At 65.0% G+C, this 57,671-nt stretch carries 41 protein-coding genes (2 of these 41 cut by a window edge); 23 read left to right on the top strand and 18 right to left on the bottom strand.

Going from position 1 to position 57,671, the window contains the following annotated elements; translation table 11 throughout:
• The 17 genes from tssC to PIN01S_RS26720 form a co-directional block, all read left to right on the top strand.
• Positions 1–1,130, top strand: partial view of a type VI secretion system contractile sheath large subunit gene (gene tssC / locus PIN01S_RS08035; protein ID WP_084335097.1) — the 3' portion only. 367 nt of this gene lie to the left of the window's left edge; the window shows 1,130 of its 1,497 coding nt (coding positions 368–1,497); its start codon lies beyond the left edge, outside the window; its stop codon occupies positions 1,128–1,130.
• 72 nt (positions 1,131–1,202) lie between these two features.
• Positions 1,203–1,691, top strand: a complete 489-nt coding sequence (locus tag PIN01S_RS08040; protein WP_084335099.1) for an Hcp family type VI secretion system effector — start codon at positions 1,203–1,205, stop codon at positions 1,689–1,691.
• A gap of 70 nt (positions 1,692–1,761) precedes the next feature.
• A complete protein-coding gene (locus tag PIN01S_RS08045; RefSeq protein WP_084335101.1) occupies positions 1,762–2,193 on the top strand; it encodes a type VI secretion system amidase effector protein Tae4 in 432 nt (143 codons plus the stop codon).
• Entirely contained in the window at positions 2,190–2,624 is a 435-nt protein-coding gene (locus tag PIN01S_RS08050; RefSeq protein ID WP_084335103.1) for a hypothetical protein, read from the top strand. The genes PIN01S_RS08045 and PIN01S_RS08050 overlap by 4 nt, the downstream gene beginning before the upstream one ends.
• A 62-nt stretch (positions 2,625–2,686) precedes the next feature.
• Positions 2,687–3,469, top strand: coding sequence for a type VI secretion system accessory protein TagJ (locus tag PIN01S_RS08055; protein WP_084335105.1), 783 nt, complete (start codon positions 2,687–2,689; stop codon positions 3,467–3,469).
• 1 nt (position 3,470) lies between these two features.
• The gene (gene tssE / locus PIN01S_RS08060) at positions 3,471–3,986 is read left to right on the top strand and encodes a type VI secretion system baseplate subunit TssE (RefSeq protein ID WP_084335107.1); all 516 of its coding nucleotides are present in this window, start codon (positions 3,471–3,473) and stop codon (positions 3,984–3,986) included.
• Entirely contained in the window at positions 3,983–5,842 is a 1,860-nt protein-coding gene (tssF, locus tag PIN01S_RS08065; RefSeq protein ID WP_084335109.1) for a type VI secretion system baseplate subunit TssF, read from the top strand. The genes tssE and tssF overlap by 4 nt, the downstream gene beginning before the upstream one ends.
• A complete protein-coding gene (gene tssG, locus PIN01S_RS08070) occupies positions 5,806–6,855 on the top strand; it encodes a type VI secretion system baseplate subunit TssG (RefSeq protein WP_084335111.1) in 1,050 nt (349 codons plus the stop codon). Before tssF ends, tssG begins: the two co-directional genes overlap by 37 nt.
• Complete coding sequence (gene tssH / locus PIN01S_RS08075; protein WP_084335112.1) at positions 6,852–9,569, top strand: type VI secretion system ATPase TssH; 2,718 nt, start codon at positions 6,852–6,854, stop codon at positions 9,567–9,569. The genes tssG and tssH overlap by 4 nt, the downstream gene beginning before the upstream one ends.
• Positions 9,570–9,586: 17 nt before the next feature.
• Entirely contained in the window at positions 9,587–11,836 is a 2,250-nt protein-coding gene (locus PIN01S_RS08080; RefSeq protein WP_084335114.1) for a type VI secretion system Vgr family protein, read from the top strand.
• A gap of 11 nt (positions 11,837–11,847) precedes the next feature.
• Positions 11,848–12,294 carry a DUF6484 domain-containing protein gene (locus PIN01S_RS08085; RefSeq protein ID WP_084335116.1) on the top strand — a complete coding sequence of 149 codons (447 nt, stop codon included), beginning with the start codon at positions 11,848–11,850 and terminating at the stop codon, positions 12,292–12,294.
• A 12-nt stretch (positions 12,295–12,306) separates the two neighbouring features.
• A complete protein-coding gene (locus PIN01S_RS08090; protein WP_084335118.1) occupies positions 12,307–13,419 on the top strand; it encodes a DUF2169 family type VI secretion system accessory protein in 1,113 nt (370 codons plus the stop codon).
• A complete protein-coding gene (locus PIN01S_RS08095) occupies positions 13,419–14,456 on the top strand; it encodes a 3-oxoacyl-ACP synthase (protein ID WP_084335120.1) in 1,038 nt (345 codons plus the stop codon). Before PIN01S_RS08090 ends, PIN01S_RS08095 begins: the two co-directional genes overlap by 1 nt.
• Positions 14,456–15,619, top strand: a complete 1,164-nt coding sequence (locus PIN01S_RS08100) for a PAAR-like domain-containing protein (RefSeq protein ID WP_084335122.1) — start codon at positions 14,456–14,458, stop codon at positions 15,617–15,619. The genes PIN01S_RS08095 and PIN01S_RS08100 overlap by 1 nt, the downstream gene beginning before the upstream one ends.
• Before the next feature lie 24 nt (positions 15,620–15,643).
• On the top strand, positions 15,644–16,570 hold the full coding sequence (locus PIN01S_RS08105; RefSeq protein ID WP_244505961.1) for a beta propeller repeat protein: 927 nt from the start codon (positions 15,644–15,646) through the stop codon (positions 16,568–16,570).
• Positions 16,571–16,619: 49 nt separating this feature from the next.
• Positions 16,620–17,867: a TIGR02270 family protein gene (locus PIN01S_RS08110; RefSeq protein ID WP_084335124.1), complete on the top strand. Its 1,248-nt coding sequence runs from the start codon at positions 16,620–16,622 to the stop codon at positions 17,865–17,867.
• Positions 17,867–18,037, top strand: a complete 171-nt coding sequence (locus tag PIN01S_RS26720; RefSeq protein ID WP_169715800.1) for a hypothetical protein — start codon at positions 17,867–17,869, stop codon at positions 18,035–18,037. Before PIN01S_RS08110 ends, PIN01S_RS26720 begins: the two co-directional genes overlap by 1 nt.
• 430 nt (positions 18,038–18,467) lie before the next feature.
• Here the strand turns inward: PIN01S_RS26720 and PIN01S_RS08115 are convergent, their stop codons facing one another.
• On the bottom strand, positions 18,468–18,941 hold the full coding sequence (locus PIN01S_RS08115; RefSeq protein WP_084335126.1) for a hypothetical protein: 474 nt from the start codon (positions 18,939–18,941) through the stop codon (positions 18,468–18,470).
• Positions 18,942–19,321: 380 nt separating this feature from the next.
• Between PIN01S_RS08115 and PIN01S_RS08120 the strand changes: the two genes are divergently transcribed.
• The gene (locus PIN01S_RS08120) at positions 19,322–21,496 is read left to right on the top strand and encodes a M14 family zinc carboxypeptidase (RefSeq protein WP_084335128.1); all 2,175 of its coding nucleotides are present in this window, start codon (positions 19,322–19,324) and stop codon (positions 21,494–21,496) included.
• A gap of 339 nt (positions 21,497–21,835) precedes the next feature.
• On the opposite strand, the gene PIN01S_RS08125 is transcribed toward PIN01S_RS08120, so the two are convergent.
• The 5 genes from PIN01S_RS08125 to PIN01S_RS08145 all read right to left on the bottom strand — a co-directional run bounded on the left by PIN01S_RS08125 (position 21,836) and on the right by PIN01S_RS08145 (position 29,512).
• Positions 21,836–23,167 (bottom strand): ATP-binding protein, encoded by a 1,332-nt coding sequence (locus tag PIN01S_RS08125; protein WP_084335130.1) that lies wholly within the window; start codon positions 23,165–23,167, stop codon positions 21,836–21,838.
• Positions 23,164–25,377: an ATP-binding protein gene (locus tag PIN01S_RS08130; protein ID WP_212633061.1), complete on the bottom strand. Its 2,214-nt coding sequence runs from the start codon at positions 25,375–25,377 to the stop codon at positions 23,164–23,166. Before PIN01S_RS08130 ends, PIN01S_RS08125 begins: the two co-directional genes overlap by 4 nt.
• A 390-nt stretch (positions 25,378–25,767) precedes the next feature.
• A complete protein-coding gene (locus PIN01S_RS08135; protein WP_084335134.1) occupies positions 25,768–26,730 on the bottom strand; it encodes an XdhC family protein in 963 nt (320 codons plus the stop codon).
• A complete protein-coding gene (locus PIN01S_RS08140; protein ID WP_084335136.1) occupies positions 26,730–29,048 on the bottom strand; it encodes a xanthine dehydrogenase family protein molybdopterin-binding subunit in 2,319 nt (772 codons plus the stop codon). The genes PIN01S_RS08135 and PIN01S_RS08140 overlap by 1 nt, the downstream gene beginning before the upstream one ends.
• The gene (locus PIN01S_RS08145) at positions 29,045–29,512 is read right to left on the bottom strand and encodes a (2Fe-2S)-binding protein (RefSeq protein ID WP_084335138.1); all 468 of its coding nucleotides are present in this window, start codon (positions 29,510–29,512) and stop codon (positions 29,045–29,047) included. Before PIN01S_RS08145 ends, PIN01S_RS08140 begins: the two co-directional genes overlap by 4 nt.
• Positions 29,513–29,633: 121 nt before the next feature.
• Here PIN01S_RS08145 and PIN01S_RS08150 point away from each other — a divergent pair, with 121 nt between their 5' ends.
• Both PIN01S_RS08150 and ftsH read left to right on the top strand, forming a co-directional pair.
• Positions 29,634–30,524 (top strand): LysR family transcriptional regulator, encoded by an 891-nt coding sequence (locus PIN01S_RS08150; protein WP_084335140.1) that lies wholly within the window; start codon positions 29,634–29,636, stop codon positions 30,522–30,524.
• Between the two features lie 85 nt (positions 30,525–30,609).
• The gene (ftsH, locus tag PIN01S_RS08155; RefSeq protein WP_084335142.1) at positions 30,610–32,445 is read left to right on the top strand and encodes an ATP-dependent zinc metalloprotease FtsH; all 1,836 of its coding nucleotides are present in this window, start codon (positions 30,610–30,612) and stop codon (positions 32,443–32,445) included.
• A gap of 68 nt (positions 32,446–32,513) precedes the next feature.
• Here the strand turns inward: ftsH and PIN01S_RS08160 are convergent, their stop codons facing one another.
• The gene (locus PIN01S_RS08160; RefSeq protein WP_084335143.1) at positions 32,514–32,993 is read right to left on the bottom strand and encodes an MgtC/SapB family protein; all 480 of its coding nucleotides are present in this window, start codon (positions 32,991–32,993) and stop codon (positions 32,514–32,516) included.
• 151 nt (positions 32,994–33,144) lie between these two features.
• On the opposite strand from PIN01S_RS08160, the gene PIN01S_RS26725 reads away from it, so the two are divergent.
• Complete coding sequence (locus PIN01S_RS26725) at positions 33,145–33,369, top strand: DUF3203 family protein (RefSeq protein ID WP_169715801.1); 225 nt, start codon at positions 33,145–33,147, stop codon at positions 33,367–33,369.
• 296 nt (positions 33,370–33,665) lie between these two features.
• On the opposite strand, the gene PIN01S_RS08170 is transcribed toward PIN01S_RS26725, so the two are convergent.
• The 8 genes from PIN01S_RS08170 to PIN01S_RS08210 form a co-directional block, all read right to left on the bottom strand.
• Positions 33,666–36,725, bottom strand: coding sequence for a hypothetical protein (locus tag PIN01S_RS08170; RefSeq protein WP_139198552.1), 3,060 nt, complete (start codon positions 36,723–36,725; stop codon positions 33,666–33,668).
• Between the two features lie 206 nt (positions 36,726–36,931).
• A complete protein-coding gene (locus tag PIN01S_RS08180; RefSeq protein WP_084335151.1) occupies positions 36,932–38,431 on the bottom strand; it encodes an efflux transporter outer membrane subunit in 1,500 nt (499 codons plus the stop codon).
• Positions 38,428–41,532, bottom strand: a complete 3,105-nt coding sequence (locus PIN01S_RS08185) for a multidrug efflux RND transporter permease subunit (protein ID WP_084335153.1) — start codon at positions 41,530–41,532, stop codon at positions 38,428–38,430. Before PIN01S_RS08185 ends, PIN01S_RS08180 begins: the two co-directional genes overlap by 4 nt.
• Positions 41,533–42,082: 550 nt before the next feature.
• Positions 42,083–45,175 (bottom strand): MdtB/MuxB family multidrug efflux RND transporter permease subunit, encoded by a 3,093-nt coding sequence (locus tag PIN01S_RS08190; RefSeq protein WP_084335155.1) that lies wholly within the window; start codon positions 45,173–45,175, stop codon positions 42,083–42,085.
• Entirely contained in the window at positions 45,172–46,395 is a 1,224-nt protein-coding gene (locus PIN01S_RS08195; RefSeq protein ID WP_084335156.1) for an MdtA/MuxA family multidrug efflux RND transporter periplasmic adaptor subunit, read from the bottom strand. The genes PIN01S_RS08190 and PIN01S_RS08195 overlap by 4 nt, the downstream gene beginning before the upstream one ends.
• 158 nt (positions 46,396–46,553) lie before the next feature.
• Positions 46,554–47,054 (bottom strand): thiol peroxidase, encoded by a 501-nt coding sequence (tpx, locus tag PIN01S_RS08200; protein WP_084335158.1) that lies wholly within the window; start codon positions 47,052–47,054, stop codon positions 46,554–46,556.
• 113 nt (positions 47,055–47,167) lie between these two features.
• The gene (locus PIN01S_RS08205) at positions 47,168–48,511 is read right to left on the bottom strand and encodes an alanine/glycine:cation symporter family protein (protein WP_084335160.1); all 1,344 of its coding nucleotides are present in this window, start codon (positions 48,509–48,511) and stop codon (positions 47,168–47,170) included.
• A gap of 294 nt (positions 48,512–48,805) precedes the next feature.
• A complete protein-coding gene (locus PIN01S_RS08210; RefSeq protein ID WP_084335162.1) occupies positions 48,806–49,747 on the bottom strand; it encodes a LysR family transcriptional regulator in 942 nt (313 codons plus the stop codon).
• Positions 49,748–49,863: 116 nt separating this feature from the next.
• On the opposite strand from PIN01S_RS08210, the gene PIN01S_RS08215 reads away from it, so the two are divergent.
• Positions 49,864–50,859: an aldo/keto reductase gene (locus tag PIN01S_RS08215; RefSeq protein ID WP_084335164.1), complete on the top strand. Its 996-nt coding sequence runs from the start codon at positions 49,864–49,866 to the stop codon at positions 50,857–50,859.
• Between the two features lie 151 nt (positions 50,860–51,010).
• Here the strand turns inward: PIN01S_RS08215 and PIN01S_RS08220 are convergent, their stop codons facing one another.
• The 3 genes from PIN01S_RS08220 to PIN01S_RS08230 all read right to left on the bottom strand — a co-directional run bounded on the left by PIN01S_RS08220 (position 51,011) and on the right by PIN01S_RS08230 (position 57,178).
• The gene (locus PIN01S_RS08220; RefSeq protein WP_084335166.1) at positions 51,011–54,700 is read right to left on the bottom strand and encodes a translocation/assembly module TamB domain-containing protein; all 3,690 of its coding nucleotides are present in this window, start codon (positions 54,698–54,700) and stop codon (positions 51,011–51,013) included.
• The gene (locus tag PIN01S_RS08225; protein ID WP_084335332.1) at positions 54,697–56,421 is read right to left on the bottom strand and encodes an autotransporter assembly complex protein TamA; all 1,725 of its coding nucleotides are present in this window, start codon (positions 56,419–56,421) and stop codon (positions 54,697–54,699) included. The genes PIN01S_RS08220 and PIN01S_RS08225 overlap by 4 nt, the downstream gene beginning before the upstream one ends.
• 115 nt (positions 56,422–56,536) lie before the next feature.
• A complete protein-coding gene (locus PIN01S_RS08230) occupies positions 56,537–57,178 on the bottom strand; it encodes a GNAT family N-acetyltransferase (RefSeq protein WP_084335168.1) in 642 nt (213 codons plus the stop codon).
• A 133-nt stretch (positions 57,179–57,311) separates the two neighbouring features.
• On the opposite strand from PIN01S_RS08230, the gene xthA reads away from it, so the two are divergent.
• Positions 57,312–57,671: the 5' portion of an exodeoxyribonuclease III gene (gene xthA, locus PIN01S_RS08235; RefSeq protein WP_084335170.1), read on the top strand. 453 nt of this gene lie beyond the right edge of the window; the window shows 360 of its 813 coding nt (coding positions 1–360); its start codon is at positions 57,312–57,314; its stop codon lies off the right edge, out of view.

Raw genomic sequence — 57,671 nt, forward strand, 5'->3', positions numbered from 1 at the left:
AAGGCGAGCTGCACAAGACGCTGAAGAAATTCAAGGGCACCGCCTGGGACCAGAGCCCGATCTTCAAGAAGATGTACGAGGAAGAGTACGGCCAGTTCGGCGGCGAACCCTACGGCTGCCTGGTGGGCGACTACTACTTCGACCAGTCGCCCCCGGACGTGGAGCTGCTCGGCGAAATGTCGAAGATCTGCGCGGCTATGCATGCGCCCTTCATCGCCGCCGCCTCGCCCACGGTGATGGGCATGGGCTCCTGGCAGGAGCTGTCCAACCCGCGCGACCTGACCAAGATCTTCACCACGCCGGAATACGCGGCCTGGCGCTCGCTGCGCGAATCGGAAGACTCCCGCTACATCGGCCTCACCATGCCGCGCTTCCTCGCCCGCCTGCCCTACGGCGCGAAGACCGATCCGGTGGATGCCTTCGCCTTCGAGGAAGAAACCACCGGCGCGGACAGCGCCAAATACGCCTGGGCCAACTCGGCCTATGCGATGGCGGTCAACATCAACCGTTCCTTCAAGCTCTATGGCTGGTGCTCGCGGATTCGCGGCGTGGAATCCGGCGGCGAGGTGCCGAACCTGCCGACCCACACCTTCCCCACCGACGACGGCGGCGTGGACATGAAGTGCCCGACCGAGATCGCCATCTCCGACCGCCGTGAAGCGGAGCTGGCGAAGAACGGCTTCATGCCGCTGCTGCACAAGAAGAATACCGACCTGGCGGCCTTCATCGGTGCCCAGTCGCTGCAGAAACCGGCCGAATACGACGACCCGGACGCCACCGCCAACGCCAACCTGGCCGCGCGCCTGCCGTACCTGTTCGCCACCTGCCGCTTCGCGCATTACTTGAAGTGCATCGTTCGCGACAAGATCGGCTCGTTCAAGGAGAAGGACGACATGCAGCGCTGGCTGCAGGACTGGATTCTCAACTACGTGGACGGCGACCCGGCGCACTCCACCGAAACCACCAAGGCCCAGCACCCGCTGGCCGCGGCCGAGGTGGTGGTGGAAGAAGTCGAGGGCAACCCCGGTTACTACAACTCGAAGTTCTTCCTGCGCCCGCATTACCAGTTGGAAGGGCTGACGGTATCGCTGCGCCTGGTATCCAAGCTGCCTTCGGCGAAGGCGGCCTGACCAATCACGACAAGCGTCCGCCACGGAGGCGGCCGCCAGGGAACCAGTGGCGCGAGCCACTAAGGAGGCATGATGGCTGTTGATATGTTTATCAAGATCGGGGACGTCAAGGGCGAATCCAGGGACAAGGCACACGCCGACGAAATCGACGTCCTGGCCTGGAGCTGGGGCATGGCCCAGTCCGGCTCGATGCACATGGGCGGTGGCGGCGGTGCCGGCAAGGTCAACATCAACGACCTGTCGTTCACCAAGTACGTCGACAAGGCATCGCCCAACCTGATGATGGCCTGCTCCAGCGGCAAACATTACCCCGAGGCGAAGCTGACGATTCGCAAGGCTGGCGGCGACAACCCGGTCGAGTACCTGGTGATCACCCTGAAGGAGGTCCTGGTCTCCTCGCTGAGCACGGGCGGCAGCGGTGGCGAAGACCGCCTGACCGAGAACGTCAGCCTCAACTTCGCCCAGGTACTGGTCGACTACCAACCGCAGAAAGAAGACGGCGCGAAGGACGGCGGGCCGATCAAGTACGGCTGGAATATCCGCGAGAACGTCAAGGTGTAACAGCCCGTCCCCTGCGGTGGCTGCCGCAGGGGACGCGGAACCTTGCCTGCCACGGAACGGGAGCTTCGACATGGCAACGCCGGCATTCATCAATCTATGGAACAACTACCCGAGCGAGAACCACCCCTGCGACGGTGGCTGGGATAACCAGTGCGCGATCCGCATGAGCATCACCCTGAATGCCGAGCGCACCATCCATGTGGACCGCAACACCTACTCCGAACCCAAGTGCAGCCATGGTCATGCCCGTGGCGCTGAATCCCTCGCCAACTGGCTCTGGCGGCGCCACCTCGGTCGGCCGCGCATCTATACCGATGGGGCGGCAGCCAAGCGCACCCTCAACGACAAGACCGGAATCATCTTCTTCAAGGATTGCTTCACCCGACGAGGTGAAAGTCGCGCCGTGGGAGACCACATCGACCTATGGAACCGAGGGTTCACCAAGACCTACGACGATCCGTCCAACCTGTCCGCCCAGGTTTGGTTCTGGGAGCTGTCATGACGCGAGCACTCAACGCCCTGCTCTGCTCCGCCCTGTGCATCGCCCTGCCCGCCTGCGCGCAGAGCAGCGCGGATACCGCCACGCAGGCCCGCCTGGGCGAGCGGCAACTGACGCTGGAAGAACACGACGGACGCTGCGCGCTAGTGGAGCCCGGCCAGGCCAACCTCGACCTGCAACTCAAGTGGCCCTGCCAGTTCCACCGCGACCGCGAAGGCGGTCTACGCACGCGACAGGTGGGGGAAAACCGCGTGCTGCTCGTGGAGAGCAGCGAACAGGTACCGGACAGCCAGGACTGCCGCACCGAAATCCAGGCGGTCAGGACCCTCGGCGCCGGACTCGAACCCTCGGAGGCGGTCAGCCGAGTGGCGGCCTGCCCGCCGATCCAATGGGACGACAAGGTCTTCATCGGCCTGTTCGAATCCCGTCCCTGATCCGCCCGACCCTGCCGGGACGGTAGCGACACCGATCCGGCCGATAACGAAAGGAAGCCGCGATGAATGCCGATGAATTACTCCGTGCCGGACGTATCGACGATGCCCTGAACACACTTCAGGAGCAGGTGCGCAGCCAGCCGGGCAATGCCGATCTGCGGGTCTTCCTGTTCCAGTTGCTCGCCGTCATGGGGCAATGGTCGCGCGCGCAGAAGCAGCTTACGGTCGCCGGCGAGCTGGAAGCCAAGGCCCTGGCCATGGTGCAGATCTACCGCGCCGCGCTGGACTGCGAAGCGCTGCGGGCCGAGGTGTTCGCCGGCCGGGTGACGCCGGTGCTGCTCGGCGAGCCTGCTGACTGGGTCGCGCTGCTGGTCCAGGCGCTGCGCCTCGATGGCGAAGGCCAGGCCGAAGCCGCAGCCCGTTTACGCGATCAAGCGTTCGAAGCCGCTCCGGCGGTGACCGGCCAAGCGAATGGCGAGGCTTTCGCCTGGTTCGCCGATGCCGACCCGCGCCTCGGCCCGGTGCTGGAAGTGATCGTCAACGGCCGCTACGCCTGGCTGCCGATGCAGAACCTGCGCAGCCTCAAGACCGAAGCGCCGGAGGACCTGCGCGATCTCGTCTGGCTGCCCGCCGAACTGACCCTGATCAACGGCGGCACCACCGTCGCACTGATCCCCAGTCGCTACCCGGAAACCCCCACCCAAGGCGACGATGCCGCGCGTCTCGCGCGCAAGACTGACTGGGACGGCGACCGGCCGCTCGGACAACGCCTGTTCGCCACCGATAATGGCGACTACCCGCTGTTCGAACTGCGCAGCCTCGACTTCGACCCGGTGGAAGGTTGAGATGGCCGAACTGACGCCCCAGGAACGCCTGCAGCCGTCCTTGCTGGACCGCCTGACCGACGAAGAACCCGGCAACCCACGGGAAGGCGCCGACCGCCGGATCATGTCGCTGAACCAACTCAAGGCATCGGTGCTGCGTGACCTGGCCTGGCTGTTCAACACCACCGCCCTGTTCGATCCGGACACCGGCATGCAGATCCCTGCCGGCAGCTCGGTGCTCAACTACGGCCTGCCGGCGCTGGCCGGTCATACCGCGTCGAGCGTGGATGTCCATGCGGTGGAAGAACTCCTCGCCGAGACCATCGCCGCCTATGAGCCGCGCATCCTGCGCAGTTCCCTGAAAGTACGCGCACAACTGCGACCGGAAGAAATGGACCACAACGCCCTGAGCTTCGAGATCGAGGGCGACCTCTGGGCCGAGCCGGTGCCCCTGCGCATGCTGCTCACCACCAACCTCGACCTCGAGACCGGCCACGTGCGCGTGATGCCGGCCGAACAGCAGCGGAGGCCGCGATGAACCCTCGCCTGCTGGATTATTACAACCAGGAACTGCTGCACATCCGCGAAAGCGCGGCGGAGTTCGCCAGCGAATACCCGAAGATCGCCAGCCGCCTGAGCCTGTCCGGTATCGACTGTGCCGACCCTTATGTCGAGCGCCTGCTGGAGGGCTTCGCCTACCTGACCGCGCGGGTGCAGTTGAAGCTGGATGCGGAATACCCGACCTTCACCCATAACCTGCTGGAAATCGCCTACCCGCACTACCTGGCGCCCACCCCGTCGATGGTGATGGTGCAACTCCAGGCCGATCCCAACGAGGGCTCGCTGACCGGTGGTTTCACCGTCAAGCGCGACTCGGCGCTGCGTGGGCTGCTCGGTCACGAAGAGCAGACCGCCTGCGAATACCGCACGGCCCACCCAGTCACGCTCTGGCCCCTGGAGGTTGCCCGTGTCGAATATTTCGGCACCCCGGCAGCGACCCTCGGGCGCCTGGCCGCCAGCGAGCCCCGCGCCAAGGCCGGCCTGCGCCTGCGCCTGCGTACCGGCGCCGGGCTGCCCTTCAACAGCCTGGGCCTGGACAGCTTGCCGTTCTACCTGCACGGCGCCGACGAACAACCCTTCCGCCTTTACGAGCAACTGTTCGGCAAGGCATGCGCGCTGTTCGTGAAAAGCCCGCAGGATGACTGGGTGGAGCGCCTGCCGCTGAAAGCGCTGCGCCCCCGCGGGCTGGATGACGAAGATGCCCTGCTGCCGGTGGTGCCGCGAGCCTTCCAGGGCTACCGGCTGTTGCAGGAGTACTTCGCCCTGCCCCATCGCTACCTGTTCGCCGAGTTCACCGGGTTGGGCCCGGCCGTCCGCCGCTGTGCCGGCCAGGAGCTGGAATTGATCGTCCTGTTCGAGCAACTGGACCCGACCCTGGAAGGCACGCTGGGCGTCGAGCAATTCGTGCTTTTCTGTACGCCGGCGATCAACCTGTTTCCACGGCGCGCGGACCGCATCCACCTGTCCGAGCGGGTGCACGAACATCACGTGATCGCCGACCGTACCCGCCCGCTGGATTTCGAAATCCACTCGCTGCAACAGGTCACCGGCTACGGCAGCGGCCCGGAGCAGCCGTTCCAGCCGTTCTATGCCGTGCGCGACCCGGCCCGCTACGGTCGCGAGCAGGCCTACTACATCGTCCGCCGCGAGCCGCGCCGGTTGTCCAGCCAGCGTCGGCGGCGCGGGCCGCGGGCCAGCTACGTCGGCAGCGAGACGTTCGTCTCCCTGGTGGACGCCAACCAGGCACCCTATCGCCATGATCTGCGCCAACTGGGCGTCAAGGCGCTGTGCACCAACCGCGACCTGCCGCTGCTGATGCCGGTGGGCACGGCGAAAAGCGACTTCACCCTGGAAGACAGCGCCCCCGTGCTGGCCGTGCGCTGCCTGGCCGGGCCGAGCCGGCCGCGTGCCAGCCGTGCCCACGATGCCAGCGCCTGGCGCCTGATCAGCCAACTCTCGCTGAACTACCTGTCGCTGACCGAGCATGGACAAGGGGCGGCGGCCCTGCGCGAGTTGCTGCGCCTGTACGGCGACCCCGGCGACCCGGCCATTCAATTGCAGATCGAGGGGCTGCGCGAAGTACGCAGCCGGCCTTGCACCCGTCGCCTGCCGATGCCGGGCCCGATCGTCTTCGGCCGTGGCCTGGAGATCAGCCTGGAATTCGACGAAAACGCCTTTCGCGGCACCGGGGTCTTCCTCCTCGGCAGTGTGTTCGAGCGTTTCCTGACCCGTTATGTGTCGATCAACAGCTTTACCGAAACGGTGCTGCGCACCACGGAACGAGGCGAGGTGATGCGATGGCCGGCGAACCCCGGACGCCGTCCGAACCTTTGAATACTCTCGCCGAGATGGCGACCGAGCCCTGGAGCTATGACTTCTTCCAGGCGCTGCGGCGCATCGAGTGCGAGTTACCGGAACGCCCGCGTATCGGCCATTCGGTACGCCTGGGCGAAGACCCGCTACGCCTCGGCCAACGCCCGGATTGTGGCTTCGCCCCTTCGACCCTGGCCGCCGTGGACCCTGGGACCGACGGCCGGCCGCCGCGTCTCGAACAATTCTTCTTCGGCCTGACCGGACCGAACGGCCCGCTGCCCCTGCACCTTACCGAATACGCCCGGGAACGCGCGCGGCACCACGGCGATCCGACCTTCAAGCGCTTCCTGGACGTCTTCAACCACCGCCTGCTCACCCTCTTCTACCGCGCCTGGGCCGAGTCGCGGCCGACGGTCAGCCACGACCGTCCGGACGACGACTACTGGGCCGCGCGCCTGGGTGCGCTATCCGGTCGCGGCATGGAAAGCCTGCTCGGCCAGGGGCCGATCTCCGACAGCGCGCGCTACCACTACACCGGCCACCTGGCGGCGCAGACCCGCTACCCGGACGGCCTGAGCGCCATTCTCTCCACCTACTTCGAGCTGCCGGTGAGCATCGAGGAGTACATCGGGCAGTGGCTGGAACTCCCCGAGTGCAGCCGGCTCGGCCACAGCGCCAGCTCGCTCGGCGAAGACCTTTGCCTGGGCAGTCACGTCTGGGACCGGCAGCACAAGTTCCGCATTCGCCTGGGCCCGCTGGACCTCTCCCATTACCAGCGCCTGCTGCCCGACGGCGAGCTGTTCGGCGAACTTGCCGCCTGGGTCGCGGAATACCAGGGCGAGGAGCTGGATTGGGAAGTGAACCTGGTACTGCGCCAGGAAGACGTGCCGCCCATCAACCTCGACGGCGGCGACCGGCTCGGCTTCAACACCTGGCTGGGTACGCCGGAAACGGACCCCGCGGACCTCTCGCTAGGTCGCCATTACGCCTTGGAAAGCCCCTCCAGCCCACGGACCGAGGAGACAACAACATGAGCGAAATCAGCCGCGCCGCGCTGTTCGGCAAATTGAACAGCCTCGCCTACAAGGCCATCGAAGCCGCCACGGTGTTCTGCAAGCTGCGGGGCAACCCCTACGTCGAACTGGTCCACTGGCTCCACCAGATTCTCCAGTTGCCGGATTCCGACCTGCACCAGTTGATCCGCCAGTTCAATGTGGAGCCGGCCCGGCTGGCCAAGGACATGAGCGATGCGCTGGACCGCCTGCCGCGCGGCTCCACCTCGATCACCGACCTCTCCTCCCACGCCGAGGAAGCGGTGGAGCGCGGCTGGGTCTACGGCAGCCTGATGTTCGGCGAGAGCCAGGTGCGCACCGGCTACCTGATCGTCGGCATTCTCAAGACGCCGAGCCTGCGCCATGCCCTGCTGGCGATCTCCCGCGAGTTCGACAAGTTCAAGGTGGAAACACTGACCGAGCGCTTCGACGAATACGTGGGCAACTCGCCGGAGAACGGTCTGTCCGCCACCGACGGCTTCAACGCTGCCGCCGCGCCCGGCGAAGCCAGCGGCGCCATGGCGCCCAGCGCCCTGGGCAAGCAGGAAGCACTCAAGCGCTTCACCGTCGACCTCACCGAACAGGCCCGCAACGGCAAGCTTGACCCTATCGTCGGCCGTGACGAGGAAATCCGCCAACTGGTGGACATCCTCATGCGGCGACGGCAGAACAATCCGATCCTCACCGGCGAAGCCGGGGTGGGCAAGACGGCGGTGGTGGAAGGTTTCGCCTTGCGCATCGTCGCCGGCGACGTGCCGCCCGCGCTCAAGGACGTAGAACTGCGCAGCCTGGACGTCGGCCTGCTGCAAGCCGGTGCGAGCATGAAGGGCGAGTTCGAGCAACGCCTGCGCCAGGTGATCGAGGACGTCCAGAGTTCGCCCAAGCCGATCATCCTGTTCATCGACGAAGCCCACACCTTGGTCGGCGCCGGCGGCGCGGCGGGTACCGGAGATGCGGCCAACCTGCTCAAACCGGCCCTGGCCCGCGGCACCCTGCGCACCGTGGCGGCCACCACCTGGGCGGAATACAAGAAGCACATCGAGAAAGACCCGGCCCTGACCCGGCGCTTCCAGGTCGTGCAGGTGGACGAGCCGTCCGAGCAGAAGGCGATCCTGATGATGCGCGGCGTCGCCTCCACCATGGAGCAGCACCACAAGGTGCAGATCCTCGACGAGGCGCTGGAGGCGGCGGTGAAGCTGTCCCACCGCTACATCCCGGCACGGCAGTTGCCGGATAAGTCGGTCAGCCTGCTGGACACCGCCTGCGCGCGGGTCGCCATCAGCCTGCATGCGGTGCCCGCCGAGGTGGACGACAGCCGCCGGCGCATCGAAGCCCTGACCACCGAACTGGCAATCATCGAGCGCGAGCAGGCCATCGGTATCGACATCCGCAGCCGCCGCGCCGACGCCGAAGCGGCGCTGGCCGACGAGCGCGAGCGTCTGGCTGCGCTGGAGGCCCGTTGGAGCGAAGAGAAGGCGCTGGTGGACGAGCTGCTCGCCGTGCGCGCCCAATTGCGTGGCGCGGCAGAAGCGGTCGACGACACCGGCTCCGCTCCGGACGCACCGGCCGGCCGCCTCGACGATGCCGAGCGCCAGTCCCTGCGCGACAGGCTCGGCGAATTGCAGGAGCGTTTGAGCACGCTGCAGGGCGAGTCGCCATTGATCCTGCCGAGCGTGGACTACCAGGCCGTGGCCTCGGTGGTGGCGGACTGGACCGGCATCCCGGTCGGCCGCATGGCGCGCAACGAGATCGAGACTGTCCTCAACCTCGACCGGCAACTGAAGAAGCGCATCATCGGCCAGGACCATGCCCTGGAGATGATCGCCAAGCGCATCCAGACCTCCCGCGCCGGCCTCGACAACCCGAGCAAGCCGATCGGCGTATTCCTCCTCGCCGGTACTTCCGGCGTCGGTAAGACGGAAACCGCCCTGGCCCTGGCCGAAGCCCTGTATGGCGGCGAGCAGAACGTCATCACCATCAACATGAGCGAGTTCCAGGAAGCGCACACCGTCTCCACCCTCAAGGGCGCCCCGCCCGGCTATGTGGGCTACGGCGAAGGCGGCGTGCTGACCGAGGCCGTGCGGCGCAAGCCCTACAGCGTGGTGCTGCTCGACGAAGTGGAGAAGGCCCACCCGGACGTCCACGAGATTTTCTTCCAAGTGTTCGACAAGGGCATGATGGAAGACGGCGAAGGCCGCCTGATCGACTTCAAGAACACCCTCATCCTGCTCACCACCAATGCCGGTACCGAGCTGATTTCCAACCTATGCAGCGACCCGGAACTGATGCCCGACCCGGAAGGCATCGCCAAGGCCCTGCGCGAACCGCTGCTCAAGGTCTTCCCGGCCGCCCTGCTCGGCCGCCTGGTGACCATCCCCTATTACCCGTTGAGCGATGAAATGCTGAAGAGCATCACACGCTTGCAACTCGACCGGATCAAACGCCGTGTCGAAGCCGGCCACAAGGTGCCGTTCGACTACGATCCGGAGGTGGTCGATCTGATCGTCTCACGCTGCACCGAAACCGAGAGCGGCGGCAGGATGATCGATGCCATCCTCACCAACACGCTGCTGCCCGACCTGAGCCGGGAGTTCCTCACCCGCATGCTGGAAGGCAGGCCGCTGGCCGGGGTGCATATCAGCGGCCGCGACAACACGCTGCACTACGATTTCGAACGCGGGGCGGCTAGCGCCTGAGCGAGGCCGGAGTATCGATGGCGATCACACAGAACACGCGACTGGTACAGGTCACCAGCCCCCTCGGGGAGAACGTGCTGGTCCTGCAGAGCCTGGATGGCAGCGAAGAACTCGGACGGATTTTCCAGTACGAACTGGAGCTGATTTCCGAAGACCCGTCCGTCAAGTTCGACCAACTGCTGGGCAAGCCCATGACCCTGACGCTGGAGCTGCACGACGGCGGCAAGCGCTATTTCCACGGCATCGTCAGCCGGTGCAGCCAGGGCGCCGGCAACGGCCAGTTCGCCGGCTACCACGTCAGCCTGCGGCCCTGGCTGTGGCTGCTCAGCCGCACCTCCGATTGCCGGATTTTCCAGAACCGCACCGTGCCGGACATCATCAAGCAGGTGTTCCGCGACCTCGGTTTTTCCGATTTCGAGGACTCGTTGAGCCAGACCTACCGCGAGTGGGAATACTGCGTACAGTACCGCGAGACCAGCTTCGACTTCGTCAGCCGGCTGATGGAACAGGAAGGCATCTACTACTACTTCCGCCACGAGAAAAGCCGCCACGTGCTGGTACTGGCCGATGCCTACGGCGCGCATTCGACGGTGAGCAACTACGCCAGCGTGCCCTACTACCCACCGACCGACGAGCAGCGCGAACGCGACCACTTCTTCGATTGGCGCCTGGCCCGCGAAGTCCAGCCCGGCTCCCTGGCACTCAACGACTATGATTTCCAGCGACCCGGCGCGCGCCTGGAGGTCCGCTCCAGCGTGTCGCGCAGCCATGCTCACGGCGACTACCCGCTCTACGACTACCCGGGCGAGTACGTACAGAGCAAGGATGGCGAGCACTACGCCCGCACCCGCATCGAAGCCATCCAGGCGCAGTTCGAACGCGTGCAACTGCGCGGCAAGGCGCGCGGCCTGGGCTCCGGCCATCTGTTCAAACTGACCAACTACCCCCGCGACGACCAGAACCGCGAATACCTGGTGGTGGGCGCGCGCTACCGCATCACCCAGGAAAGTTACGAATCGGGCCACATGGAAGGCATGCTGCAATACGAAAGCGACCTCGACTGCATGGACGCCAGCCAGACCTTCCGCCCTCTGCCGCTCACCCCGCTGCCCATCGTCCAGGGGCCGCAGACCGCCCTGGTGGTCGGCCCCGGCGGTGAAGAGATCTGGACCGACCAATACGGCCGGGTGAAGGTGCACTTCTACTGGGACCGCCACGACCAGTCCAACGAGAACAGCTCCTGCTGGATGCGCGTATCCCAGGCCTGGGCCGGCAAGAACTGGGGCGCGATCCAGATTCCGCGCATCGGCCAGGAGGTCATCGTCAGCTTCCTCGAAGGCGACCCCGACCGGCCGATCATCACCGGCCGGGTCTACAACGCCGAACAGACCGTGCCCTACGACCTGCCCGCCAATGCCACCCAGAGCGGCGTGAAGAGCCGTTCCAGCAAGGGCGGCACGCCGGCGAACTTCAACGAAATCCGCATGGAGGACAAGAAAGGCGCGGAGCAGCTCTTCATCCATGCGGAGAAGAACCAGGACATCGAGGTCGAGAACGACGAGACCCACTGGGTCGGCCACGACCGCAGCAAGACCATCGACAACGACGAGACCGTCCTCGTCCAGCATGACCGCACCGAGACGGTGGGCAACAACGAAACCATCACCATCGGCGTGAACCGCACCGAGAGCGTCGGCAACAACGAGACCATCACCATTGGGGTGAACCGCACGGAAGTCGTCGGCAGCAACGAAACCATCACCATCGGCAGCAACCGTACGATCACCGTCGGCGCCAACGAGACCGCCGCCGTGGCCCTGCAACGCACCCATGCGGTGGGCCTCAACGAGACGATCACCGTCGGCGCCGCCCAGGAAGTCGCCATTGGTGCCTACCAGACCGTCAACGTGGGTGCCAACCAGGACATCAACGTGGGCCGCAACCAATCGACCAACGTAGGCTCCAACCGCTCGGTGGATGTCGGCTCCAATCTGTCGACCACGGTGAAATCGAACGAATCGCGCAAGGTCGACGGCGGGCGAACCACCGACATCGACAAGAACGATTCCCTGAAGGTGGGCAATAACCTCGTCATCGACGCCGGCGACTCGATCACCATCAAGACGGGCAGCGCCAGCATCACGATGAAGAAGGACGGCACCATTCAGATCAAGGGTAAGGACATCACCATCGATGGCTCCGGCGCGATCAACGTCAAGGCCAACAAGAACGTGGTGATCAAGGGACGAAAGATCCTGCAGAACTAGGAGTGACAGGCATGACGGTTCAATACGCGCTACCCAGCCAGGCCCGCATCGACGGCGTGGTCATCGGCGTTCTACTCGACCTGCCGCAGGCCGGGACGCCCGTGGTGACCTACCCTGGCTGCGCCGAGCAGCAAGGCATCGCCGCCCGCACCACCGCCCTGCTGGCTCCCCAGGACATCGGCACCCAGGTCGCGCTGATGTTCGAAGACGGCGACCCGGCCCGCCCCTTGGTGATTGGCCGCCTGCTCGGCCAAGCCGTCACGCCCGCTCCGGTCGCCCAAGTGCAACTGGACGACCAGCGCCTGGAGCTGCATGCCGAACGCGAGATCGTCCTGCGGTGCGGCAAGGCCAGTATCACCCTCACCCGTGAAGGCAAGGTGCTGATCCGCGGCGCATACCTGTCGAGTCGATCGTCCGGTGCGAATCGCATCAAGGGTGGTTCGGTGCAGATCAACTGAGGCCGCGCGCGAATGGAATTGCTCAACGCCACGCGCCTCGCTGCCGCCTACACCCAGGGCCTCGCCCCGGACGGGCGCGAATCCCTGGTGGTGGTCGCCAAAGGCACCTTCGACATGCCGCTGGACGGTAGCGAGGCGCGCCTCGCCGAACGGCAACGTCCGCTGCTGATGGCCGATACCTTCTTCGGCGAGCCGGGTCTGTCCGCACCGCGCCAGGAAATGGACTTCGCCCCGGTCAAACCCTTCTGCGACGTGCTCGTGCTGGGCAAGGCCCATGCCCCCGATGGCCGCCCGGCCACGCGCGTCACCGCCGGCATCCGCGTCGGCAAGGTCAGCAAGGCATTTGCGGTGGTCGGTCCGCGTCACTGGCAACATGCGTTGCTCGGCATCGGTCCCAGCTTGCCCCAGCCGTTCACCGAACTGGAGATTTCCTACGCCCAGGCCTTCGGCGGCAACCATCCCATGGAAAACGAACCGGAGATGCGCCACTGCTACCTGGACAACCCGGGCGGATGCGGCTGGTATCCCCGTGCGATTGCCGCCGCCGATATCGTCGGCATGCCGCTGCCCAGCACCGAAGCGCTGAGCCAGCCCATCGAGAGCCCCAGCGGCGACTACCGCCCCATGGCCCTCGGTCCCATCGGTCGTAGCTGGCCGCAACGCGCTGCCTTCGCCGGTACCTACGACGACGCCTGGCTCGCCGACTGCTTTCCGTTCCTGCCGCCCGACTTCGACAACCGCTACTTCCAGGCCGCCCCGGCCGACCAGCAGACCGATCACCTGAAGGGGGGCGAGGACGTGCTGCTGCTCAACCTCACGCCGCAGGAACGCGCTGGCTTCAAGGTGCCGACCATGCAGGTACCGGTAACCTTCTTCCTGAAAAAAGGCGGCCACGAGACCGTGCAGGCAGTGATCGACACCCTGGCCATCGACACCGACAGCCGTACCGTCGAAGTCACCTGGCGCACCAGCCGCCCACTCAAACGCAACATGTTCGAGATCGCCCAGGTGCTGGTGGGCACCATGTCCACCGCCTGGTGGCGCGCTCGCGAGCTGGGTAAGGACTACTACCCGTCCCTCTCGGCACTGGTGAAGTCCAAGCGCGTGCCGGAGGAAAGCGATTGATGTCAGCCATCTGCATACTCGGCTCCGGCATGGTCAGCGCGGTCGGCCTCGATGCGCCGTCCAGTTGCGCCGCCATCCGCTGCGCCCTCGACAACTTCCAGGAGACCCGCTTCATCGACCGGGGCGGCGAATGGCAGATCGCAGCCACGGTGCCGCTGGAACAACCCTGGCGTGGTCGCACCAAGCTGATCAAGATGGCCGCCCGTGCCATCGCCGAAGCCCTGCGCAACGTACCGGGCTGCGCCCCGGAGAAAATGCCCCTGCTCCTCGGCGTAGCCGAAGCCGAGCGTCCTGGCCGGCTGGATGGACTGGACATCAGCCTGTTGCATGACATCGAGCGGGAGTTGGGCGTCCGTTTCCATGACAGTTCCAACGTCATTCCCCGTGGCCGGGTCAGCGGCGCGGTGGCACTGCTCAATGCGCGCAAACTGGTCTACGAAGGCGGCCATCGCCACGTGCTGATCGCCGGGGTCGACTCCTTCCTCGCCGCTCCCACCCTGGCCGCCTACGAAGAGCGCGAACGCCTGCTCACCAGCCAGAACTCCAACGGCTTCATCCCCGGCGAAGGCGCCGCCGCCGTGGTGGTCGGTGCACCGGTGGCCAGCGAAGAACCGCAACTGGCCTGCATCGGCCTGGGCTTCGGCATCGAAAAAGCCACGGTGGAAGCCGAAGACCTCCCCCTGCGGGCCGACGGCCTGACCCAGGCCGTCCGCGCCGCCCTGGCCGAAGCCGGCTGCGGACTGGAAACGATGGACTATCGGCTGACCGACATCTCCGGCGAGCAGTATTACTTCAAGGAAGCCTCCCTCGCCCTGAGCCGCACCCTGCGCGTGCGCAAGGAGTTCTTCCACCTTTGGCACCCGGCCGACTGCATCGGCGAAACCGGCGCCGCCATCGGCCCCGCCATGCTCACCGTCGCCCTCGCCGCCTGCCGCAAGAACTACGGCGAAGGCCCGAACATCTTCTGCCACCTCGGCAACGACGCCGGCCAACGCGCCGCCGCCCTGCTCAGCTACCAGACAGTGAGGGCTGCCTGATGGCCAACGATGTTTTCGCCAACAACATGGAGATTTCCTGCAAAGCGGCGGATGGCAAATCCATCGCCTGCTTTCCAGACGTCTGCTTCACCCCGCCCCAGGCGCCGCCGACACCGCCGGGTGTGCCCATTCCCTACCCCAACACCGGCATGGCCAAGGACACGACCAAGGGCAGCAAGACGGTGAAGATCAGCGGCAAGGAAGTGATGCTCAAGGACAAGAGTTACTTCAAGACCAGCTATGGGGACGAGGCAGGTAACGCGCCGAAGAAGGGCATCGTCACCAGCAAGATCAAGGGAAAAGTGTATTTCACCTCCTGGTCGATGGACGTGAAGTACGAAGGGAAGAACGTCGTCCGGCATATGGACCTGACCACACATAACCACGCATCCCAGCCCGGCAACACCATGCCTTGGACCTATGCGGACCGCATGGCTTTCGCCAAGGACCTGTCCCAATGCGACGGAGAAAGAAGCCGGGCGGAAACCGCCTGCGGGGACACCAGCCAGAAGATGGTCTGCCCGGACATTACTCCGCTGCGGGATGCGACCAAGGCCAGAAAGGCGGCCAAGGATGCCGCAGGGGATGGCTTCGAAACCGACCCCACCTATATGCAGAAGCACGCCGAAGTTCAGGCGAAGTACTCCGCCTTGGCCACGACGATCAATAACGACGCATGCCAGAAAGCCATGCGCTGTTTCCTGGCGCCGTACAAGCCCAACAGATGTTGCCCCGGTCAAACCGGGGATCACCTCGTCGATGCGGCCTCGTTCGGCCCCCGGAATGGCGCCAAGATCGAAGGCTGGAGCAAATACAAGACCAACAAGGCCCCGGTGATGTGCGCCGAAGGGCCCAACCAGACCACCGCCACCCACGGCCAGATGCATACCCGGCGTGGCGTGGTGGCCTTGCACGAGGCCGATGCGAAAGGTGAATGGCCACGATCCAAGGCAACCCAGACAGGGGCCAAGGCGGCCAGGAAAACCTTCCCGGATTCCAACTGCTCCCAGGAATGCCTGGAGGCCCAGCTGAACAAGTACCACGACAAAGCCAAGGATGACGGCACGGAGAAACCGATCAAAGCCAACGCGACCATGACCAGCGACCCACAGGAGCGCGGCAAGGCCGTGGCCGAGATGTTCGCCAACGAGTCCGGCCGCTAATCCACTCACATTCAGGAGACCAACATGGACACTCGAGACCCGCGGTTCAGCGGATTCAGTATTGGCACCGGAACCGTGCGCTATTCCGACCTCGGTTACCTCGTCACCACCAACGATGCCGCCATCAGCGAAGGTCATACGGGCTCGCTACTGTTCACGCTGGATCGGGGAACCTGGGGCGCCGGTACCGTTGAATGGCTGGCCTGCTCGGGCACCGTTTGCCATGTGCCGGTCGAACGCTATCTGGTGCTCGGAACGGACGGTTCGGTACGCGCGAGCGGCGGCGGTGCGGTGAAGGAAGAAGCCCCGATCGGGAGTTGCGGTGTCGATCCCCGCAAGCGCGGCCCGCTTCGGGAAATCCGCGGTATCGCCAAGGGCCGTGCTTATGCAGTGGGCACTTGTCGACAAGCCTATGTACGAGACGGTGAAGGACAATGGAAGTGCATCGACCAATCCGCGCAGGTCGGTGATGTGCCTATTACCGACACCAGTTTCGAATCCATCGACGGGTTCGACGAGCAGGAGATCTACACCGTGGGTTGGGAGGGAGAAATCTGGCAGTACGACGGCGCCCGCTTCACTCAGCGAACCAGCCCGACCAACCTGGCGCTGTACAAGGTTCGGTGCGCAGACGACGGTTATGTCTATGCCTGCGGACAGCTGGGCACTCTCTTGCGGGGGCGCAATGACCAATGGGAGATCATCGAGCATGACAGCACCCGGGAAGACCTCTGGGGCATGGAATTCTTCAATGATCATCTCTACGTCGCGTCGACCCACTTCGTCTATCGCCTGGAAAACGGAAAGTTGAAGCCCGTCGATTTCGGCGATGACCTCCCCGAGACCTGTTACCACCTGAGCGCGGCCGACGGAATCATGTGGTCGATTGGGGCTAAGGACCTTATGGAATTCGATGGAAGCGCATGGAAGCGAATACTGCGTATCGATTGATGAAGATCGTACCCGACCCACTACCGTTAGCTCTCGCAGGAAGCGCCTCATGGCAGCGATCGTGACAATGGTCGAGCAGCACGCCGAAGAAGCCGGCTTCCTCGCCGTCCTGCGTGACTACGCCCTACGCGCGCCACATTACGACCTGGACGACCTCGACAAACTCGACGACCGCCTCGACGCCCATCTCGACGGCCTGCGCATCGCTGGCTCCAGCGGCCTGGAAACCTTACTGGCCCAGCTCGGCCCGCATGCCATCGGCGAGATGTTCGCCAGTGTGGTGCTGGCCTTCGAGTCGGGTAATGCAGAGGTCTTGGCACGGCTCAGCGAGCATTTGCGCAGTGCCGGGGAAACGGAGCGCGGCTATCTGATGGCCTTGGGTTGGCTTGACTGGGATCGGGTATCGCCCTGGATCGAGCGCATGCTCGCCTCTCCCGAACCAGTGTTTCGCCGTCTCGGCCTCGCTGCCTGCGGCATGCACCGACACGATCCCGGCCTGGCGTTGCTCGCGGGGTTGTCTCATGCCGACTCCGGCGTGCTGGCCCGTTCGGCTCGAACGGCCGGGGAGCTGCGGCGGCGTGACCTGATGGCTGCCATTCGCGCGCACCGCCTGCATGCCGACGAAAACGTGCGCTTCTGGGCCAATTGGGCGACGGCACAGATGGGTGACGAGGAAGCGCTGGGGCCGCTCCGACATTTCGCCGAGCGACCGGGTGAGCACCAAGGCCGCGCCCTCAACGTGTTGCTCAGCTGGCAGAAGCGCGAGGCATCCATGGCCTGGCTGCGCAGTCTCGCACCGAATGCCGAGCAACGCCGATTGGTGATCCAGGGTACCGGCCTGATCGGCGATCCGGTGAGCGTTCCCTGGCTGATCCAGCAGATGGGCGACCTGCCCCATGCGCGGGTGGCTGGCGAGGCATTCAGCCTGATCACCGGGGCCGATCTGGCCTTGCTGGACTTGGAGTTGGTCGATACCCCCGACTACGACGCCGGCCCCACGGACGATCCGCACGATCCCAACGTGGCCATGGACCCGGACCAGGACCTGCCCTGGCCCGACCCGCAGTTGGTGCAGGCCTGGTGGCAGGCGAACCAAGGCAGTTTCCAGACGGGAACGCCCTACCTGCTCGGCTCGCCGCTGAGCGAGCACCAATGCCTGCACGTACTGCACAAGGGCCAGCAGCGCCAACGCATTGCAGCGGCCTGCGCGTTGGCGCGGTTTCGGCCGACCGAAGCGCTCTTTCCCACCAGCGCCCCGGCGAGACGGCAACAACGACTGCTGGCGGGGATGAGTTGATGTTCGAGCCGAAGAACCTGTTCCCCCTGATCGCCCTATGCTTTGCCCTTGCGGCGGCGTGGCGATTGCTGCGATCAGGGGGAGACAGGCCTGATCCCGCGGCCCGGACTTGGCTGCTGATGGCGGTGATCTTCGGAGCCGTATCGCTGGTGTTGCGTTATTTTCTTTGAGCTGGAACCGAACGCCCTTACCCTCGCCGAGCGAGTAAACATCCACGTTCGTAGAACGTGGACTTGCTTTAGCCCCCTAGAAGGGGGCGAGGCCAGCCCACGGAGCAGCCTGATAAATCGTAGCCCGGATGCACAATCCGGGAGTGGAGCTTGAGCTTCACTAACCCTCGGCTATCGATTCCAACCGATACCGTGCAAGACGCTAGCATTTCGAGCCTGCACAATTCCGACCAGCCTCGTCGATCTCATCCACCAGAGGAATCGTCACAGGCAGAGCCGATGACTCATGACCACGTCCTAAGGACGTGGTTTCCCAAGTTCAAATGAATTCGCCCCTACGCCAAAGCGCTGACCTTCATACGCGAATTCATTCGTGATGACCGACAGACCCGCTTCGCGGATAAATCACTGTTCCCCGCCTGCACCGCGGTCACTCACCGGCATACAACCATCCACCGGCCAAAACCCGACCATCCTTCACCGCGAACACCAGTTGGTCGTGTGCCCCTCGCCAGTGATAGAGCCATAGGTCGCCCTCGGGCTGGCCCTGCCACTGCGTCTGTTCGAGGGGGTAGCCGTAGTCCGGGTCCGCAGGTTGCAGAATTCGGTCCGGCTCTCCCAGCAAGGCGCTCATGCGGGTTGCGTCGTATCCTCCCGCCAGAATCCGCTTCAGCAGCTCCTGCATCGTCCGGTGTTTCTGCCCTTGCCATTGGTCCAGGTCGCGGTTCCAGCTGCCGCCAGAGAAATGGCCCTGGCGGGCACGCAAGGTACGGAAGTCTTCGCCCAGGGTCTGGTCGGATGCACTGGCTTCGGGTGTCGACGCCCGCTCGGCGCCGGCTTGCGCACAGCCCACCAGGAACGTCAGCGCAAGCACGCCGCAGAGGAGATGCCAGTGTCTGGCCATGATTATTCCCGACAAGTAAGGATGAACTTCCCAACGTTAACCCATTACCAGGCAAGTGCCAGCTTCAATTTTCGAAAGTTATATCCTCAACCGATTCATCATCGATAAGTAACCAACAATTGACATGGTATCAATTTAATACTGGCAATATGCCAAGTTTGACAGGTTGATCAGGTACTCCTAAGTTCAGATTTCTCTTTCTGCTGCGGATGAACAACAACCAACAATAAACAGACGTAGTGGGTTGTTAAGACCAGGTTGTAAGCAGATCGGGGCTTTTCATTTGCTGTGCAAACCCGGCGTGCCTCACGAGGGCGCAGCCATGCGAGGGCCTGCAGACGGGCCGTCGCCAGGAATAACCTCAGCTACAAGGAATCGAAATGAAAGCCACAACGACCGCTCTCCCCTTGATGGCTCTTTTGGCCATGTCGATCGCCAGTGCAAACCTCCAGGCGCAGCCTGACAAGGCACGGGAACATGCACTCTTGCTGGAACAGGAAAAAGCCGTCACGAATATCTATAAAGTGCACTTCCCCAACCAGAAAATCGCCCGCAAAGCTGCAATTAGCTTCCACGAACAGTTGCTCGAGTCGCATTACGAAGATGGCTATCTGGTCATGCAACTCGAGCCCGAGGAAATGAAGAAGCTGGAAGTCTTCGGCTTCACCTTCTCGCCGGCCACGGAGTTCATGCAGAAGCGCAACGAGGTCCTCGACCAGCTCCAGCAGCGTGCCCAACTGGCGGCAGCCGGCGACGCCACCATCGCCGCCAAGCCGGGCATCACCGGCATTCCCGGCTACAGCTGCTACGAAACCGTCGAAGAGACCTTCGCTGCCGCCGAAGCCATGGCGGCGGAGCACCCGGATCTGGCGGAGTGGATCGACGTCGGCGACTCCTGGGAGAAGAGCCAGGGCCTGGGCGGCTACGACATCAAGGTGCTCAAGCTGACCAACAAGGCCACCGGCGGCGACAAGCCGAAGCTGTTCGCCAACAGCGCGATCCATGCCCGCGAATACACCACCGCGCCGCTGAACCTCGCCTTCGCACGCTGGCTGATCGACGGTTACGGCAAGAACGCCGACGCCACCTGGATTCTCGACCACCACGAAGTGCACCTGATGCTGCACACCAACCCGGACGGCCGCAAGAAAGCCGAATCGGGCCTCTCCTGGCGCAAGAACACCAACCAGAACTATTGCGGTGCCACCAGCAACACCCGCGGCGCGGACCTCAACCGGAACTTCACATTCGGTTGGAACAGCACCAACGGCGAAGGCTCCAGCGGCGACGAATGCAACCTAACCTACCGCGGCCCCAGTGCCGGTTCCGAGCCGGAAATCCAGGCCATCGAAAACTATGTGCGCAGCATCTGGCCGGACCGCCGTGGCCCGAACCGGGGCGATGCGGCCCCTGCCGACACCAGCGGCATCCACCTCGACATCCACAGCTACAGCCGCCTGGTGCTGTGGCCCTGGGGCGACACCACCGAGCCGGCGCCCAATGCCACCGCGCTGCAGACCCTTGGGCGCAAGTTCGCCTTCTTCAACGGCTACAGCCCCGAACAGTCGGTCGGCCTCTACCCCACCGACGGCACCAGCGACGGCGTGAGCTACGGCGAGCTGGGCGTGGCGGCCTATACCTTCGAGCTGGGCACGCAGTTCTTCCAAAGCTGCTCAACCTACGAAAAGACCATCAAGCCGGATAACCTGCCGGCGCTGATCTACGCCGCCAAAGTGGTGCGCACGCCCTACCTGACCCCCGCCGGGCCCGACGTGACCACCGTCGCGGTGAGCGCCGAAGGGCCAGTGGCGGCCGGCGAGACCGTCACCTTGACCGCCCAGGTCACCGACAGCCGCTTCAACAACAGCAACGGCACCGAACCGACCCAGAACATCGCCGCCGCCGAGTACTACATCGACAAGGCACCCTGGGAAGACGGCGCCATGCCGGTAGCCATGGCCGCGCAGGACGGCAGCTTCGACGCCAAGACCGAGACGGTCGATGCCAGCATCGATACCACCGGAATGACCGAAGGCAAGCACCTCGTCTATGTGCGTAGCCGCGATGCCGACGGCAACTGGGGTGCGGTTTCCGCCGTGTTCCTCGAAGTCGGCGCCGGTGGCGGGCCCGTCGAATACTGCGCGGCAGGCAGCAGCAACGCCGACAGCGAGTGGATCGCCAATGTCAGCGTCGGCGGCCTGAGCAACAGTTCGGGCGCAAGCCGCTACTCCGACTTCACCAGCCAGACCGCCGCCCTGCAACGCGGCACCAACGCCCTGCGCCTGACGCCGCAATTCTCCGGTCGGGCCTACGGGGAGTACTGGAAGGTGTGGATCGACCTCAACCAGGACGGTGACTTCTCCGACCAGGGCGAGCAGGTGTTCAGCTCGGCGCGGGCGTCGTCGACGGTCGTCACCGGCAACCTGGTGGTGCCGGCCAACGCCACCAAGGGCAAGACCCGGATGCGCGTTGCCATGCGCTACAACAATGCCCCCGCGGCCTGCGGAACCTTCAACTACGGCGAGGTGGAGGACTACAGCGTCACTATCCAGTGATGCGGACAGCCGTGGCGAGCGCTCCTCGCCACGGCTCGGCGTGGATGCCATACCGTCCGTAGCCCAGATAAGCCTTGGCGCAATCCAGGACCACGCTTCCCGGATTGCGCTGCGCTTATCCGGGCTACGGAACACCACGTGTAGGGGCGAATTCATTCGTCCATCTTGACTGCGTTGGGCGAATAAATTCGCCCCTACCCAGAGTTCGGACTTTGCTTTTGTAGGAGCGAGCTCTGCTCGCGATTGCCCGCACAAAAGCTTCGCCAGCAGAGCTGGCGCCTACGAAAAGCGCATGGCGAAGCGTCTTCGCGAATGAATTCGCCCCCACCGGCGTGCGCTCTACGACTCCGTTTCCGGATGCACCGGCAGATGCACAGTGAAGCAGGTGCCTTTGCCCGGCTCACTTTCCACCTCGATTCGCCCGCCGTGCTTCTTCACGATGCTGTAGGACAGCGACAGGCCCAGACCCGTGCCGCTGCCGATGGGTTTGGTGGTGAAGAAGGGTTCGAAGATGCGGTTCATGTTCTCGGGCGAGATGCCGGCGCCGTTGTCGCGGATGGAGACCCACACCCAACCGTCGGAAGCGCCGGTGCGGATGGTGATGATGCCTTCGCCCTCGATGGCGTGGGCGGCGTTGACCAGCAGGTTCATGAACACCTGGTTGAGCTGCGAGGCCAGGCAGGTGACCTTGGGCAGGTCGCCATATTCCTTGACCACCCGCGCCTTGTACTTGATCTCGTTGTTGGCGATGTTGAGTGTGCTGTCGAGGCCGTGGTGCAGGTCGGCTTCGAGCCAGTCGGACTCGCCCACGTGGGAGAAGTCCTTGAGCGCCTGGACGATATCCTTGACCCGTTTCAGCCCCTCCTTGGATTCCGCCATCAGGGCAACGATGTCGCTCTTGAGAAACTCGATATCGGCGTCCTGCTTCATCCGTGCGAGGTCATGCAGCACGCCCTGCCCCTCCGGTACCTGTGCAACCACGTCGTCATAGCGGTCGATCAGGTCCAGCAGCGTCTGGATGTAGTCCTGCAACGCGCCCATGTTGGAGCTGACGAAGCCGACCGGGTTGTTGATCTCGTGGGCGATGCCGGCGGCCAGTTGGCCGATGGAGGCCATCTTCTCCGATTGCAGCAACTGGTCGTGGGCCTCCTGTAGCTTGCGGATCAGCGATTGCTGTTCTTCCCCCACCTTGCGCAGGGCCTCTTCCGCGCGCTGGCGGTCCTCGACTTCCTGTTGCAGACGCAGGTTCTGCGCCGTCAGTTGCTTGTGCAGGTTGCGCAGGCTCAAGTGGGTGGTGACGCGCACCAGCACCTCTTCCACCTGCAGCGGCTTGGTGACGTAATCCACTCCGCCGACGCCGAAGCCGGTCACCACGCTGCCGGTGTCGGTCAGCGCGGTCATGAAGATCACCGGTATCTCCCGCGTTTGCTCGGCGGCCTTGAGGCGGCGGCAGGTTTCGAACCCGTCGATGCCGGGCATCATCACGTCCAGCAGGACCAGATCGGGCCGTACGAACTCGGCGCGTTTCAAGCCTTCCTCGCCGTCCTGGGCGACCACCACGCGAAAGCCCTGGTCTTCCAGGTAATCCGCCAGAACGCCGACGTTCGCCGGCGTATCGTCGACGATGAGGATGGTATGTTCCTGAGGCTCGACCTCACTGAGCGTACTCATTGGCTACTCCGTTCCACACAGGCTTCGACCAGCTCGAGAATCGCCTTGGAGCGATATTCCTTCGCCAGTTGACGCAGTTTCTCGGCGAACGGTTTCAACGCGGCATCCACCTGTTCGATGTGATCGGCGTGGCGCCGGATATCACGCATGTTGCCCACCAGCGCCAGTTCGTACAGCACGTTCAGTTCGCTCTGCGGGGGCGCCACGAATGCCGCTGCGGCGGTTTCCTCCTCGGCCGTCTCGGGCGTGTCGTCATGGATCAGCTCCAAGCCCAGCAGTTCGCCGATCACATGCAGCAGGCGATTCTGCTGCACCGGCTTGGTCATGAATACGTTGGCTCCCGCAACCAGGCTTTGATTCTGGTCCTCCGGGGTGACGCTGGCGGAAATGGCGATGATCGGTACATGTTCAAGCCCGGCCAGCTCACGGATGTGCCGTGTCGCCTCCAGGCCGTTCATCACGGGCATCACGATATCCATGAGAATCGCATCGGGCCTGATCTCACGGGCACGGGCCACGCCCTCTTCGCCGTTTTCCGCCAGATGAATGTGGAAGCCCAGGGAGCCGAGCAGGTCCTTGAGCAGTTCACGGTTCGCCGCGATGTCGTCGACCACCAGAATGGTCTTCGGCTCGCCCCGGTAACCGATCACGCTCAGCTCCGTCTGCGGAGTCATCACCGCATCGTCACTCAGCGGCACGCTCAGCTCGAACCAGAAGGTGCTGCCCCTGCCGGCCGTACTGGAGACTTGGATGTCGCTGTCCATCAGGCGCACCAACTGGCGGCTGATGGACAGCCCCAGCCCGGTGCCGCCAAAACGGCGCTGCGACTCGCCGACCTGCTCGAAGGGCTGGAAGATGCTTTCCAACTGACTGTCATCCATGCCGATGCCGCTGTCCTGCACCTCGAAGCACAACCGGCATGTCGTTTCGTCCTGTTGCTTCACCTCCACGCGCAGGCTGACGTAGCCGCTGTCGGTGAATTTCACTGCATTACCCAGCAGGTTCAACAGGACCTGGCGCACGCGTTTTTCATCCAGCAGCACCACCGCCGGCAGGTTCGGCGCCAAGTGAAGGTTGAAACTCAGGCCCTTCTGCTCCGATTTAACCCGGATGATGTCGGCGATGCCCATAAGGAAGACGTTGAGGCTGACCGCGCTGGGGAAGAGTTCGAATTTACCCGCCTCGATCTTGGCCAGGTCCAGCAGGTCGGTGATCAGCATCAGCAGGTGTTCGCCGCTCTGCTGGATGGTTTGCAAGCCCACCGCCTGCCGCTCGGTCAGGGCTTTGTCGCGCTTGAGCAATTGGGCGTAGCCGAGGATGGCGTTCAGCGGCGTGCGCAGTTCGTGGGTCATGCTGGCGAGGAAGGTACTTTTTGCCTGGTTCGCCACCTCGGCCCGCTCCTTGGCGGCGAGCAGCTCTTCGGTGCGCTTCTGCACCAATTCTTCCAGGTGGGCCCGGTGGCTCTGCAGCTCCTGCTCGATCAGGGCACGCCGCTCGATGTCCTGTTGCAACGCCTGGTTCTTCGTTTCCAGTTCGCTGAACAGCGCCTGCAGCGCCTGGCGCGTGGATTCCAGGCTGACGCCGAGGCTGCCCAGTTCGTCGCGGCGCTGCCAGATGAAGGGCCGGGACAGGTCGCGACGTGCCAGGCGCTCCGACTCGTCCATCAAGCGCTTGATCGGCGCCAGCAAGCGTCGCTGGAGAAGGATGACGATCAGGATCAGGCTGAGCAGCAACTGCCCGGTCACCGTCCAGGCCAGGATGCGGCGGTCGATGCGGGTCTGGCTGTCGAGCATGCCGGTGTCCATCTCCAGGCTGACGTGACCGATGACCTTGTCGTCGTTGGTCACATCGCGGTCCAGGATGACCTGCCGACCGGTACGGCGCTCCGGATAGGCGCGACTGAGGAAGTCGATACCGTTCTCGTCACGGACGCTGATGGAGACGATGCGCGGGTCACCCAGCAGCGATTCGAATAGCGGTCGTCCGCCTTCGTCGTTGAGGTTCCACAGGGGTTCCTGCATGCCCAGGGCGAGGATTTCGGTGAGGCGCTGGTGCTCAGCGGTGAAGCTTTCGTTGAGGGCCTGTTCACGATAGCCCAGAGTGAGGAAGCTGCTGACCGTGGCCGGGATCGTCAGCCCGACGATGACGGAAAGCACGATCGAGGCGCGCAAGCCCAGATGCATCGCCCGGCCGGTTTCCTTTGACGCCATCCGCTCCCCCTGTTGCCGATCCACCGCCTGCTGCCGATTCCGGCGCCCCCGAAGGGAGAGGATAGCCCGCGGAGTGGTTTTCCGTGAGGTGAGTGTGAATCTGGCCCTGCTGGCGAATGGCTTTGTGCGACGCGTTCGCGGGCAGAGTTCGAATCTACATCGGGGGCTGGGGTTGGTGGATCACGATGAGTCCGTTGTGGCCTGAAACTCCGCCCCCTCACCCGACGCCGGGCGCCCCCGGCCCTCTCCCCAAAGGGGCGAGGGAGGTATGTGCGGGTGTTCAGCTTTATCGAACAACGATGCTTCGGTGGCTTTGTAGGGGCGAATTCATTCGCCCGACGGGGTTTCGGCGAATGAGTTCGCCTTTCGCCCACGCAACCGCTGAGAACACTACAAAAACGCATCCCCCGCGCCATTCTTCAGTGCAACGATTTCCGCCAGCAGCGACAACGCGATTTCCGCCGGGGTATGGCTGCCGATGGGCAGGCCGACCGGGCCGTGCAGGCGTGCGATTTCACTCTCGGCGAGGCCGAGCGATGCCAGGCGTTCGCGGCGGTTGCGGTTATTCACCCGCGAACCCAGTGCCCCGACGTAGAAGGCGCGCGACGTCAGCGCGGTGAGTAGCGCCATGTCGTCGAGGCGTGGGTCATGGGTGAGCGCAACGATGGCGGTGCGCTCGTCCGGCTCGATGGCCAGCACGGCATCGTCCGGCATGCCGGCGACGAAGCGGGCGCGCAGGTCCTCCCAGCCATGGGCGAACTCTTCGCGCGGATCGCAGACCAGCACGTCGAAGTCGAGCATCCGCGCCATTTCGCAGACGTAGCGCGACAGTTGCCCCGCGCCGATCAGCAATAACCGCCAACGCGGCCCGTAGATCGCCCGCAGGGTTTCGCCGTCGAAGCTCAGCGCCTCGTCGCGGTCCGCCGGACGCAGGCGGGTCGTGCCACTGGCCAGATGCAGCTCGCGGACGACCACCTCATGCCCTTCGCAGCGTTCCAGCAGATCGGCGACCCAGGCGGGATCGTCTACCTCCTCCTCGGTCAGGCGCAGGGTGCCGCCGCACGGCAGGCCGAAGCGGGCGGCCTCCTCGCGAGTCACGCCGTAGGTGAGCAGCTCGGCACCCACCTTGCCCGGCGGCAGGCGGCCGTCATGCAGACGGGCGACCAGATCGTCCTCGATGCAGCCGCCCGACACCGAGCCCACCAACCGGCCATCGCCACACATGGCCAGCATCGCACCCGGAGGCCGGGGCGCACTGCCCCAGGTCTCCACCACGGTGTAGAGCAGCACGCGCCGGCCATCGCGCCGCCAGGCCAGGATGCTGCGCAGAACCTCGAGGTCGGCACTGTCCATCAGGCGCTCCGCCAGTCTTTCAACTGCGCACGGATCGGCAGGTCGCGGATGCGCTTGCCGGTGGCGTTGAAGATAGCGTTGCACAGCGCCGGCGCAATCGGCGGCACGCCCGGCTCGCCGACGCCGCCAAGCGGCACCTCACCGGCCGGGCGCACCAGGTGCACGGCGATGTCCTTTGGCGCCAGGGGCATGCGCGCTACTTCGAACATGTGCAGGTTGTCCTGCTGGACCCGGCCATTGGCGAAGCTGATCTCGCCGAGCGCCGCATTGCCGATGCCCATCACACAGGCACCCTCCATCTGCGAACGAATGCGCTCGGGGTTGATCTGCGGGCCGCAGTCCACGGCGATGGTGGCGCGGTGGACCAGCAGTGCGCCGTCGTCCTTCACCTCCACGTCTAGCACGGCGGCCACGTAGGTGACGAAGCTGTAGTGCACTGCCAGGCCGAGCCCGCGCCCCTTCTCCTGCTTCTTGCCCCAGCCGGCTTCCTGGGTGGCCTTTTCGATCACGCCGCGCAGGCGAGCGGTGTCGATGGGGTACAGCTCGGGCGACTCGCCATGGTTCCACTCGTCGCCGAGGCTGCGCGGGTCGATCTTGCGGTCCGGGCCGAGCAGTTGCAGCAGGTACGCCTTGTGATCCACGCCGGCGCTGGCCGCCAGCTCGGCGATGAAGCTCTGGATGGCGAAGGCATGAGGGATGTTGGAGACCGAACGGAACCAGCCGACCCGGGTATGGGCAGCGGCCTCGGGGTTTTCCAGGCGCAGATTGGGAATGGCGAACGGCAGGTTGAGAACGCCCATGCCCAGCTCGATGGGCGACTCGTGCTTGGGATCGGGGCCGAACAAGGCCGAGATGCTCGGCGCCACACTGCGGTGCAGCCAGGCTTCGGGACGCCCCTCCTTGCCCAATGCGGCACGCAGGTACTCCACCGACACGGTGTGGAAATAGGAGCAATGCAGGTCGTCCTCACGGGTCCACTGCACCCGCAGATGGGTTCCGGGGAATTCCTTGGCCAGCAGCGCCGCCTCGATTACGAAGTCCGGCTTGGATTTGCGGCCGAAGCCGCCGCCGAGCAGGGTCACGTTGACGGTGACCTTGTCGAAGGGAATGCCCAATCGGTCGGCGAGTCGTTCGCGGGTGACCTGCGGCGCCTGGGTCGGCGCCCAGACCTCGCAGGTCCCGTCGTTGACGATTGCCGTAGCCACCGGCGGCTCCATGGGCGCCTGGGCCAGGTGCGGGATATAGTATTCGGCCTCCAGCACCTGGCTGGCCTGGTCGAAAACCGCCTGGACGTTACCGAGGTCGCGCACCACCTTGCCCGGCGCATGGGCGGCCTTGCTCAGGCTGTCGCGGTAGGCGCGCGACTCATAGGCGGCGTTGGGACCGTCGTTCCACTCGACCTTCAGCGCCTCGCGGCCCTTGATCGCCGCCCAGGTATTGCGCGCCACCACCGCCACGCCGCCCAGGGGCTGGTACTCGGAGGGCAGCGGCGAGCCGGCGATTTCGATCACCTTGACCACACCGGGGACCTTCAAGGTGGCGCTGTCGTCGTAGCGCACCACCTTGCCGCCGTAGACCGGCGGCCGTGCGACCACAGCGTAGAGCATCCCCTCGAAGCGCGGGTCCAGCCCGTAGACAGCGCGGCCGTTGACGATGTCGGCGCCGTCGATGGCGCGTGTCGATTCCTTGCCGATGAAGCGGAACTGCTCCGGAGACTTGAGTTTCAGGCTGTCGCGTGGCGGGACGTCCAGTTGCGATGCCGCCTCGGCCAGCTCGCCGAAGCCCAGGCTGCGCCCGCTCGGCTGGTGGACGACGCGGTGTTCGCGCGCCTGGCATTCCCCAACCGGGATCTGCCAGCGATTGGCGGCCGCCTGTTCCAGCATGGCCCGCGCCGCCGCCCCGCAGCGGCGCATCGGTTCGTACCAGTGGCGCATGCTGCGCGAGCCGTCGGTGTCCTGGTTACCGAAACGCTGTTCGTCGCCCGGCGCCTGGATCACGCGCATGAACGCCCAGTCGGCCTCCAGCTCATCGGCCACCACCATGGCCAGGCTGGTACGCACACCCTGCCCCATTTCCGAACGGCTGCAAACGAAGGTCACTACGCCATCGGCGGCAATGCTGAGGAATACCTTGGGATCGTCGCGCCAGCCGTTGGGCATGCCATCGGCGCCGTAGCTTTTCTTTTCTTCGGCGAAGGCATCGCGCCAGCCCCAGTTGGCTGCGATCACCAGTGCGCCGGCAGTCACCCCCAAGCCTTTGAGAAAACCGCGACGGCTGAGGTTGGCGACAGCGAAATCATCCATGGGCAGCGTGCTCATGCCTTGGCCTCCAGTTTGCCGGCGGCGCTATGGATCGCCGACTTGATGCGGTTGTAGGTCCCGCAGCGGCAGATGTTGCCGGCCATGGCCGCTTCGATCTGCGCGTCGTCCGGGTTGCGGTTGCCTTTCAGCAGCGCGGTGGCGGACATGATCTGCCCGCCCTGGCAGTAGCCGCATTGCGCCACGCCGACGTCCAGCCAGGCCTGCTGGACCGCCTGGCCGACCGGGTCGCCATGGAGTGCGTCGATGGTGGTCACCGCCTTGCCGACCGCCTGCCCCACCGGGGTGATGCAGGAGCGCATGGCCTGGCCGTCGATATGAATGGTGCAGGCGCCGCAGAGGCCCATGCCACAGCCGAATTTGGTGCCGCTGTAACCCACCACGTCACGAATGGCCCACAGCAGGGGCATATCGTCCGGGACATCGAGTTCGTGATCCTTGCCGTTCAGGTTCAGGGTAATCATGGTCGCACGCTCGTTCTGGTTATCGGACCGCTTGGCTCAAGCGAATCGCTGGCATTATTCGCCGCCGCGTCCGGGAACATAACCCTATAATCCAACACGTCTCGTTGAATTTGGCTCAACAATGAAGTTCACCCGCGCGGACGTTTCCGACCTCACCACCTTCTCCACCATCGCCCGCCACCGCAGCTTCCGCCGCGCGGCGCTGGAGCTCGGCGTCTCCACATCGGCGCTGAGCCACAGCATCCGTGCTCTGGAGGAACGCCTGGGGGTGCGCCTGCTCAACCGCACCACCCGCAGCGTGGTGCCGACGGAGATCGGCGAACGCCTGCTGAGCCGCCTGGAGCCCGCCTTTCGCGACATCGCCGAGGCCCTGGAGGAGGTGAACGAGGCCCGCGACGAACCGGCCGGCACCTTGCGCCTGAACGTGCCCCGGCTCGCCGCCCAGTTCCTGCTGGCACCGCGGATGTCCGAATTCCTGCGGCGCTACCCGCTGATCAAGCTGGAAATCATCGCCGAGGACCGCCTGATCGACGTGGTGGAAGGCGGCTACGACGCAGGTATCCGCTTCGGCGACAGCCTGCCGAAGGACATGGTGGCCATCCCGGTCAGCCCCGAGCAGCGCTTCCTGGTGGTGGGTTCGCCCGAGTACTTCGCCGACCATCCCCGTCCGCTACACCCGCAGGACCTGCGCCAGCATGCCTGCATCCGCTGGCGACTCTCCCTCGGCGGCAACTATCGCTGGGAATTCGCCAAGGACGGCCAGGCGCTGGAAATGGAACTGGACGGCCCGCTGGTGATCAACGATACCCAGCTCAACAGCCAGGCCGCGCTGGAAGGAATCGGCCTCGCCTATTGCATGGAAACCGAAGTCGCGGAGCACCTGGCCACGGGCCGCCTGATCGCCGTGCTGGAAGACTGGTGCCCGACGATTCCCGGTTTCTTCCTCTACTACCCCAGCCGCCGCCAGGTGCCGGCCGGTCTGCGTGCCCTGATCGAGCTGCTGCGCGCCTGAACGTCCCGCTCGTTTGACGGGAGTCAAGATTCCCCGTTCCCGCTTGCCTTACAACTCAGTGAGGCCAAGCGAACGGGAGCGCGAGATGAACAAGCAGCATCAATGGAACGTTGGCTACTTCCTGATCGCCTTCGCGGTGCTCCTGATGTTCCAGGAATGGTGGGCATCGCGTAACGCCGTCGAGGCCCTGCCCTACAGCGAATTCGTGCGCCTGCTGAAGCAGGACAAGCTCACCGAGCTGGTGGTCGAGCAGCGGCAGATCAGCGGCAAGCTCAAGGAGCCGGTCAACGGCCGCAGCTACTTCATCACCGAGCGGGTCGAGCCCGACCTGGCGGACGAACTGGCGGCAACCGGCGTGACCTTCCGCGGCAAGGCGGAAAACACCGTGCTCGCCAGCATCCTCGGCTGGGTGCTGCCGTTCATCCTGATCGTCGCGCTGTGGAGCTTCTTCTTCCGCGGTATCGCCGAGAAGCAAGGCTTCGGCGGGTTGGTCAACGTCGGCAAGTCCAAGGCCAAGGTGTTCGTCCAGCGCGATACCGGTGTGACCTTCGCCGATGTCGCCGGCATCGACGAGGCCAAGGCCGAGCTTGAGGAAGTGGTGTCCTTCCTCAAGGACCAACCCCGCTACAGCCGCCTCGGCGCGCGGATTCCCAAGGGCATCCTGCTGGTCGGCCCGCCCGGCACCGGCAAGACGCTGGTGGCCAAGGCCGTCGCCGGAGAGGCCGGCGTGCCGTTCTTTTCCATCTCCGGTTCGGAGTTCGTCGAGATGTTCGTCGGGGTCGGTGCCGCGCGGGTCCGTGATCTGTTCGAGCAGGCGCGCAAGGCGGCGCCCTGCATCATCTTCATCGATGAGCTGGACGCCCTCGGCAAGATGCGTGGCGTCGGTGCCTTTGGCGGCAACGACGAGAAAGAGCAGACCCTCAACCAGTTGCTCGCCGAGCTGGACGGGTTCGACCCACGCGAAGGCGTGGTGCTGCTGGCCGCCACCAACCGCCCGGAAATCCTCGACCCCGCCCTGCTCCGCGCCGGCCGCTTCGACCGCCAGATCGTGGTCGACCGACCGGACCACAAGGGCCGGGCGGCGATCCTCCAGGTACACATGAAACGCATCAGCGCCAGCCAGGACGTGGATGTCGATCGGATTGCCGGAATCACCATTGGCTTCACCGGTGCCGATCTCGCCAACCTGGTCAACGAAGCGGCGATCACCGCGACCCGCCGAGGCGCGGAGACGGTCGGCATGGCCGATTTCACGGCGGCGGTGGAACGCCTGGTCGCCGGTGCCGAGCGCAAGGGCCGCCTGTTGCAGCCCCACGAACGCGAGGTGGTGGCGCATCACGAAATGGGCCATGCCTTGGCGGCGGCATTGCTGCCCGGCATGGACCCGGTGCACAAGGTTTCGATCATCCCGCGCTCCATCGGAGCCCTGGGCTACACCCTGCAACGGCCCACCGAGGACCGCTTCCTGATCACCCTGCAGGAGCTGAAGAGCCGCATGGTGGTACTGCTCGCCGGCCGCGCCGCCGAAGAACTGGTATTCGCCGAGGTTTCCACCGGCGCCGCCGACGATCTGGCCAAGGTCACCGATATCGCCCGGCAGATCGTCACCCGCTTCGGCATGAGCGAGCTGCTCGGCCAAGCGGTGCTGGAGCGGCAGAGCGCCAGCTACCTCGGCGATCACATGATCGGTGTACGCGAGAAGGACTTTTCCGAGCAGACCGCGCGGGAGATCGATCTGGCCGTCAAAGGGCTGATCGACGAAGCCTATGCACAGGCCAAGGAATTGCTCGCCACCCACCGGGACGATCTGGAACGCGGCGCCCGCCTGCTCCTGGAGAAAGAAACCCTGACTCCGGACGACTTTCCACCGTTGCGCCCGGCGATAAGCAACGTGAAGTTGGCGGCGATCCGGCAGGCTTAGAAAAACGGACGCGGAGCGTCCAAGGCTGCATTCCCACGCAGAGCGTGGGAACGATCCGCTCCTGTCGGTCAATCCTTGCCGCTCTGCTCCACCCTGCTCAGGAACACCAGGACGACCAGGGCCAGCAGCGTGGCGAGGATCGCCGAGGTTTCCCGCCCCAGCCCCACGGCCACGCCGATGGCGGCGGTCAGCCAGATGTTGGCGGCGGTGGTCAGCCCTTTCACGTGTTCTTCGTCGCTGCCCTTGAGAATGCTGCCGGCGCCGAGAAAGCCGATGCCGGCGATGACGCCCTGGATCACCCGGCTCAGGTCCGCCGCCGAAGTGCCGGCCTGCTGCGGCACCATCACGAACAGCGTGGCCCCCACGGCGACCAGCATGTGGGTCCGCAGCCCTGCCGCCTTGCCCTTCTGCTCGCGTTCCCAGCCGAGCAGGCCACCCAGCAGCGCAGCCAGCAGCATGCGCACGCTGAAGCGCGTGAGTTGAGCCACATCGGTCAAATCGGAAAATTCTTCCACCAGCGTCGCCGCGACCGTCTGCCACCAGCTCATGGAGCCTCCGCTTGCCCACCACCTCACTCAAGGATGGACCGACAGCCAAGCCCGGAGTTGCCGGTACCGAGGTTTTTCCCGTTCGGCCTCAACCGATCCGCCCGAGCATGGTCAGACAAGAGAGAACCCGCAGAACACGGAGGACACCGCCATGGCGGTCGAAATCGACATCGACAACGCTTCCTGTCGTTTCAGCGTGGAAGGCATCGAATACCACAAGCCGCTCTCCGAGGTGCGCATCACTACCGATTCGCAGGCACGCATGTCGGTATTGGAAAGCGGCGCGGCCCGCCTGCTGATTTCCGAGGACGAAGCCCAGCGCCTGGTAGCGGCCGGCGCGGCGGACGAGCGCCGGAATTTGATCGAGGATGAGTGAGGGCCGCCTCGCGGTTCTACTCGCGATTGGCCGCATGGAAGCTTCGCCAGCAGAGCTGGCTCCTACGGAAAGCAGGCGATGGGTAGGAGGATTCATCCGCGAAAAAACGACGTTTCCGATTCGCGAATACATTCGCCCCACAAAGCGGTTCGGGCTCTACCCGTGGGGGCGAATTTATTCGCCCGGCGAAGGCTGGGCTGGGCGAATGTATTCACCCCTACCAGGAAGCAGAGCTGGCTCCTGCGAAGAGCGGGGCTGGCGTGGCACTCAACCTGTGGGGGTGGAAATCAGCCGGCTCAGCTCGACCAGAACCGGCTCCGCCGTTCATTGCTTTGTAATTCCGTCAGTGCCAGCCGCTGCTTCAGCAATTGCTCACGCAAATCGGTGTGCTGTCGTGCATTCATCGTTTCGGGACGATCAGACTGCTCTCCCTGCCTGGCCGAATGCAGGCTTTCGGCCACTGGCGGCGCCCGGCGATCCAACTGTTGCTCGAAGCGATCCAGACACGCGGAGGCCTTGCAGAACTGGGCATCGTCCAGCATGGACTGAATCAGGTGCAGGCGGGTCTGGTTGTCCTGGCTGACAAACAACGCCTCCACGGCCTGCTCCTGCACGGCACGGGGGGCCGCGGCAAAAGTCTCATCCGGCACGAACCGCAGATAATCCCCTATTCGCGCCATACCAGACAGGCGCTGGCAACTTTCCGCCAGGCTTTTCAGCCCGCGCACCTGTTGTTCGACATCGTCGCTCCGCATGTCCCCCATACAGAGAAAGGCATGCGTATCCAGAATCATCGCCCTGCCGGAACGAGAGACACCGGGCATGCCCGAGTGAATCAACTGCCCCAGCATCACATCCAGCAGATCGCGGTCGGGGCCGCCTTGCCACATGGCGGGCTCGGTCATACCGATGATCAAGCCCCCCAGATGCATCGCCACCGAAGCGATGCGACTCATGGTCATGCCGCTGTCGGGCCGGGGTTGCCGATGCAACGCCACCGGGTCATCGGCCTGAAGGCGCTTGTCATCCAGGGGTTGCAGCTCGGCTTGACCAACGGCGTTCAGTTTCTGCGCCATGGACATGGGCACATGGGAAGAAATTCCGCTGTTACGCATCCCTTCGTTAAGCAGTTGCTGAACGTGGTTAAAAGCGTGCGCGCAGCTCCATTGGGCATCGGGCCGCAGCATGCGGCTGGGCATATAGAAATGTTCGGTCAGTTCGGCTCGGCTTTCCTGGCCGAAGGCAAAGCGAAGATAGCCTTGCCCCTCTCCATCGGGAACGTTCGCAAGAGTCGTCGTGGCAAAGCCGAAACTGTCGCGTCCGCGCAACACATGACTATTAAGGTGATCCGTGTGGTCAGTCTGGAAGGTCTGCCTTCCCTGAGCCAGATTCAGGGAGAACTGTGCATACTCCTCCCCGATCTGGATGGCCGCGAAGGGCAATTGCGCAGACTGCAGGTCGAACCGGATATGACCCTGCTGCCCATGAAAGAACTGCTGCGCCACGAAATTACCATTGTCGGTGGCCCGTTCCAGTAGCTCGAATTCATGGGTACGCCCCTTCAGCATATGGGTCATCAGCTGCATTTCGTCGTTTTCGATCCAGTTCAGGTCCTGCTCCACCCGGGAAAGATGCTCACGGCCTTTGCGGGCAGCCCCATCGTCGGCGGAAATCAAGGCGATACCACCGGCCATGACCTTGCCACTGCACAGGTTGGGGTATTTCTGGTAGCTCTTGCAGGCAATGATGCGCAACCTGTTGGCGGCGATGTCCTTGGTGAAATGTCCCACCAGGCGCTCCATGTCGCCGCGCCTTTCCAGGGTCGCATCGAGAATCAACACCAGAGGCTTCTCGCTTTTCCTGACCTGTCCCAGATGCTGCGTCGCCGCTTTCAATGTTCCTTGCAGGCCCTGCTTGGTTTTTTTCCTGGACAGGCGGCTGTCGACCGCCTCGATAACCGCTTCCACATTCCAACTGGGCTGGCCGGGTTTATCCGGCAAGGAATGGCCGAGGGCGGCATACAGGGCGTCAGCCGATTTGGTGCCACTTTGACGCTGCTGCCGTAGATTGTTCACTTCGTAATACACCGGTGTCTTGCCATGATGGCGGGTGCTGGCTTCTTCGACACGGGCACTGCCCGTCATCAACTCGGCCAGCTCGAACCCCAGGGACAATGCCCCCATGCCGGAGCTGACCAGATGCACTTCCGGAGTTGGCACCGAGGGTGGTAGACGCCAGGCGGCCGCCAAGGGAGCAGCCGCCTGGCGGAAGTCCTTCAACCCATAGGGATGTACCGCACTCAGGCAGACGTTCATCTCTTCCATGAGCGCCTGATAGCCATTGCTGAAAGCCATGCTGTCATGGCTCAGGCTCGGCAGGCTGTCGGCAATCGCACGCAAGGCACGTAACCCATTCGCCAGCAGCGGATTATGCTGGTGCCGCTCCATGATCGGTCCATCCAGTATGTCCACCAGCTGATCCAGAAGCGTGGCAGCGGTGTGCCCTAGTCCGACCATGCCCTCGCTGTTCGGGATGGCATGCAGACGGTCGCTAATGGATTGTTCCGCTGGACGGCGAAAGGCAGCCAACAGGACACGGTTATCGACGGCGGGGTCCGATGGCACGGAGTCAGGCGATGAGCCACGTTCCGTCATGACGCGATATACCGATGGCCGGGCACCGTAGGTATGAATCAGCGGCTCAGCCTTTTCCGCCAGATGTGACGCCAGTTCCAGGGCGTATACGCCGGGACGCAATTCCAGCAGATGCTGCTGCAGGTAATTCCGGGAATCCACGCCGGGTAATTGATCGCGCAGATGATGCAGAATCATTTCGGCACTGTGGCGACTGTTGACGAAAACCGCGTTGCGCCTCGAGTCGGGATACCGCTCTTGATAAAGCTCCTTGCACTTATCGAGAAAATCAGTCGACGGCATATCCCGCAGATAGTCACTATCGATTCCATGCTCGAATTTCAGTTCATGAATGAAACTGTTTGCCGGAACCCCCGGTTTGGCAAAGGTCAATCCAAACTGGGCAGCGATATCGGCCCCTCCGGGAATAGCGGCCAGCTCCTCCCGCCGCCTATTGGCATAGCTCTCCGACTTCGAACAGTCCTGATTGACGGTACGGCCGTAACGCCACTGGCGATGAAGCTCCTGTTGAAGTGTCTGCTGTAGCCCCGTCAGACGGTTTTCCAGCACATGCTTACGCGCAGTCAATGCCAGATCGTCCTGGCTGCGCGGCGTTGAAGATGACGCATGCGGGCGGTGGGTATCGTGCTGAATGGGGAAATGAAAGGACGAAGATCTGATCCCGGGATTGTTCATGCCGTTATTCGCCATCAAGAGGGGCATGTCCTGGGTGGCTCTCGACAGCCGAGGGTTCCGTCATGAGCTACTGGAAGCCCGCTGCAGAGGCGAATGAATTCGCCCCTGCAAGAGTTCGACATTGCCTTTGTAGGAGCGAGCTCTGCTCGCGAATTGGGCCACGCAGAAGCCTCGCCAGCAGAGCTGGCTCCTACAGAAAGCAGGCCGGTGTGGCGCGTGATGTAGGGGCGAATTTATTCGCCCGGCGGAAGCTGGGCTGGACGAATGAATTCACCCCAGGTCCCGCCCATCGCGGTGATCAGTTGCACGCTGGCGGTTAGGCGGCTGCCCAGCAGGCTCAGGGCGGTGCGTTCGTTGTTCAGGGCGGTGGCCTGAACGGTGACCACGCTGTTGTAGTCCACGGTACCGGCGCGGTACTGGTTCTCGATCAGGCGCAGCGACTCGCGGGCAGCGTCCAGGGCGTCCTGGCGGACTTGAGCCTCGCGCTCCAGCACACGCAATTGCACCAGATAGTCCTCCACCTCGCGGAAGCCATCGAGCACGGCCTGGCGGTATTCGGCCACGGTCTGGTCGTAGCTGGCTTCGCTACGCTCCAGCTCGGCACGGCGAGCACCGCCGTCGAACAGGGTCAGGGCCAGTTGCGGCCCCAGCGACCAGTAGCGGTTCGGTACCTCGAACCAGTCGGCGAAGCTGCTGCCGCTGTAGCCGCCATTGGCGGATAGAGTGAGGTCCGGGAACCAGGCGGCCTCGGCGACGCCGATCTGCGCATTGGCGGCCATCACTCGGCGCTCGGCGGCGGCGATGTCCGGGCGGCGTTCCAGCAGTTGCGACGGCACGCCCGCGGGCAGCGCCGGGAGGTTCGGCACCGCCTCGCGCGGCGCTATGGCGAACTCCGCCGGCGGAACGCCGATCAGCACCGCCAGCGCATGTTCGAGCTGGGCGCGCTGCCATTCCAGGTCGATGGCCTCGGCCTGGGTGCTCTTCAGTTGGGTCTGCGCCTGGGTGACGTCGGACTTCGGCACGATGCCCGCGCGGTACTGGTTTTCGGTGAGTCGCAGGGAGCGCTCGTAGGCCGTGACCGTGGCATCCAGCAGGCGCTTCTGCTCATCCAGCACGCGCAGTTGCAGGTAGTTCTGCACCAGTTCGGACTGCATGCTCAGGCGCATCGCCGCAAGGTCGGCTTCGCTGGCCGCGGCGCTGGCGCGGTTGGCCTCCAGGTTGCGGCGCAGCTTGCCCCACAGATCCAGCTCCCAGCTCACGCCCAGGCTGGCGTCGTAATTCTTCGAAACGCCGCCGCTGGAGGTGCTGAAGGTCTGGCCGTTCGCCGTGGTCACGCTGCTGTCGCCGCCGCCTCGACCGGAACGGGTCACGCCGGCGTTGCCGGAGAGCGTCGGGAAGAATCCGGCCCGCGCACTGCGCACCAGGGCGTGGGCCTGGCGGTACTGCGCCTCGGCGGAAGCGACGTTCTGGTTGTTCAGATTGAGCCGCTGGACCAATGCGTCCAGCTCGGCATCGCCGTACAGCGACCACCAGGCCCCCCGCTCCACGGCATCGGCCGGTTTCGCCGGCTTCCAGCCTTCGGTCTCGCGGTACTGGGCAGGCACTGTCAGTTCAGGCCGCTGGTAGTCCGGACCGAGGGTACAACCGGCGAGCAGCACGGCAAAAAGCACCGCACCGCCGGCCTGCGCGAGCTGCCGACAGGCATTGAATCGATCAGGGAGAAAAGCGTTCATAGCGGAGTTTCCAACGAGGCGTCCGTCCGCACGCCGCGCCAGCGGTTGACGCGGTGACGCAGGCGGTCGAAGTACAGGTAGACCACCGGGGTGGTGTAGAGGGTGAGCAACTGGCTGAGCACCAGGCCGCCGACGATGGCGATACCCAGCGGCTTACGCATTTCCGAGCCCTCGGCGCTGAACAGGATCAACGGCAGTGCGCCGAGGATCGCCGCCAGGGTGGTCATCAGGATCGGCCGGAAGCGCAGCAGGCAGGCCTGGCGGATCGAGGCCTCGGGGCTGAGACGCTCATGCCGCTCCAGTTGCAAGGCGAGGTCGATCATCAGGATGGCGTTCTTCTTCACCACACCGATCAGCAGGAACAGTCCGAGCAGCGAGATCAGGCTGAACTGCTGGCCGAACAACTGGATCGCCAGCAGTGCACCGACCCCAGCCGAAGGCAGTGTCGAGAGGATGGTCAACGGGTGGACGTAGCTCTCGTAGAGCACGCCGAGCACGATGTAGACCACCAGCAGCGCGCCCAGCAGCATCAACGGCTGCGCCTGCTGGGCCTTCTGGAACACCCCACCGGTACCGCCCAGCATGCCCTGCACGTCGGTGGGCAGGCCGACCCGGGCCACCGCCCGTTCGATGACGGCGGTGGCCTGTTCCATGCTGATGCCGGGGGCCAGGGAGAAACCGATGCTCTCCGCGGCGAACTGGCCCTGGTGGTTGACCCGGTCCTCTTCCAGGCTGCGCTCCCAGTGGGTGAAGGTGGACAGCGGCACGCGCGCGCCGTCCGCCGTGATCACCTGGACCTGCTCCAGCACCTCGGGGCTCTGGGCGTATTTCGGGTCGACCTCCATCACCACGCTGTACTGGTTGAGGCTGTCGTAGATGGTGGAAATCTGCCGCTGGCTGAAGGCGTTGTTCAGCACCGCCGTGACCATCGCCATATCGACCCCGAGGCGCTTGGCCGTTTCGCGATCGATCACCAGGCGGATTTGCTGGGCGCCCTCGCCTTCGTTGGCGTCGATATCGGTCAGCTCGGGCAGTGCCGCGAGCGCATCACGGACCTTGGGCAGCCAGATGCGCAGGTCGTCCAGGTCGCTGGCCAGCAGCACGTATTCGTTCGAGGTGCTTCGCCCTTCCCGACCGCCGAACTGCAGGTCCTGGTCGGGCATCAGGAACATACGTCCGCCGGGCACCTTGGGCACGCTCTCGCGCAGCCGGTCGATCACCGCCTGGGCGGAGTCCGTGCGCTCGCCCATGGGTTTCAGCCGCACGATCAGAAAGGCATTGTTGATCCCGCCGTTGCCGCCGATGAAGCCGGCCACGCTTTCCACCGCCGGATCGGCCAGCACCGCCCGGCGATAGGTTTCCATCTTCGGCTGCATGACCTGGAAGGACAGGCCGTCGTCGCCGCGGACCATGCCGATCAACTGGCCGGTGTCCTGCTGCGGCATGAAGGTCTTCGGCACAGCAACGTACAGGTAGACGTTCAGTCCGATGGTGGCGATCAGGCTGAACAACGTCAGCCGCGAATGAGCCAGCTCCCAGTCCAGGCTGCGCCGATAGCCCTCCAGTACCCGCTCCTGCAGGCGTTGGCCGAAACGCCGCAGGCGGCCCGGCTCGCGCTGTTCTTCCTCGCGCAGCCAACGGGCGCAGAGCATCGGCGTCAGCGTCAGCGAGACCAGCAGCGAGATCAGGATGGCCACCGCCAGGGTCAGGGAGAACTCGCGGAACAGCCGCTCGACGATGCCGCTCATGAACAGGATGGAGACGAACACCACCACCAGCGACAGATTCATCGACAACAGGGTGAAACCCACTTCCCGTGAGCCTTTTAGCGCTGCCTGCAACGGCGGCTCGCCGTTCTCGATGTGCCGCGAAATGTTCTCCAGCACCACGATGGCGTCGTCCACCACCAGGCCGGTGGCGATGATCAGCGCCATCAGTGACAGGTTGTTCAGGGAGAAATCCATCAGGTACATCGCGGCGAAGGTGCCGACCAGCGACACCGGCACCGCCAGTGCCGGGATCAGCGCCGCGCGCCAGCGGCCAAGGAAGGCGAACACCACCAGGATCACCAGGGCCACGGCGATCAGCAGGGTGCGTTCCGCCTCGTGCAGGGTGGCGCGGATCACCGGTGAGCGGTCCATCGCCACTTCCAGCTCGACGCTGGCGGGGATCACTTCGCGCAACGCCGGCAGTTGGGCGCGGATGTCCGAGATGGTCTCGATGATGTTGGCGCCGGCCTGGCGGTTGATCACCACCAGCACGGCCTGTTCGTCGTTGTAGAAGCCGCTGTTGTAGCGGTCCTCCACCCCGTCCACCACCGTCGCCACATCGCCCAGGCGTACGCTGGCGCCGTTCTGCTGACGGATGATCAGCGGCGCATAGTCGGCAGCGCGGTCAAGCTGGTCGTTGGCCTGCACCTGCCAGTGGCGTTGGCCATCCTCTACCTCCCCCTTCGGCCGTTGCGCGCTAGCCGAAGTGATCGCCTGGCGCACGTCGTCCAGGGCGATGCCGTATTGATCCAGCAAACGCGGTTCCAGCGACACTCGCACCGCCGGCAGCGAGCTGCCGCCGATCTGCACTTCGCCCACACCTGCCACCTGGGACAGCTTCTGCGCCACCAGGGTGGAGGCGACATCGTAGAGCTGGCCCTTGCTGAGCACATCGCTGGTCAGCGAGAGCACCATGATCGGCGCCTGCGATGGGTTGACCTTGCGGTAGGTGGGCATGCTGCGCATGCCGCTGGGCAGCAGATTGCGCGCTGCGTTGATCGCCGCCTGCACCTCACGGGCGGCGGCGTCGATGTCGCGGTCGATATCGAAGAGGATGATGATCCGCGTCGAGCCCTGGCTGCTGCGGCTGGTCATCTCGCTGATCCCGGCGATGGTGCCGAGGGACCGCTCCAGCGGCGTCGCCACCGTCGCCGCCATGATCTGCGGACTGGCTCCCGGCAGATTGGCCTGCACGGTGATGGCCGGGAAATCCATCTTCGGCAATGGCGCCACCGGCAGCAGCCCGAAGCTCAGCCCGCCGAGCAGGAGGATCGCCAGGCTCAGCAGCAGCGTCGCGACCGGACGGAGGATGAAGGGCGCGGACAGGTTCATAGCGGGAAAGCAGCCGGGAGCGCTTCAAGGGGGTTTGTGGGGGTGGGAGGGTTTGTTGTCCGGCGAGAGACCGCCCCCTCTCCCCAGAGGGGCGAGGGGGTATCCGAGGTGCCTGGAACTGAGGTGCATAACCGATACATCGGCGTGTATGGACCACACTCTCTCCCCGCTGGGGAGAGGGAACGAAGTATCCACTCACACCCCCTGTGAGCTTGCCCGAGCAGCTCTCCTGAGCAACCGACCAGCTTGCTCTTATGGGAAACACCAAACGGCAATGCGCTTGGAGAGTCCAGGCGGTCTTGTATTCGACTGAAGATCACCCCCTCACCCCGACCCACTTCCCAAAGGGGCGAGGGGGTATTCGAGTCGCCTGCAGCTACGGTGGAAAACCGAAGCTCGGTCCTGCACGAATCGCTCCCTCTACCCTCTGGGGAGAGGGCTGGGGTGAGGGGGCGGAGCTTCGGCATACACCTAACCACGCAAAACTCCCCCAACCATCCACCCAGCCCCAGCCAGCGATGCTTGCCGCCCCCCCCTTGCTGCTTGAAGCTCATAGGGCCACACCCGCCGCGCTACGGCGCATGAAACGCCGCGACTGGCGGTCGAACCAGAGGTAGATCACCGGCGTGGTGAACAGGGTCAGCACCTGGCTGACCAGCAGCCCACCCACCATCACCAGACCCAGCGGCTGGCGCAGTTCGGCGCCGGAGCCGGTGGCGAGCATCAGCGGGATGGCGCCGAACAGGGCCGCCAGGGTGGTCATCAGGATCGGTCGGAAACGCAGCAGTGCCGCCTGGTAGATCGCCTCTTCCGGGCTCATCCCCTGGTGGCGTTCGGCGTCCAGGGCGAAGTCGATCATCATGATCGCGTTCTTCTTGACGATGCCGATCAGCAGGATGATGCCGATGATGGCGATCAGGCCGAGGTCGTTGCCGGTCAGCAGCAGCGCCAGCAACGCGCCGACACCGGCCGACGGCAAGGTGGAGAGGATGGTGATCGGGTGGATGTAGCTCTCGTAGAGCACGCCGAGCACGATGTACATGGTCACCACCGCCGCGAGGATCAGCAGCAGCGTGCTCGACAGCGAGGCGCGGAAGGCTTCGGCGGCCCCCTGGAATTCGGTCTGGATACCGCCCGGCAGGCCGATCTCCTGTTCCACCCGTTCGATGACTTGCACCGCCTCGCCCAGGGCCACGCCGGGCGCCAGGTTGAACGACAGGGTCACCGCCGGAAACTGGCCGATGTGGTTGATCAGCAGTGTGGTCGGCCGCTCGCTGATGCGCGCCAGCGACGACAGCGGTACCTGCCCGCCCTCCGCCGTGGCCACATGGATCTGGCGCAGCGCCGCCGGGCCGAGACGGTCGGCGGCCTGGGTCTCGAGCACCACGCGGTACTGGCTGGCCTGGGTGAAGATGGTGGAGATCTGGCGCTGGCCGAAGGCATCGTAGAGCGCGTCGTCGATGTCGGTGACGCTGACGCCGAGGCGGCTGGCGGCATCGCGGTCGATTTCCAGGAATACTTGCAGGCCACGGTTCTGCAGATCGCTGGTGACATCGGTCAACTCCGGCTGCTGGCGCAAGGCGTCCACCAGCCTGGGGGTCCATTCCTCCAGCAGCGCCGCGTCCGGGGATTCCAGGCTGAGCTGGAATTGGGTACGGCTGACCCGGTCCTCGATGGTCAGGTCCTGCACCGGCTGGAGATAGACCTGGATGCCCGGCAAGCGTGCCAGCTCCGGACGCAACCGCTCGATCACCTCGCTGGCGGTGACGTCGCGCTCCGCGTGCGGCTTGAGGTTGATCAGCAGGCGCCCGCTGTTCAGCGTCGGGTTGTCGCCGTCGACCCCGATGTAGGACGACAGACTGGCCACCGCCGGATCACGCAGGATCGCCTCCGCCAGGGCCTGTTGGCGCTCGCTCATGGCGCGGAAGGAAATGGTCTGCGGGCCTTCGGAGATACCCTGGATCACCCCGGTGTCCTGCACCGGGAAGAAGCCCTTGGGCACCGCCAGGTAGAGCAGCACGGTCAGGCCGAGGGTGATCACCGCCACCAGCAGGGTCAGCGGCTGGTGGCGCAACACCCATTTCAGGCCGTGGGAATAGCGCTCGATCATACCGTCGATGAAGGCACCCGCTGCCCGGTAGAAACGCCCTTCTTCGCCGGCCTTCTCCGGCTTGAGCAGACGCGCGCACATCATCGGCGTAAGGGTCAGGGACACCACCAGGGAAATCAGGATGGCCACCGCCAGGGTGATGGCGAACTCGCGGAACAGGCGCCCCACCACGTCGGCCATGAACAGCAGCGGGATCAGCACGGCGATCAGCGAGAAGGTCAGCGACACCAGGGTGAAGCCGATCTGCCGCGCGCCCTTGAGCGCCGCGTTCAGCGGCGTCTCGCCCTCCTCCAGGTGGCGGGCAATGTTCTCCAGCATGACGATGGCATCGTCCACCACGAAACCGGTGGCGATGGTCAGGGCCATCAGGGTCAGGTTGTTGACCGAGAATCCGGCCAGGTGCATGACCACGAAGGTGCCAATCAGCGACAGCGGCACGGCTATGGACGGGATCACCGTGGCCGCCAGCTTGCGCAGGAACAGGAAGGTCACCAGCACCACCAGGATCACCGCCAGCAACAGCTCGTGCTGCACGTCGCTGACGGCGGCGCGGATGGTCTGGGTGCGGTCGGTGAGCGTCACCACGTCGAGGCTGGCCGGCAGCCCGGCGGTGATCTGCGGCAACAACATCTGGATACGGTCCACCACGTCGATGACGTTGGCGCCGGGCTGGCGCTGGATGTTCAGCAGCACCGCTTCCTGCCGGTTGGCCCAGGCGGCCAGGCGTTCGTTCTCGGCACCGTCGACGATGGTGGCGACGTCTTTCAGGCGCAACGCCGCGCCGTTCTGGTAGGTAAGGATCAGGTCGCGGTATTCGTCGGCGGACTTGAGCTGGTCATTGGCATCGAGCTGGGAAACGCGGGTCGGGCCATCGAAGTTGCCCTTGGGCTGGTTGACGTTGGAGGCGGTGATCAGGCTGCGCACGTCGGACAGGTTCAGCCCGTAGGACGCCAATGCCTCGGGGTTGACGCGGATGCGCACCGCCGGGCGCTGGCCGCCAGCCAGGGTAACCAGGCCGACGCCGCTGATCTGGGCGATCTTCTGCGCCATGCGGGTATCCACCAGGTCATGGACCTGCGGCAGGCTCATGGTCTTCGAGCTGATCGCCAGGGTCAGTACCGGGGTGTCGGCCGGGTTGACCTTGTTGTACACCGGCGGCGCCGGGAGGTCGTTGGGCAGCAGGTTGGTGGCCGCGTTGATCGCCGCCTGGACCTCCTGCTCAGCGACGTCCAGGGACATTTCCAGGTTGAAGCGCAGGGTGATCACCGAGGCACCGCCGGAACTGGTCGAGGACATCTGCTTCAAGCCCGGCATCTGGCCGAACTGGCGCTCCAGCGGCGCCGTCACCGCGCTGGTCATCACCTCCGGGCTGGCGCCGGGATAGAGCGTCAGCACGCGGATGGTCGGGTAATCCACCTCGGGCAGCGCGGAGACCGGCAGCATCCGGTAAGCGATGATCCCGGCGAGGAAAATCGCCACCATCAGCAGCGTGGTGGCGACCGGCCGCAGGATGAACGGACGGGACAGGTTCATGCGTCGCGCTTCTTCTCGTCGCCTTCGCTGGTCATGGCCGGCAACGGGGTGGCTGGCGGGTCGGTGATCACTTCCACCTTGGCGCCGTCGCGCAGGCGGTCGGTCCCTTCCAGCACCAGTCGTTCGCCCAGGGCCACGCCCTCTTCGATCAGGGTGCGCTCGCCATCGCTCGGGCCGGCCTGGACGCTACGCACCGAGACCTTGTCATCCGCACCGACGACGAACACGAAGGTCCCGCGCGAACCGTATTGCAGCGCCGCAGCGGGTATCAGGCTGGCCTGCCGGCGGGTTTCCACGCGCAGGCGCACATTGACGAACTGGTTGGGGAAGAGGATTTCGTCGGCATTGGCGAACCGCGCCTTCATCCGGACCGTGCCGGTGGTGGTGTCGATCTGGTTGTCCAGGCTTTCCAGTTCGCCGGTGGCCAGCAACTGGCGCTCACTGCGATCCCAGGCCTCGACCACCAGCGGCTCGCCGCCGCTGGCGCGCGCCTTGAGCACCTGCGGCAGGTCCCCTTCGGGCAAGGTGAAGCTGACGGCGATCGGCAGGGTCTGGGTGATCACCACCAGCGGCGTGGTGTCGCCGCTGCTGATCAGGTTGCCGACGTCCACCTGGCGCAGGCCGAGGCGTCCGGAGATCGGCGCGCGTATCTGGGTGAACTGGAGGTTGAGCTTGGCTTCGTTGACTGCCGCCTGGTTGGCCTGCAAGGTGCCCCGGTATTGATTCACCAGGGCCAGTTGGGTATCCAGGGTCTGCTTGGCGATGGAGTCTTCAGCGTAGAGGCCCTGGTAGCGCTTGAGATCGATCTCGGCGTTCTGCAACTGGGCGCGGTTTTCCTGGAGGGTGCCTTCGGCCTGTTGCAGGGCCACTTCATAGGGCCGCGGGTCGATCACCGCCAGCAGATCGCCGGCCTTGACCATCTGCCCCTCCTCGAAGAGCACCTTGACCAGCTCGCCGTCCACCCGGCTGCGCACGTTGACCGTGTTGTAGGCGGTGACGGTGCCCAGCGCCTTCAACTGGATGGCGAAGTCGCCCTGCTCCACCGGCGCTACGCGCACCGGCACCGGGCCGCCGTCGCCGCGTCCCCAGGGGCCGCGACCTTTCTGTTCCGCAGGCGGGCTGGGCCAGAACCACCAGAGCAGCAGGACGATGACGAGCAGGCCGAGGGCCGGAAACAACCAGCGGCGGGAAAAGCGGGAAGAGGTCTGCGTGTCGGACATGATGAGCGTCACTGTTCGAGGAGCGTGAACGATAAGCAGTCGGACCGTTCAAGCAAAGCGTCTTTACCGCTCTTTTACGCTTCCTCCCTCTCACCAAGTGCATGACCTGCAAAGAAAAACGGCCTGCGAGGCAGGCCGTTCCGGATTGTTGCCGGCTGTTACTCGAGGGCTGCGAGGGCGGCCTCGTAGTTCGGCTCGCTGCCGATCTCGGCGACCAGCTCGCTGTGCAGCACCTTGTCGTTCTCATCCAGCACCACCACGGCGCGGGCGGCGACCCCGGTCAGCGGACCGCTGGCAATGGCGACGCCGTAGTTCTGCAGGAATTCGCGGCCACGCATGGTGGACAGGTTCTGTACGTTTTCCAGCCCCTCGGCACCACAGAAGCGGGCTTGGGCGAACGGCAGGTCGGCGGAGATGCACAGCACCACGGTGTTTTCCAGCGTGCTCGCCTCGGCGTTGAACTTGCGTACCGAGGTGGCGCAGGTCGGGGTGTCGATGCTGGGGAAGATGTTCAGCACCTTGCGCTTGCCGGCCAGGCTGGCCAGGCTCACGTCGGCCAGACCGGCACCGACCAGGGTGAAGGCTGGCGCCTGCTGGCCGGGTTGCGGCAGTTGGCCTTCGACTTGCACCGGATTGCCCTTGAGGGTCACTTGAGCCATGGATCGATTCCTTGTTCGGGTGATGGATTACGTGGAAAACGCACAGTTAAGCACGGGCCGGAAGAAATGTCCTGACCCGCAAGTCAGACTTCCTTCCAGCACACGGCGACACATCAGTTTTTCGCGAAGTAATCCCGGGTCAGCTTCACCACCACCGGGCTGAGCAGCAACAGCGACAGCAGGTTCGGAATCGCCATCAGGCCATTGAGGGTGTCCGCCACCAGCCAGGCGAAATCGAGCTGGGCGATGGCACCGAACGGCACGGCCAGCACCCAGACGATGCGAAACGGCCAGATCGCCTTGGTGCCCACCAGGAACTCCCAGCACTTCTCACCGTAGTAGCTCCAACCGAGGATGGTGGTGAAGGCGAAGATCACCAGGGCCACGGTCAGGATCGAACCGCCGACGCCCGGCATGGCCGCCTCGAAGGCCGCCGCGGAGAGTGCCGCGCCGCTGGCGCCGCCGGTCCAGACGCCGGAGCAGATGATCGCCAGGCCGGTCAGCGAGCAGATGATCAGGGTGTCGATGAAAGTCCCGAGCATGCCGATCAGGCCGGAGCGCACCGGGCTGTTGGTGGTGCCGGCGGCCTGGGCGATACCGGCGGTCCCGAGGCCGGCCTCATTGGAGAAGATGCCGCGGGCGACACCGAAGCGGATCGCCGCCATCACCGCCGCGCCGGCGAAGCCACCGGTGGCGGCGACAGGCGTGAAGGCGTGGGTGAAGATCAGCGAGAAGGCGGCCGGGATGGCGTCGGCATGCACCACCAGCACAACGATGGCGGCCACGATGTAGGCCACGCACATGAACGGCACCAGGGTCGCGGCGACCTTGCCGATACGCTGGATGCCGCCGAGGATGACCAGGCCGACGAAGATCATCGACACCAGGCCGGTGATCCACAGCGGTACGTTGAAGGTGGTTTGCAGGGCGTGCGCCATGCTGTTGACCTGGACCATGTTGCCGATGCCGAAGCCGGCCAGCCCGCCGAAGATGGCGAAGGCGGTGCCCAGCCACAGCCACTTCTTGCCCAGGCCGTTCTTGATCGCGTACATCGGTCCGCCGACGTGCTCGCCGCGGTCATCCTTCTCGCGGTAGTGCACCGCCAGCGTCACCTCGGCGTACTTGGTGGCCATGCCCACCAGCGCGGTACACCACATCCAGAACAGCGCCCCCGGGCCGCCGAGGAAGATCGCGGTGGCCACGCCGGCGATGTTGCCGGTCCCCACGGTTGCCGCCAGGCACGTCATCAGCGCCTGGAACGGGCTGATCTCGCCGGACTCGTCGTCACCCTTGGTCCGGCCCTGCCACATGAGGCGGAAGCCGGCCGGGATCTTGGCCAGGGGCATGAACTTGAGCATGAGCATCAGGATCAGGCCGGTGCCGAGGATCAGCACCAGCATGGGTGGGCCCCAGACGATGCCGTTGATGGCGTTGACCAGATTGTTGAGGGATTCCATTTAAGGCTCCTTTTTCTTGTTGTCACGGCCAGGGGTGGTTCCCCTCGCCTTGTTCGGATCGGCGCACCGGTGGGTCCGCCGTCGCGTGCTGAGCTGCCTGGATGAGGCAGAGTTCCGGTTCGGGCATCGAAGCGGGTAATCGCTCCGCTGCTCCTCGCTCCCCTGCTGCCGGCGAGGCAATCGCCGGGTCCCCCAAGCGCGGGCCGCGCTTGCGGGGCGCACAGTATAGGAAGCGGAAGTTGGGGATTTTAACTCTTTAGACAGGAATGCTTGGGTGAATTTTCTGCGGCTCGCTCATTCGCCGCGGATTCGACTCGGCATACTGTCATTGCCACCGTCCCAATTCTGGTTACCGAACAACTCCGCCAGCCAATCGACGAAGACCCTGACCCGCCGTGACAACTGGCGATGCGGCGGATACAGCGCGGTCAGCGGCAACGGCGGCGGGCGCCAGCGCGCCAGGACCTCGCACAGGTCGCCGCGGGCGATCTGCGCCGCGACGTGGTAGTACGGTGCCTGGATCAACCCGAGCCCGGCCTCGCAGGCAGCCACGTAGCCGTCGGCACCGTTCACCGCCAGTTGTCCGGGCAAGGCGCGGGTTATCAAGGTAGCGCCGTCCATGAACTCCAGCGCGAACGGCCGACCGGTGACCGCGGACAGGTAGTTGACCGCGCAATGCCCTTGCAGATCGTCCGGGTCCTGCGGCGTGCCATGCTCGTCCAGATAGGCCCGGCTGGCACAGGTGACCTGGGTGAGCCGGGCCAGCGGCCGGGCCACCAGGCTGTCGTCGAGCACGTCGCCGCCACGCAGCACGCAATCCACGCCCTCGCGAATCAGGTCCACCGGGCGGTCGTTGGTGCTCAGCTCCAGCTCGAGGCGCGGGTAGCGCTGGCAGAACGATGGCAACGCGGGCACGATCACCAGCCGGCCGAGGGAGCCGGGCATATCGACACGCAGCTTGCCCTGCGGATTGCGACGTGCCTCGGAGAACAGCGACTCGGTTTCCTCCAGGTCCGCCAGCAGCCGCACGCAGCGTTCGTAGTAGGCGGCACCGTCCAGGGTCGGGCTGACCTGGCGCGTGGTGCGTTGCAGGAGCTGCACGCCCAGGTGCGCTTCCAATTGTTTGATCAGGGTTGTCACGGAAGCCCGCGGCATGTGCAGGCTGTCGGCTGCCTTGCCGAATCCGCCCAGCTCCACGATGCGAGTGAACACCCGCATGGCAATGAATCGGTCCATGGCAATTATTCGCCAGTTACGAATGGTGAATGCGTTTTTATCCGGTTTATCTTGCCGGGATCAACAACAAGAATGGGGTCCGAAATCTTTTCGCCATCCATTGAAGGAGTGTCCCTATGAAAACCCGACGACTTGGCCGCAACGGCCCGGAAGTGTCCGCCATCGGCCTGGGCTGCATGGGCATGAGCGATTTCTATGTCGCCGGCCGCGACGACCAGGAATCCGTCGCCACCCTGCACCGCGCCCTGGAGCTGGGGCTGAATTTCTTCGATACCGCCGACATGTACGGCCCGTTCACCAACGAGGAACTGGTCGGCCGTGCCATCCGGGGCAAGCGCGATCAGGTGTTCCTGGCCAGCAAGTTCGGCATTCTGCGCGATCCGAACGATCCGTCGGTGCGTGGCGTCAGTGGGCGTCCCGAGTACGTGCGCCAAGCCATCGAAGGCAGCCTGAAACGCCTCGGCGTTGACCATCTGGACCTCTACTACCAGCACCGTATCGATCCGCAGGTGCCCATCGAGGAAACCGTCGGCGCCATGGCCGAGCTGGTTCGGGCCGGTAAGGTCCGCTACCTGGGGCTGAGCGAAGCGTCCGCAAACACCCTGGAGCGGGCGTGCGCGGTGCATCCGATCAGCGCCTTGCAGAGCGAATATTCGCTGTGGACCCGCGACCCGGAAACCAACGGCACCCTGGAAGCCTGCCGGCGCCTGGGCATTGCCTTCATTCCCTACAGTCCCTTGGGCCGGGGCTTCCTCACGGGGGCGATCACCTCGCCGGCCGACTTCGCCGAGGACGACTATCGCCGCTCCAGCCCGCGCTTCCAGGGCGAGAACTTCGCCCGCAACCTGCGGCTGGTGGAACAGGTGAAGACGATGGCGGAGGAAAAAGGCGTCAAGCCGTCACAGCTTGCCCTGGCCTGGGTGCTGGCCCAGGGCGACGACGTGATCCCGATCCCCGGCACCAAGCGCCGTCAGTACCTGGAAGAAAACATCGGCGCCCTCGACGTGCAGCTCACGGCCGACGAACTGGCACGGATCGACGCCATCTTCCCGGTCGACGCAGCCGCCGGCACGCGCTACCCGGAGGCGGTCATGCACATGGTGAATGTCTGATCTTTGAAGGCCGCTGGTCTGTAGGAGCCAGCTCCGCTGGCGAAGCCTCTACGCGGGTCTTTTCGCGAGCAGAGCCCGCTCCTACACCGAAGACAAAGACATGCCCTTGTAGGGGCGAATTCATTCGCCCACGCCACCGCCGGGCGAATGACTAGAAGTCCCGCTTGTAGAAGATATCCAGCGAGCTGGCCAGGCCGCTGGCGGCTTCGAGGAAGACGCGTTTGGTCAATTGGTAGCGCAGCGCGATGGTGCTGGCGGGCTCGAACACGCCGACGCCGTAACGCAGGCTCAGGCGTTCGGTCAGGCTGCCGCTGGCGACCACGCTGGTGGCGTCGCCGCTGCCTTCGGCCTCGAGCTGGAAATTCTCGATGCCGAGGTTCTTTGCCAGCCCACCGGTGATCGAGGAGCTGCCGGCCAGGCCGAGCCCGAGGGCGGCCTGGGCCAGCATGTTGTTGTCGCCCTGGTCGCCGCCCAGCGGACGGCCGAGGACCAGGTAGGACAGCGCCTGCTCCTGGCTCATCGCCGGTTCGGAAAACACTTCGGTGCGCGGCGCAGCGGCGTTGCCGGTCAGGCGCAAGCCGGCCACCACGTCTTCGACCCGACGGATCGCCTCCACGTCCAGGTAAGGCTGGTCGATAGGCCCGGCGAACAACAGGCGCGCCCGGCGAATGGTGAGGCGCTGGCCATAGGCGCGGTAGCGGCCGTTGTTCAGGTTCAGCTCGCCGCGGGCATCCAGGTTGTCGCCGATGTGCATGTAGCCGGCGAGATCGGCGTTCAGACCGAAACCGGAGAAGGTCAGCTTGTCCTGCCCCACTTCCACGTCGATATCCATGGCCACCGACATCGCCTGCCCCGCCTCCGGCTTCTCCGCGCCGACGATCACCGCATCCGGCGAGACTTTCACCGTGGACGGCGGCAGCTCGCGCACGGTGATCGCCCCGCGCGGCACCAGGACCTTGCCGGTCAGGGCCAACCGATCGCCGGCCATGCCGATATGCATGTCCGGCTCCACTTCCAGCTCGGCGTAAGGATCGACGACCACCGCCAGGCGGTTGCCACGCACGCGCAGGTCCAGCGCCAGGCCGTCGTTCCAGGCCATTTCACCGCTGAGGGAGCCCTGGCCATGCTCCCCGCTCTTCCAGTCGCCGCTGAGTTGCAGGCTTTCGCCGGCGATCAGCGCTTGCAGACGCAAGTCATCGAAACGGGTCGGCAAGTCGCCTCCGCCGATCTGCCCGCCATCGAGCACGATACGGCCGTCGATCTGCGGCTGCTGCAGGCTGCCGCTCAGCGTGCCGTTGCCGTTCAGGTGGCCCTCCAATTGCTCGACCATCGGCACGAAGGGACGCGCCACGGACAGGTCCAGCCCGCGTAGTTGGAAGCTCCCGGACAAGGGTTTGGTGGCAGGACGCGGATCGATCCGTGCCTCCAGGGTCAGATCGCCCAGGCGCTGGCCGATGAAGTCCAGCCGCGTATCGACCCGCTGCGGACGCAACTGGCTGTCCAGGCGGAGCTGGCCGTAGGGGAACTCCAGCCATTCGCCCGCCTCACGCAGGCGGAAGGTGCCGCCGCTGGCGTCGACCTGGATGCGCCCGTTGGGCCCCGAGGCCGGCAGGTCCAATTCGAGATCGGCGTTCAGCTCGCCTTGCCAGGCGAAGTCCTGCGGCCACCATTGGGCCAGACTGTCCAGCGGAAAGCCGCGCAGCCGATAGCGGATGCGCGGGTCCGGCATCAGGCGCTGGTCTTCGCCGCACAGGCTGGCCGCGCCGGATTGCCAGCAATGGGCGCCGAGATCGATGCGCCCACTCGCCAGCCGCTCCAATCGCGCCGGCCGCCGCAGGTTCCAGCGCTGCCCACCGGTTTCCACCAGACCGTCGCGAATCTGCCCGCGCCAACTCCAGCCTTGGGCCTGGGTTTGCCAGTCGCCGGCCAGGGCCAGATGGGTGCGCAGCTTCGGCCCGTCCAGGCTGAGTTCAAGCTGCTGGGGTTGACGGTCGCCCTGCCCGCTGAGCAGCAACTGGCCCAGCTCGTTGTCGCCCAGGCGGATGCCTTGCAGGTCCGCCGCCAGGACGCCGTGCTGAGAGGCATCGAGACGGGCATCGACAGACAATGCCTTCAGACGCTTGTCTTCGAACGCCACCGTTTGCCCTTGCAGATGCAGTTGCCCTTGCGGTTTGTCGAGCGTCCCGGCGGCGTCGAGACGGCCGTTCAGGGCACCGCTCAGGCCCGGCCAGATCGACCCGAGGCGCGGCATGTCCAGCTTCAGGTAGCCTTGCAGACGCTGTTCCAGTTGCCCCGCGCCCTGGATTCGGTTCGGTCCCAGGCGCACATCCAGCGCACCCAGGGTCCAGCGCTCGCCCTCACCGGTGGCGGTCAGTTGAAGCTGCGTTGGCTGGCCGCGCAGAGTGCCGTCCAGGCGCAGTTCGGCGTCCAGCCCGAGACGCCCGTCGCGCCACTGGCCCTGGCTGCGCAAGGGGCCCGCCAGCCGTCCGGGCAGCTCCGCGAGCCAGTAGGCGGGATCGAGATCGTCGAGCGTCAGTTCGGTCTTCCAGCGAATGCCATCGGCAAAGCCCAGGCTCAGTTGCCCTTCCGCCCTGCCCTGGCCGGCGACCAGCCGTAACGAAGGCAAGTGCACTTGCTGGAGATCGCCGCTCACCGGGCTGGCCAGTGTGAACGAGCCTGCCGGCCCCTCCATTGACGCGTCGAAATTGCCCAGGTAGCTGCCCTCGCGATAGCTCACCTCGGCCTTGAGGGTCTTCAGCGCCACCGGAGGCTCGTCAACGACCGGATAGAGCCGACGCCAGGGGAAGTCGCGCCAGTCCACCTGGGCCTCCGCCTGCAAGGCTTCCCGCCAGTCCACCGAACCGCTCAGGGACAAGCGTTGGGTTTTCGTCGCCAGCAGCTCCAGTGCGGCGATCTGCGCGCCATTGCCATCGACCCGGCTTTGCAGGGCGAGGTCGATCGGCGACTGCTCCGCCGGCAAGCTGGCGGTACCGAGGATCTCGTAGCCCTCGTCCAGACTGCCATCGGCGGTCAGTTCCACGGCATTGAGCACCAGGGTGTCCGGCAGGTCGGCGGTCGGCTTGAAACCGTCGGCAGTGAGCCGAGCCCGCAGCGGCAGGTTCTCCGCCAGGGGTTGCAGGTCGCCTTCCAGGTGCGCGACCAGATAGCCGCTGCTGTCGGCGATCAGTTTCAATCGTCCTGCCAGATCACCGTCGGCCCGTAGCGCCAGCACCCAGGGTTGTTCGCCGACCTCCGGCAGGGCCACGTTGCCCTCGGCAACCAGCGGCCAGTTGCCACTAGGCATCAGGCTCCCCCTCAGCTCCACCGCCAGGTCGCCGCGCCGTGCGCTGAGGCGTTCGATTCGCAGGCCCTCGCCGGCCCATTGCGCCTGTAATTGCAGGCCGCTCGCCTGCTCGCTGCCATTCAACGACAGGCTGCCGACGCGCACCTCGCCGAGCCGCAGCGCCAAGGGTAGGTTCAGGTCGGGAAGCTGGAGAGGTGCCGGCGCCGTTTCCTCCTCCGGCGAAGGTGGGAACGTCAGGATCACCCGTTCGGCGATGACGCGATCCAGACACAGGGTCAGGCTCAGCAGGCAACCGGGGGACCAGGCGAGTTGCGGCGCCTCCAGCTCGACACCGCGCTCGCCCTGCTGCCAGAGCAGGCGTTCGGCCTGCCAGCTCCCGCCCAGGCGCCCTGTGAAGGCATCCACCTGCACGCCCGGTATCCGCCCGAGCAGCCAGCGGCTCCCCGTCTCGCTGCCGAGCAGCACGACGAGCGCCAGCACCGGCACTGCAACCAGCGCCAGGACGCTGCCGAGAACGATCCGTGTCCGCCGTCTCATAACTCCGGCCCCATGGAGAAGTGCAGGCGGATGCCGCCTTCGCCATCCAGCGGATGGGCGAGGTCCAGGCGCAATGGGCCCACCGGGGAGACCCAGCGCACACCGAAGCCGACCCCGGTCTTCAAGGTGGGGAAGTCCAGCGAGTTGAAGGCGTTGCCCTGGTCGATGAAGGTCGCGATGCGCCAGCGTTCGGCGATGCTGTACTGGTATTCGGCGCTACCGGAGACGCTGTAGCGGCCGCCGATGCGGTCGCCGTCGGAGTTGGTCGGCGACAGGCTTTGGTAGTCGTAGCCGCGCACGCTCTGGTCGCCGCCGGCGAAGAAGCGCAACGACGGCGGAATGCCCTTGTAGCCGTCGGTGAGATTGCCCCCCACCTGGACCCGGCCGAGGAAGCGATGCTTGCCCGCCAGGGTGATCAGCCCCTTGGCCATGGCCGCGGTGTGTACCAGGTTGGCGTCGGAGAGCACGCCATCCTTGGCGGCGGACAGCTCCCATTGCAGCCGGTAGCCCCGGCTGGGATCGAGGCGGCTGTCGCTGCGCAGGTAGGAGTAGGCGATCCCCGGCATCAGCAAGGTGCTGAGCCCGGAATCGTCGCCCAGGCGGTATTCCTCGTGGCGCCATTTCAGCGACAACACCCGTTGCCAGCCGCTGGGCAACTGGCTGTGCCATTCGGGGCCGACCGTGAGCAGGCGGCTGAGGGAGTCGGTATCGGCCAGTTCTTCGTACTGGTAGCCGCCGACGAAACGCAGCTTGTCGGTGAGCGGCGGGTCCAGCGGGATGTCGTACCAGACCCCGACGTTCTGCCGAGGGGCCGAGAGCTCCAGCTCGGTGCCGTAGCTATGCCCTTGGGGGTTGGCCCAGTGGCGCGTCCAGTTGGCCCGCACGCGTGGGCCGACGTCCGTGGAAAAACCGAGCCCAAGCCCAAAGGAACGCGGTTTGCGCATGGTCAGGTGGACATCCACCGGGATTTCCTCGGCCGTGGCCTGGGTCGGGATGGCGTTCACCCGTACCCCCTCGAAATAGCCGCTGGATTGCAGCGCCTGGTGCAGGTCGGCGATCAGTTCGGAGTCATAGGGCGCGCCCGCCTGGAACGGCACCATCCGCCGAAGGAGGTCTTCATCGAGGACGGAATCGCCGCTGAAGGTCACGGCGCCGAGGCGGTAACGCGGCCCGCTGTCGTAGATCAGTTCGATATCGGCGACCCCGGCGGCGGGGTCGACGGCCAGCCGGCTGCGGACGAAGCGCCCGCTGAAGAAGCCATAGCGCGAGGCCTGGTTCTCGATCAGTTTCTTGGCGTCCTCGTAATGGCCGTGGTTGAGCGGCGCGCCCGGCTTCAGCACCTTGCTGTCGGGAAGGCGGAACCCGCGCAGTTGGGTCGCCTCGCCTTCGATCCGCACCGTCACGTTGCGCAGCCGCACCGGCTCGCCGGGCAGGAGGGTCAGGGTCAGGCGCGGCGGCGGGCCGCCACTCACTTCGCTGGATATCTGCGCGTGGTAATAGCCCAGCGCCTCCGCAGCCTGGCGCGCCTGCCCCTCGGCGACCCGCGCCAGGCGTCGCAGGTCGTCTTCGTCGCGCTCGCCGAGGTTGCCGATATGGGCTTGCACATTGGTCTTGAGGGCGGCATTGGCGGGATCGACCCGCACCCTGAGCTGGCTCTGGGCCAACACGGATGCGCTGATCGACAGGGTCGAAAGCAACAGGCAGAGGCAGGTACGAAACATCATGGCCGGGGATGCTAACACGCAGCGGAGCGCGTTCCAGAGCGACTCCGCACGATTCGCGCAACGCGCGAAACCTCCTCCTCCCTGACAACCCACTCCGCTCCGTACCTGTTGTCTATCCCTGCGCCGTCAACGCCGGCTGCGGGTTCGGATGAAAGAACACGTGCTCGCGGATCGGTCCCACCGCCACTTCGCCGATTTCCTCGTAGCCCTGTCGCTTGTAGAAGTCCAGGTAACGGCTGTTGCCGGTATCCAGGACGATGCCCTGGGAGCCGGCATCCTCTGCGCACCAGTTGTGCAGCGCCTCCAACAGTTGTTCGCCCAGGTGCTTGCCCTGGAATTCGGGGTGGACGCCCAGCAGCGGCAGCACGTGGTACGGGCCCGGCGGCAGGCAGCTCAGGACCGCATCATGGTAGTCCAGATAGCGCCGGGTGCAGCGAAAGCCGGTGGTGAGCAGCATGCGCAGGCGCCAGGCCCAGCTCTCGGTGATATCCAGGCGCCGCTGCGGCGGTGCGATCAGCGCCACACCCACCAAGCGGTCGTCGATCAACAAGCCGATGGCCGGCTGCTCTTCGTTGAAGTGCTGTTGGACCAGTTCGCGCACCGTGGCGCGCACGCGCTGATCGTAGCCCGGTCGTTCGGCCTCGAAGAGATAGGCGAAGGTGGGTTCGTGACGATAAGCGTGGTACAGCAGCGAGCGTGCTTCGCGGGCATAGCCGCCATCGAGCAGTCGGACTTCGGCGTGGGTGTCTGGCATGCGGGGTGCCTCGTTGTTATCTGATTTTGTCGGACCCTCTGGCAACTTAGCACCGCCCCGGAGCCCCTGCCAGGCGACTGGCTGGACGCCGGCCGGATCGGCTAGCATCGCGTTTTTTCCAGGGACTGCCGCCATGAAGATCGTTTCTTTCAATATCAACGGCCTGCGCGCCCGCCCCCATCAACTGGCGGCGCTGATCGAGAAGCACCAGCCGGACGTGATCGGTCTGCAGGAGACCAAGGTATCCGACGACCAGTTCCCGGAAGCGGAAATCCGCCAGCTCGGCTACCACGTGCATTATCACGGGCAGAAGGGCCATTACGGCGTCGCCCTGCTTTCGCGGCAGGCGCCGCTGGCCTTGCACAAAGGTTTCCCCAGCGACGGCGAGGACTCGCAGAAGCGTTTCATCTGGGGCACCTTCGCCGATGCCAATGACCAACCGATCACCGTGATGAACGGTTATTTCCCGCAAGGGGAAAGCCGTGAGCATCCG

Source organism: Pseudomonas indica NBRC 103045 (genome assembly GCF_002091635.1).
Lineage (GTDB): Bacteria > Pseudomonadota > Gammaproteobacteria > Pseudomonadales > Pseudomonadaceae > Pseudomonas_M > Pseudomonas_M indica.

Coding starts and splice junctions, on each gene's coding strand:
- PIN01S_RS08095 (WP_084335120.1), top strand. CDS start 13,419: ATGTCAGCCATCTGCATACTCGGCTCCGGCATGGTCAGCGCGGTCGGC.
- PIN01S_RS08205 (WP_084335160.1), bottom strand. CDS start 48,511: ATGGAATCCCTCAACAATCTGGTCAACGCCATCAACGGCATCGTCTGG.
- PIN01S_RS08055 (WP_084335105.1), top strand. CDS start 2,687: ATGAATGCCGATGAATTACTCCGTGCCGGACGTATCGACGATGCCCTG.
- PIN01S_RS08110 (WP_084335124.1), top strand. CDS start 16,620: ATGGCAGCGATCGTGACAATGGTCGAGCAGCACGCCGAAGAAGCCGGC.
- tssE (WP_084335107.1), top strand. CDS start 3,471: ATGGCCGAACTGACGCCCCAGGAACGCCTGCAGCCGTCCTTGCTGGAC.
- PIN01S_RS08100 (WP_084335122.1), top strand. CDS start 14,456: ATGGCCAACGATGTTTTCGCCAACAACATGGAGATTTCCTGCAAAGCG.
- PIN01S_RS08090 (WP_084335118.1), top strand. CDS start 12,307: ATGGAATTGCTCAACGCCACGCGCCTCGCTGCCGCCTACACCCAGGGC.
- ftsH (WP_084335142.1), top strand. CDS start 30,610: ATGAACAAGCAGCATCAATGGAACGTTGGCTACTTCCTGATCGCCTTC.
- PIN01S_RS08230 (WP_084335168.1), bottom strand. CDS start 57,178: ATGCCAGACACCCACGCCGAAGTCCGACTGCTCGATGGCGGCTATGCC.
- PIN01S_RS08050 (WP_084335103.1), top strand. CDS start 2,190: ATGACGCGAGCACTCAACGCCCTGCTCTGCTCCGCCCTGTGCATCGCC.
- PIN01S_RS08045 (WP_084335101.1), top strand. CDS start 1,762: ATGGCAACGCCGGCATTCATCAATCTATGGAACAACTACCCGAGCGAG.
- PIN01S_RS08130 (WP_212633061.1), bottom strand. CDS start 25,377: ATGGCGTCAAAGGAAACCGGCCGGGCGATGCATCTGGGCTTGCGCGCC.
- PIN01S_RS08195 (WP_084335156.1), bottom strand. CDS start 46,395: ATGTCCGACACGCAGACCTCTTCCCGCTTTTCCCGCCGCTGGTTGTTT.
- PIN01S_RS08105 (WP_244505961.1), top strand. CDS start 15,644: ATGGACACTCGAGACCCGCGGTTCAGCGGATTCAGTATTGGCACCGGA.
- PIN01S_RS08140 (WP_084335136.1), bottom strand. CDS start 29,048: ATGAGCACGCTGCCCATGGATGATTTCGCTGTCGCCAACCTCAGCCGT.
- PIN01S_RS08150 (WP_084335140.1), top strand. CDS start 29,634: ATGAAGTTCACCCGCGCGGACGTTTCCGACCTCACCACCTTCTCCACC.
- PIN01S_RS08190 (WP_084335155.1), bottom strand. CDS start 45,175: ATGAACCTGTCCCGTCCGTTCATCCTGCGGCCGGTCGCCACCACGCTG.
- PIN01S_RS08180 (WP_084335151.1), bottom strand. CDS start 38,431: ATGAACGCTTTTCTCCCTGATCGATTCAATGCCTGTCGGCAGCTCGCG.
- PIN01S_RS08145 (WP_084335138.1), bottom strand. CDS start 29,512: ATGATTACCCTGAACCTGAACGGCAAGGATCACGAACTCGATGTCCCG.
- tssF (WP_084335109.1), top strand. CDS start 3,983: ATGAACCCTCGCCTGCTGGATTATTACAACCAGGAACTGCTGCACATC.
- PIN01S_RS08085 (WP_084335116.1), top strand. CDS start 11,848: ATGACGGTTCAATACGCGCTACCCAGCCAGGCCCGCATCGACGGCGTG.
- PIN01S_RS08170 (WP_139198552.1), bottom strand. CDS start 36,725: ATGCCCCTCTTGATGGCGAATAACGGCATGAACAATCCCGGGATCAGA.
- PIN01S_RS08125 (WP_084335130.1), bottom strand. CDS start 23,167: ATGAGTACGCTCAGTGAGGTCGAGCCTCAGGAACATACCATCCTCATC.
- tssG (WP_084335111.1), top strand. CDS start 5,806: ATGGCCGGCGAACCCCGGACGCCGTCCGAACCTTTGAATACTCTCGCC.
- PIN01S_RS08120 (WP_084335128.1), top strand. CDS start 19,322: ATGAAAGCCACAACGACCGCTCTCCCCTTGATGGCTCTTTTGGCCATG.
- PIN01S_RS08225 (WP_084335332.1), bottom strand. CDS start 56,421: ATGTTTCGTACCTGCCTCTGCCTGTTGCTTTCGACCCTGTCGATCAGC.
- PIN01S_RS08185 (WP_084335153.1), bottom strand. CDS start 41,532: ATGAACCTGTCCGCGCCCTTCATCCTCCGTCCGGTCGCGACGCTGCTG.
- PIN01S_RS26725 (WP_169715801.1), top strand. CDS start 33,145: ATGGCGGTCGAAATCGACATCGACAACGCTTCCTGTCGTTTCAGCGTG.
- PIN01S_RS08040 (WP_084335099.1), top strand. CDS start 1,203: ATGGCTGTTGATATGTTTATCAAGATCGGGGACGTCAAGGGCGAATCC.
- PIN01S_RS08080 (WP_084335114.1), top strand. CDS start 9,587: ATGGCGATCACACAGAACACGCGACTGGTACAGGTCACCAGCCCCCTC.
- PIN01S_RS08210 (WP_084335162.1), bottom strand. CDS start 49,747: ATGGACCGATTCATTGCCATGCGGGTGTTCACTCGCATCGTGGAGCTG.
- PIN01S_RS08215 (WP_084335164.1), top strand. CDS start 49,864: ATGAAAACCCGACGACTTGGCCGCAACGGCCCGGAAGTGTCCGCCATC.
- PIN01S_RS26720 (WP_169715800.1), top strand. CDS start 17,867: ATGTTCGAGCCGAAGAACCTGTTCCCCCTGATCGCCCTATGCTTTGCC.
- PIN01S_RS08115 (WP_084335126.1), bottom strand. CDS start 18,941: ATGGCCAGACACTGGCATCTCCTCTGCGGCGTGCTTGCGCTGACGTTC.
- tpx (WP_084335158.1), bottom strand. CDS start 47,054: ATGGCTCAAGTGACCCTCAAGGGCAATCCGGTGCAAGTCGAAGGCCAA.
- tssH (WP_084335112.1), top strand. CDS start 6,852: ATGAGCGAAATCAGCCGCGCCGCGCTGTTCGGCAAATTGAACAGCCTC.
- PIN01S_RS08160 (WP_084335143.1), bottom strand. CDS start 32,993: ATGAGCTGGTGGCAGACGGTCGCGGCGACGCTGGTGGAAGAATTTTCC.
- PIN01S_RS08220 (WP_084335166.1), bottom strand. CDS start 54,700: ATGAGACGGCGGACACGGATCGTTCTCGGCAGCGTCCTGGCGCTGGTT.
- PIN01S_RS08135 (WP_084335134.1), bottom strand. CDS start 26,730: ATGGACAGTGCCGACCTCGAGGTTCTGCGCAGCATCCTGGCCTGGCGG.